At 71.1% G+C, this 46,263-nt stretch carries 45 protein-coding genes, 3 tRNA genes and 1 pseudogene (1 of these 49 cut by a window edge); 28 read left to right on the forward strand and 21 right to left on the reverse strand.

The genetic code is table 11. The features are described from left to right. From ACGFYN_RS05240 to ACGFYN_RS05250, 3 genes are all read left to right on the forward strand, one after another. A protein-coding gene (locus tag ACGFYN_RS05240) for a GntP family permease (protein ID WP_393864391.1) crosses the window boundary here: on the forward strand, positions 1-749 show its 3' portion. 727 nt of this gene lie to the left of the window's left edge; the window shows 749 of its 1,476 coding nt (coding positions 728-1,476); the start codon falls outside the window, past its left edge; the stop codon is at positions 747-749. A gap of 90 nt (positions 750-839) precedes the next feature. Next, positions 840-1,490 carry a hypothetical protein gene (locus tag ACGFYN_RS05245; RefSeq protein ID WP_393864392.1) on the forward strand — a complete coding sequence of 217 codons (651 nt, stop codon included), beginning with the start codon at positions 840-842 and terminating at the stop codon, positions 1,488-1,490. A gap of 526 nt (positions 1,491-2,016) precedes the next feature. Further along, the gene (locus ACGFYN_RS05250; RefSeq protein WP_393864393.1) at positions 2,017-2,916 is read left to right on the forward strand and encodes an anti-sigma factor RsbA family regulatory protein; all 900 of its coding nucleotides are present in this window, start codon (positions 2,017-2,019) and stop codon (positions 2,914-2,916) included. A 46-nt stretch (positions 2,917-2,962) separates the two neighbouring features. On the opposite strand, the gene ACGFYN_RS05255 is transcribed toward ACGFYN_RS05250, so the two are convergent. From ACGFYN_RS05255 to ACGFYN_RS05265, 3 genes are all read right to left on the reverse strand, one after another. Beyond that, entirely contained in the window at positions 2,963-4,228 is a 1,266-nt protein-coding gene (locus ACGFYN_RS05255) for a hypothetical protein (protein WP_393864394.1), read from the reverse strand. Between the two features lie 77 nt (positions 4,229-4,305). Beyond that, complete coding sequence (locus ACGFYN_RS05260) at positions 4,306-4,818, reverse strand: SigE family RNA polymerase sigma factor (RefSeq protein ID WP_393864395.1); 513 nt, start codon at positions 4,816-4,818, stop codon at positions 4,306-4,308. Positions 4,819-5,027: 209 nt separating this feature from the next. Further along, positions 5,028-6,443, reverse strand: a complete 1,416-nt coding sequence (locus ACGFYN_RS05265) for an MFS transporter (RefSeq protein WP_393864396.1) — start codon at positions 6,441-6,443, stop codon at positions 5,028-5,030. Between the two features lie 69 nt (positions 6,444-6,512). On the opposite strand from ACGFYN_RS05265, the gene ACGFYN_RS05270 reads away from it, so the two are divergent. The 4 genes from ACGFYN_RS05270 to ACGFYN_RS05285 all read left to right on the forward strand — a co-directional run bounded on the left by ACGFYN_RS05270 (position 6,513) and on the right by ACGFYN_RS05285 (position 9,216). Beyond that, the gene (locus tag ACGFYN_RS05270; RefSeq protein ID WP_393864397.1) at positions 6,513-7,052 is read left to right on the forward strand and encodes a winged helix-turn-helix transcriptional regulator; all 540 of its coding nucleotides are present in this window, start codon (positions 6,513-6,515) and stop codon (positions 7,050-7,052) included. Positions 7,053-7,108: 56 nt separating this feature from the next. Next, positions 7,109-7,426, forward strand: coding sequence for a DUF6412 domain-containing protein (locus ACGFYN_RS05275; protein WP_393864858.1), 318 nt, complete (start codon positions 7,109-7,111; stop codon positions 7,424-7,426). Positions 7,427-7,514: 88 nt separating this feature from the next. Continuing rightward, a complete protein-coding gene (locus ACGFYN_RS05280; protein ID WP_393864398.1) occupies positions 7,515-8,231 on the forward strand; it encodes a YidC/Oxa1 family membrane protein insertase in 717 nt (238 codons plus the stop codon). A 127-nt stretch (positions 8,232-8,358) separates the two neighbouring features. Continuing rightward, on the forward strand, positions 8,359-9,216 hold the full coding sequence (locus tag ACGFYN_RS05285) for a fumarylacetoacetate hydrolase family protein (protein WP_393864399.1): 858 nt from the start codon (positions 8,359-8,361) through the stop codon (positions 9,214-9,216). 78 nt (positions 9,217-9,294) lie between these two features. Here ACGFYN_RS05285 and ACGFYN_RS05290 read toward each other — a convergent pair whose 3' ends face one another. Together ACGFYN_RS05290 and ACGFYN_RS05295 are read right to left on the reverse strand one after the other, a co-directional pair. Next, positions 9,295-9,783 (reverse strand): heme-degrading domain-containing protein, encoded by a 489-nt coding sequence (locus ACGFYN_RS05290; protein ID WP_393864859.1) that lies wholly within the window; start codon positions 9,781-9,783, stop codon positions 9,295-9,297. A gap of 11 nt (positions 9,784-9,794) precedes the next feature. Beyond that, positions 9,795-10,868, reverse strand: coding sequence for a Gfo/Idh/MocA family oxidoreductase (locus tag ACGFYN_RS05295; RefSeq protein WP_393864400.1), 1,074 nt, complete (start codon positions 10,866-10,868; stop codon positions 9,795-9,797). A gap of 191 nt (positions 10,869-11,059) precedes the next feature. On the opposite strand from ACGFYN_RS05295, the gene ACGFYN_RS05300 reads away from it, so the two are divergent. The 11 genes and pseudogenes from ACGFYN_RS05300 to ACGFYN_RS05350 all read left to right on the forward strand — a co-directional run bounded on the left by ACGFYN_RS05300 (position 11,060) and on the right by ACGFYN_RS05350 (position 19,964). Further along, the gene (locus tag ACGFYN_RS05300) at positions 11,060-12,106 is read left to right on the forward strand and encodes an ROK family protein (protein ID WP_393864860.1); all 1,047 of its coding nucleotides are present in this window, start codon (positions 11,060-11,062) and stop codon (positions 12,104-12,106) included. Positions 12,107-12,246: 140 nt separating this feature from the next. Next, the gene (locus ACGFYN_RS05305; RefSeq protein ID WP_393864401.1) at positions 12,247-13,047 is read left to right on the forward strand and encodes a hypothetical protein; all 801 of its coding nucleotides are present in this window, start codon (positions 12,247-12,249) and stop codon (positions 13,045-13,047) included. A 47-nt stretch (positions 13,048-13,094) separates the two neighbouring features. Then, entirely contained in the window at positions 13,095-13,850 is a 756-nt protein-coding gene (locus tag ACGFYN_RS05310) for a GntR family transcriptional regulator (protein ID WP_393864402.1), read from the forward strand. 151 nt (positions 13,851-14,001) lie between these two features. Beyond that, entirely contained in the window at positions 14,002-15,126 is a 1,125-nt protein-coding gene (locus ACGFYN_RS05315; protein ID WP_393864403.1) for a TIGR03364 family FAD-dependent oxidoreductase, read from the forward strand. A 17-nt stretch (positions 15,127-15,143) separates the two neighbouring features. Continuing rightward, the gene (locus ACGFYN_RS05320; RefSeq protein WP_393864404.1) at positions 15,144-15,824 is read left to right on the forward strand and encodes a phosphonatase-like hydrolase; all 681 of its coding nucleotides are present in this window, start codon (positions 15,144-15,146) and stop codon (positions 15,822-15,824) included. 52 nt (positions 15,825-15,876) lie between these two features. Further along, positions 15,877-16,166 (forward strand): annotated as a pseudogene (locus ACGFYN_RS05325) (ATP-binding cassette domain-containing protein); the annotation flags it as partial. Positions 16,167-16,208: 42 nt separating this feature from the next. Further along, entirely contained in the window at positions 16,209-16,409 is a 201-nt protein-coding gene (locus ACGFYN_RS05330; protein ID WP_393864879.1) for a hypothetical protein, read from the forward strand. Positions 16,410-16,458: 49 nt separating this feature from the next. Then, a complete protein-coding gene (locus tag ACGFYN_RS05335; RefSeq protein ID WP_393864405.1) occupies positions 16,459-17,238 on the forward strand; it encodes an HAD-IIA family hydrolase in 780 nt (259 codons plus the stop codon). 94 nt (positions 17,239-17,332) lie between these two features. Next, positions 17,333-17,908, forward strand: a complete 576-nt coding sequence (locus ACGFYN_RS05340; RefSeq protein ID WP_393864406.1) for a hypothetical protein — start codon at positions 17,333-17,335, stop codon at positions 17,906-17,908. 4 nt (positions 17,909-17,912) lie between these two features. Next, positions 17,913-18,578 carry a class F sortase gene (locus ACGFYN_RS05345; protein ID WP_393864407.1) on the forward strand — a complete coding sequence of 222 codons (666 nt, stop codon included), beginning with the start codon at positions 17,913-17,915 and terminating at the stop codon, positions 18,576-18,578. A gap of 378 nt (positions 18,579-18,956) precedes the next feature. Continuing rightward, a complete protein-coding gene (locus tag ACGFYN_RS05350; RefSeq protein WP_393864408.1) occupies positions 18,957-19,964 on the forward strand; it encodes a glycoside hydrolase family 6 protein in 1,008 nt (335 codons plus the stop codon). Between the two features lie 7 nt (positions 19,965-19,971). Here ACGFYN_RS05350 and ACGFYN_RS05355 read toward each other — a convergent pair whose 3' ends face one another. The 4 genes from ACGFYN_RS05355 to ACGFYN_RS05370 form a co-directional block, all read right to left on the reverse strand. After that, positions 19,972-21,909 (reverse strand): galactose oxidase-like domain-containing protein, encoded by a 1,938-nt coding sequence (locus tag ACGFYN_RS05355; protein WP_393864409.1) that lies wholly within the window; start codon positions 21,907-21,909, stop codon positions 19,972-19,974. After that, the gene (locus ACGFYN_RS05360; RefSeq protein WP_393864410.1) at positions 21,906-23,930 is read right to left on the reverse strand and encodes a glycosyltransferase family 2 protein; all 2,025 of its coding nucleotides are present in this window, start codon (positions 23,928-23,930) and stop codon (positions 21,906-21,908) included. The genes ACGFYN_RS05355 and ACGFYN_RS05360 overlap by 4 nt, the downstream gene beginning before the upstream one ends. Positions 23,931-24,248: 318 nt before the next feature. Further along, complete coding sequence (locus ACGFYN_RS05365) at positions 24,249-24,965, reverse strand: FadR/GntR family transcriptional regulator (protein ID WP_393864411.1); 717 nt, start codon at positions 24,963-24,965, stop codon at positions 24,249-24,251. A 202-nt stretch (positions 24,966-25,167) separates the two neighbouring features. Further along, positions 25,168-25,241 (reverse strand) — tRNA-Lys (locus ACGFYN_RS05370). Between the two features lie 189 nt (positions 25,242-25,430). Here ACGFYN_RS05370 and ACGFYN_RS05375 point away from each other — a divergent pair. The 5 genes from ACGFYN_RS05375 (at position 25,431) to ACGFYN_RS05395 (ending at position 30,975) form a co-directional block, all read left to right on the forward strand. Further along, on the forward strand, positions 25,431-26,735 hold the full coding sequence (locus ACGFYN_RS05375) for a peptidoglycan-binding protein (RefSeq protein WP_393864412.1): 1,305 nt from the start codon (positions 25,431-25,433) through the stop codon (positions 26,733-26,735). 92 nt (positions 26,736-26,827) lie between these two features. After that, entirely contained in the window at positions 26,828-27,940 is a 1,113-nt protein-coding gene (locus tag ACGFYN_RS05380; RefSeq protein ID WP_393864413.1) for an SPFH domain-containing protein, read from the forward strand. A 96-nt stretch (positions 27,941-28,036) separates the two neighbouring features. Beyond that, positions 28,037-28,642, forward strand: coding sequence for a lytic polysaccharide monooxygenase (locus ACGFYN_RS05385; RefSeq protein ID WP_393864414.1), 606 nt, complete (start codon positions 28,037-28,039; stop codon positions 28,640-28,642). A 151-nt stretch (positions 28,643-28,793) separates the two neighbouring features. Next, the gene (locus ACGFYN_RS05390; protein WP_393864415.1) at positions 28,794-29,276 is read left to right on the forward strand and encodes a DUF3592 domain-containing protein; all 483 of its coding nucleotides are present in this window, start codon (positions 28,794-28,796) and stop codon (positions 29,274-29,276) included. A 34-nt stretch (positions 29,277-29,310) separates the two neighbouring features. Beyond that, positions 29,311-30,975: an AMP-binding protein gene (locus ACGFYN_RS05395; RefSeq protein ID WP_393864416.1), complete on the forward strand. Its 1,665-nt coding sequence runs from the start codon at positions 29,311-29,313 to the stop codon at positions 30,973-30,975. On the opposite strand, the gene ACGFYN_RS05400 is transcribed toward ACGFYN_RS05395, so the two are convergent. The 6 genes from ACGFYN_RS05400 to ehuB all read right to left on the reverse strand — a co-directional run bounded on the left by ACGFYN_RS05400 (position 30,941) and on the right by ehuB (position 35,150). Continuing rightward, a tRNA-Lys gene (locus tag ACGFYN_RS05400) sits at positions 30,941-31,014 on the reverse strand. The two genes, ACGFYN_RS05395 and ACGFYN_RS05400, sit on opposite strands and share 35 nt — an antisense overlap. A 96-nt stretch (positions 31,015-31,110) precedes the next feature. Next, positions 31,111-31,869, reverse strand: coding sequence for an IclR family transcriptional regulator (locus ACGFYN_RS05405; RefSeq protein ID WP_393864417.1), 759 nt, complete (start codon positions 31,867-31,869; stop codon positions 31,111-31,113). Between the two features lie 222 nt (positions 31,870-32,091). Beyond that, on the reverse strand, positions 32,092-32,868 hold the full coding sequence (ehuA, locus tag ACGFYN_RS05410) for an ectoine/hydroxyectoine ABC transporter ATP-binding protein EhuA (RefSeq protein ID WP_393864418.1): 777 nt from the start codon (positions 32,866-32,868) through the stop codon (positions 32,092-32,094). Between the two features lie 10 nt (positions 32,869-32,878). Beyond that, positions 32,879-33,529, reverse strand: a complete 651-nt coding sequence (ehuD, locus tag ACGFYN_RS05415) for an ectoine/hydroxyectoine ABC transporter permease subunit EhuD (RefSeq protein WP_393864419.1) — start codon at positions 33,527-33,529, stop codon at positions 32,879-32,881. Next, positions 33,526-34,248: an ectoine/hydroxyectoine ABC transporter permease subunit EhuC gene (ehuC, locus tag ACGFYN_RS05420; RefSeq protein WP_393864420.1), complete on the reverse strand. Its 723-nt coding sequence runs from the start codon at positions 34,246-34,248 to the stop codon at positions 33,526-33,528. The genes ehuD and ehuC overlap by 4 nt, the downstream gene beginning before the upstream one ends. Further along, entirely contained in the window at positions 34,245-35,150 is a 906-nt protein-coding gene (gene ehuB / locus ACGFYN_RS05425) for an ectoine/hydroxyectoine ABC transporter substrate-binding protein EhuB (RefSeq protein WP_393864421.1), read from the reverse strand. Before ehuB ends, ehuC begins: the two co-directional genes overlap by 4 nt. A 47-nt stretch (positions 35,151-35,197) precedes the next feature. Here ehuB and ACGFYN_RS05430 point away from each other — a divergent pair, with 47 nt between their 5' ends. Further along, a complete protein-coding gene (locus ACGFYN_RS05430; protein ID WP_393864422.1) occupies positions 35,198-35,692 on the forward strand; it encodes a DUF3830 family protein in 495 nt (164 codons plus the stop codon). On the opposite strand, the gene ACGFYN_RS05435 is transcribed toward ACGFYN_RS05430, so the two are convergent. Next, entirely contained in the window at positions 35,673-37,070 is a 1,398-nt protein-coding gene (locus ACGFYN_RS05435; protein ID WP_393864423.1) for an amidase, read from the reverse strand. The genes ACGFYN_RS05430 and ACGFYN_RS05435 overlap by 20 nt on opposite strands. Before the next feature lie 22 nt (positions 37,071-37,092). Continuing rightward, positions 37,093-38,040 (reverse strand): D-2-hydroxyacid dehydrogenase, encoded by a 948-nt coding sequence (locus ACGFYN_RS05440; protein WP_393864424.1) that lies wholly within the window; start codon positions 38,038-38,040, stop codon positions 37,093-37,095. A gap of 145 nt (positions 38,041-38,185) precedes the next feature. Between ACGFYN_RS05440 and ACGFYN_RS05445 the strand changes: the two genes are divergently transcribed. The 3 genes from ACGFYN_RS05445 to ACGFYN_RS05455 all read left to right on the forward strand — a co-directional run bounded on the left by ACGFYN_RS05445 (position 38,186) and on the right by ACGFYN_RS05455 (position 40,895). After that, positions 38,186-38,983, forward strand: a complete 798-nt coding sequence (locus ACGFYN_RS05445) for an aspartate/glutamate racemase family protein (protein WP_393864425.1) — start codon at positions 38,186-38,188, stop codon at positions 38,981-38,983. After that, positions 38,980-39,711: a decarboxylase gene (locus tag ACGFYN_RS05450; RefSeq protein WP_393864426.1), complete on the forward strand. Its 732-nt coding sequence runs from the start codon at positions 38,980-38,982 to the stop codon at positions 39,709-39,711. The genes ACGFYN_RS05445 and ACGFYN_RS05450 overlap by 4 nt, the downstream gene beginning before the upstream one ends. A gap of 92 nt (positions 39,712-39,803) precedes the next feature. Beyond that, positions 39,804-40,895, forward strand: a complete 1,092-nt coding sequence (locus tag ACGFYN_RS05455) for an LLM class flavin-dependent oxidoreductase (protein WP_393864427.1) — start codon at positions 39,804-39,806, stop codon at positions 40,893-40,895. Between the two features lie 198 nt (positions 40,896-41,093). Here ACGFYN_RS05455 and ACGFYN_RS05460 read toward each other — a convergent pair whose 3' ends face one another. Next, positions 41,094-42,959, reverse strand: a complete 1,866-nt coding sequence (locus ACGFYN_RS05460; protein ID WP_393864428.1) for a putative bifunctional diguanylate cyclase/phosphodiesterase — start codon at positions 42,957-42,959, stop codon at positions 41,094-41,096. A 313-nt stretch (positions 42,960-43,272) separates the two neighbouring features. Here ACGFYN_RS05460 and ACGFYN_RS05465 point away from each other — a divergent pair, with 313 nt between their 5' ends. Further along, entirely contained in the window at positions 43,273-44,559 is a 1,287-nt protein-coding gene (locus ACGFYN_RS05465; protein WP_393864429.1) for a M6 family metalloprotease domain-containing protein, read from the forward strand. A gap of 37 nt (positions 44,560-44,596) precedes the next feature. On the opposite strand, the gene ACGFYN_RS05470 is transcribed toward ACGFYN_RS05465, so the two are convergent. From ACGFYN_RS05470 to ACGFYN_RS05480, 3 genes are all read right to left on the reverse strand, one after another. Further along, positions 44,597-44,670 (reverse strand) — tRNA-Lys (locus ACGFYN_RS05470). Next, positions 44,661-45,254 (reverse strand): bifunctional DNA primase/polymerase, encoded by a 594-nt coding sequence (locus ACGFYN_RS05475; RefSeq protein ID WP_393864430.1) that lies wholly within the window; start codon positions 45,252-45,254, stop codon positions 44,661-44,663. Before ACGFYN_RS05475 ends, ACGFYN_RS05470 begins: the two co-directional genes overlap by 10 nt. 121 nt (positions 45,255-45,375) lie before the next feature. Next, positions 45,376-45,741, reverse strand: a complete 366-nt coding sequence (locus ACGFYN_RS05480) for a hypothetical protein (protein WP_393864431.1) — start codon at positions 45,739-45,741, stop codon at positions 45,376-45,378. Between the last annotated feature and the right edge of the window lie 522 nt (positions 45,742-46,263).

Here is a 46,263-nt window from a genome sequence, read left to right on the forward strand (position 1 = left end):
ACATGCTGGAGGCCGCCGAGGAGGCCAAGGCGGCCGTCGTCGCCGAGCAGCGGGAGCAGGGCGCGGAGCCGCGCGAGCAGCCCGTGTCGCTGGGCGTCGTCCTCGGCATCATCGGCACGCCGCTGATCCTGATCCTCGCGGCCACCTTCTCCTCCATCGCCCTCGATCCCTCCACGGGCCGCTCGGTGATCGAGTTCTTCGGCCACCCCTTCGTCGCCCTGACGATCGCGCTGCTGCTGGCGTACTACCTGCTGGGCATCCGCCGCGGCTGGTCCCGTAGGTCCCTGGAGACCGTCTCCACCGCCTCGCTCAAGCCGGTCGGCAACATCCTGCTGGTGGTCGGCGCGGGCGGTGTCTTCGGCGCGATCCTCAAGGCGAGCGGCGTCGCCCAGGCCCTCTCGGACACCTTCCACGACGTGGGCCTGCCGGTGCTCGTCCTCGCCTACCTGATCTCGCTCGTCCTGCGCGTCGCCCAGGGCTCGGCCACGGTCGCCATCGTCACCACGGCCGGCATCGTCGCCCCCCTGCTCGCCGAGGGCCACCACTCCCAGGCCTTCGTCGCCCTGGTCATCATGGCCATCTCCGCGGGTTCCATCTTCGCCTCGCACGTCAACGACGGCGGCTTCTGGATGGTGGCGAAGTACTTCGGCATCACCGAACGGGACACCCTGAAGACCTGGACGGTGCTGGAGTCGGTGCTGTCGGTGGCCGGGTTCGTGGTGGCCGCGGTGGTCAGCCTGTTCGTCTAGCCGGGTTCGTCCGGGCGCGCGTGTAGGCGTCTGATAACGAAGTTGGGGCCGACTGTGTCCGGCACAGGATCTTCGACCATACTGCCCGCTGTGGAGCAGCGCATAGGATCGAGCAGCCAGCCCCTGAAGGGGGAGCCCGTGACGGGTGCCGGGTTCGACCCGGCCTTCATTCCCGGGCTCACCCCACCCGTGTCCGCGGAGCCGGAGGAGGCCGAGGCGGAACACGCCGCGGCGGAGGCCGAGGACGCGGACGCCGGCGTCGCGTCCGGGGAGACCGAGACCGAGACCCAGGTCGGGGCCCAGGAGCCGGCCGCGGGTGACGACGAGGACGAGGAGACCCCCGAGGGCCCCGTCTTCGAGGCCTCCGACCGCCGCGCGAAGATCGTCGCCGACCGCAGCGGCGTACGACTCGCCCTGGACGACCAGGCGTGCGAGTTCCGCTGGGACGAGATCGGCGCCGTGGAGACCGAATCCCCGCGCTTCGGCAAGCGGTTCACGATCACGGTGCACACCCCCGACAGGCGCTGGTACCCGATCGAGATCGAGGCGACCGCCCGGGCCCGCTTCGAGGAGTGGGAGTCCCAGCTGGACGCGGTCCTCGACGCGTACTTCGAAGAGGGCGCCGAGGAGGGGGAGTCCGAGGACGAGGCCGCGCAGGAGGCGGACGCCACGGCCGGGGACCTCAAGGACGCGGACGACAAGGACGACACCGAGGCCGCGGACGCCAAGGACGCCGACTAGTCCTCCGCTCCCGGGACCGTCCCGATCCCGCTCAACGCCCCCTCCACCAGGGCGCGATCCCTTCACTCGACATTCGGCCGCGCAGTGTACGCGCGCCCGTAACCCCTGCACGGGCCTGACGCATATATGCACCCGCGGGTGTGACCGGCACGTGCATATATGCCGAAAACCCGGCAGAGTGAAGGTTCGCGCAGGAGGGCCCGGCCGTCCGGGTCCTCGCCCCACCCCAAGAGGCCTTCGTCGACCGGCGGGCCGAACAGACCGAAGGCCTCAACCGCCCGGCAGCGTACGGAAACGAAACGACCGGCGCGGCTCACGCGCGCCCCAGGCCATCCCGCTCACCCGCCGCGAGGCGGAGGTGGCCGGACTCCTCGCGCAGGGGCTCGCCGGCGCAGGCCATGTGGAACGCATTCCCAGCAAGCTCGGATCAGTAACCGCAGCCAGATCGCCGCCTGGGTCACCGCCCGGCGCTGAGCCGCGTCCAGGCTCCCCTCCCGGACATCACACACCCACTGAGAGGAGAACCATGACCACCACCCATCACAGTCCGTTCGACCATCGCATGACCGTGTACGGCGCGGACGACGAGTTCGTGGCCGCCGCCGTGCCGTTCCTCCACGAAGGACTCGGCGCGCCCGGGGAGGCGCCGCCCGTCGCCGTCGCCGCCCCCGAAAAGCTCGCGCTCCTGCGGGACGCAATGGACGGCGACGCCAAGGGCGTCGTCCTCGTCCCGGACACCGAGTGGTACTCGGGCTCGGCCGCCAACGCCGTGGCGCAGAGCGCGGGTTACCTCGCCTCGCATGCCGCCCCCGGCGGCCGGATCCACCTTCTGATGGAGCCCGTCTGGAACGGCCGCGCGGGACGCTCCGCCCGCGAGACCACCGAGTGGATCCGCTACGAGGCCCTGGCCAACCTGCTCTTCGCGCCGATGGCGACGACGGCCCTGTGCGCCTACGACACCCGTGTCGCCGGCGAGGTCATCGTCGCCGCGGCCCGCCGCGCCCATCCGGGCACCGGCTCCTACGAGGACCCGGCCCGGCTGACGGCCGAGCTGGACTCCTTGCCGCTGCCGCTGCCCCCGGTCGACGCGGAGACGCTCGCGCCGCCGACCGGTGAAGCCGTACGCAGCCGGGCGTCCGCCCGTGGACTGTCGCCCGCGGACGCGGAGTTGTTCACCGATGCCGTGCTCGCCGCGGCCGCCGCCCTCGGTCCCGTCACCCGCACCCTGATGTGGGGCGAGGCGCCCGCCTGCGTCTGCGAACTGCGCACGGCGCGCCGGGTCGACGACCCGCTGGCGGGCTTCGTCCCACCCGCCGGCGCCGAACTGGAACCCGACCAGGGGCTCTGGTTCACCCGCCAGGTGTGCGCCTACGTCGACGTACGCGACGACGTCGCGGGGGCGACCGTACGGCTGCAGTACGGATAACCGTGGTTCGAACCGGGCACGTGCGGATGTGTTCCGCCGGGCCAGGTCAGGCACTCCTGTGCGGGAGGAACCACTTGGGGCTGAGGGCGATCTGCCGCAGCTGCGCAAGGGTGAGGGCCGGGGTCTTGCGCGTCGCGGCGGTGTCCTGCGCACCCGAGTTGAAGGCGCTGACGACGACCCGCGTGCCGTCGGTCCGCAAGGTGTCGACGGTCCACATCACGACGCCCGCGCCGCCCTTCTCGCCGGGCCCCTGATGCACGGCGACCCGCGTCCCGTCGGGCAGCGTCTCGGCGCCCGACCCGAAGAGATCACCCGCGACGTCCGCCATGCCGGCCTGGACGTTGACCTGGACGAGGCTCTTGCCCTTGCCGTCGTCGGCGACGACGTATCCGAACCCGCTGTCCCCGCCGCTGCTCTCGGAGACGGTGAGGCCCTTCGGGAGCAGGGACTTGAGGGTGGGGGCCACGGGTGCGAACGCGGTGCTCCCGGTCGCGCTCGGCTCCGCCGTCGGCTTCTTCTCGTCCTCGGGCATCGCGTCGATGGCGTCGCGCCAGGCGGCGGCGGAGGCGACGTGCTTCAACTGGGCCGGAGCAAGGGGAGGTTGGCCGCGGGTGATGGGGGCGTCCTTCTCCGCCGCGGCGTTCCACTCGCTGACGCTCACGTGATGGCCCTGCGGTGAGACGAGCTCGGCGTTCCACCACTTGGTGTCCACGCGGCGGTCCGGATACTCGTAGCCCTGAAGCACCATGACGACGGAGCCGTCCGGGAGCCGGCTCGTGCCGCAGGAGTCGTAGTGCGCGTAGGCCTTGCCCGGGCACTCGGTGACCTGCCGGGCCTGGTCGCTGCCCGGCTGCACACGCCCGAGGGCGACTCCCACGGCCGCCGCGCCCTTGCCGTCGTCGAAGACGAGATGCACGTACGGCGCGCCCTCGTCCGTGCCCCTGGCCTCCGCGCCGCTGAACTTGCCGGAGGGGAGCAGCTTTTCGAGCGTACGGATCAGTGAGTCGCCGGAGACGGGGGAGGGGGCGGCCGACGTGGAGGCGGAGGGATGCCGGCTGTCGGCGGCAACCGATGTCCTGTCGGTCCGGGACCCGGCACCGGGCAGCAGCAGCGCCCCGCCCACACCGACGAGCGCGAGACCCGCGGCCCCGCCCGCGACGGCGGCCCGGCGCCGCAGCAGCAGTCGCCGCCGTCCGCGCGCCGCACCGGCGGTGACGAGCGCGGCCCGGTCGGTCTCGAACGCGCCGGCGGCTTGCCGCATTCCGGCGGAGAGCTGCTCCTCGAAGGGATCGCTGTGCTGTTCCAAGGGCATGACGGATCACCGTTTCACGAGGATTGGGGGTTGAGGGTAGGGGGTTGAACGGATGGACGGGACGGACGCTGAGCGTCCTACGGCCGGGCGTACTCGCTGAGATCCTCACCGAGCAGTTCCCGCAACCGCGCGAGAGCACGAACGCAGCGCGTACGCACGGCGGCTGAGCTGACGTTCATGACCTGCGCGGTCTCCTCGACGGAGCGGTCCTCCCAGTACCGCAGGACGACCACGGCCCGGTCCTTGGCGGGAAGCCGAGCGAGTGCCTCGAGCAAGGTCAGCCGCAACGGCATGTCGCGTCCGGCGCCGTCGTCGGGCCGATCGGGAAGCACTTCCATGGCCCGCTCGGTGCTGCTGCGCCGCCGCTGATGAGTGAGGAACGTACGCATGAGAACGGTCTGCGCGTACCCGGCCGGATTCTCCACCCGCGCCACCCGCCGCCAGCTGACGTACAGCCGCCCGAGCGTCTCCTGCACCAGATCCTCGGCCAGATGCGTGTCCCCGGCGGTCAGCAGACAGGCGGACCGATACAGATGCCCGGCCCGCACAGCGGCGAACTCCGCATACTCATCAGCCCGCACCTGCCACATCGCTCCCCCTGCCCGACCCCACCCACCAACCGCTCTCACTTCATTGACGCGGTGGGACCGGGGAAATGTTTCACTCGGCCGCACGCGCTCTCCGAGTGAAAGTGCTCGCATGTCTCTCGACTGGATCGAGCGTTACGGGCGTCGGGTGGAATTCATCGGCCCTCCGAACAATGGGGTCTTCGTCGCAGCTTCAGGGTGGGGGGTGGCCGTCACGCCCGCTCCCGCAACACCAGCACAGCCACCGCGGCCACAGCCGCCAGTCCCGCCGAGACGGCCATCGCGATGTCCGCGCCGTGCGCAAGGCCGCTGCCCGACGATGTCGCTATCGCGATCGTCAGGGCCACGCCCGCGCAGGAGCCGATGTAGCGGAAGGTCTGCTGGGCGCCTGAGCCCATGGCTGCGCGGGCGGCCGGTACCGACTCGACCGCGAGGAGGGGGAGCGCAGCGTTCAGGAGGCCGCTGCCGGTTCCGGCGATGAGGAGGCCGGGGAGGAGGCGGGGCCAGGAGTGGGCGTCCAGGGCGCCGAGCATGGTGAGGACGCCGGCCGCGTGGAGGGTGAAGCCGACGGCCAGTTGGTGGCGGGGCGGGACCCGGCCGGCCAGGCGCTTGGACTGCAGGGCGACCGTGAACGACAGGCCGGACCAGAGGAGGAACAGCCAGGCCGTGTCCATCGCGGACAGGCCGAGCGTCTGCTGGAGCAGGGCCGGCAGGAAGCTGAACATGCCGATCACCGCGAGGCCCGTGAACAGGCCGCCCGCGGACGAGGCCAGGAAGCGGGAGTGGCGGAGCAGGCCGAGGTCGATCATCGGCGTGGCCGAGCGGCGCTCCACGAGTGCGAAGACCGCCATGAGGATCACCGTCGCCAGGAGCAGCAGGCCCACCTGCGGGCGCAGCCAGCCGTCCCGGCCCAGGGTCAGGGCGGCGACCAGCGCGACCAGCGCCAGCCCGAAGGTGAGGGCGCCCGGTACGTCGGCACGGCCGCCCCGCGGTGAGCGGGACTCCGTCAGCCTGCGGGTGCCGAGGGCCGCCAGCAGCAGTGCCGCCGCGCCCAGGACGGCGTACGCCACCCGCCAGTCGGAGAACGCGCCCGCCACCAGCGGCCCCACCGCGATGCCGCCGCTGACGAACGCTCCCCACACCCCCGTCGCGTGCAGCCGGCCGCGCGGGGTCGGGAAGGCGTGGACGATCAGCCCGAGGCTGCTCGCGAGGATCGCCGCGCTCGCCGCGCCCTGAGCGATGCGCGCCAGGGTGAACAGCCAGGTGGAGGAGGCCAGCGCGCCGAGGGCCGTGGTGATACCGAGGGTCAGCGTGCCGGCCAGGAAGATGCGGCGGCGGCCGTAGTCGTCGGCGAGGCTGCCGGCGACCAGGAGGAGCGCGGCCAGGCCGAGCGGGGTGCCGTTGAGGAGCCAGGCCTGGGCGGAGACCGGGGTGTGCAGGGCCGCCGCGGTGTCGGGGAGCGTGACCATCGGTGCGGTGTACGTCATCAGCGTCACGGCGGTGGCCGCGCTGGTCAGGGCGAGGGTGGCCCGGGGGCGCGGGGGCGCCTGCGCGGTCTGTGCACGGAGCGCGTCGGATGTGGGCGACGCCTCGACCTCAGTGAGGGTTCGTTCATTGAACCTAACCATGAGTGGAACCGTAACACCCTAGGTTCGGCCATTGAACCAAGTCCGTGAAAAATGGTTACAGTGGACGTCATGGCATTGGGCAAGGACTACGCGACACAGCAGTGCTCCATCGCCCGCGCGCTGGAGGTCGTCGGCGAGCGCTGGACACTGCTCGTCATCCGCGACGCCCTCTACGGCGTGCGGCGCTACAACGACTTCCTCGTCCACCTCGGCATCCCGCGCGCGGTCCTCGCCGCCCGCCTCCAGACGCTGACGACGGAGGGGATCCTCGAGAAGCGGCGCTACCAGGAGTCGCCGCCCCGGGACGAGTACGTCATCACCGAGCGCGGCATCGCCCTGTGGCCCACGCTGCGCTCGCTCGGCCTGTGGGGCCGCGAGCACTTCGGCGAGACCCAACTGCGCACCTTCCGGCACGCGGTCTGCGGCACCGAACTCGGTCCGTACGGCGAATGCCCCGTCTGTGCAACCGTCGTACCCGTCGAGGACGTCCTCATGGAGCCGGGGCCCGGACTCGACACGGACCCGACGAATCCGGTCAGCCGGGCGCTGCTCAGGCCCAAGCGCCTGCTGGACCCCATCGAGCAGCCGGCCGAGAAGGATCCTGTATAACCGGGAGCAGGACCAGCGTGCGCGGGAAAGGGGGAGCAGTCGTGACCCGCAGCCGGATGGCACAGATGGCCCGGACCTTCCCGCGTCCCGCCGCCGTGCTGCTGCTCGTCGTCCTCCAGACCGTCCTGCTCGCCGACACCGGCAGCCTCGCCGCCACCGTCGCGCTCGCCGCGACCGCTGCGGCGGGCTCCGCCCTCGCCGTCTGTGCCCTGCTCGCCGCGCGCTGCGTGCCCGTGGTGCCGCCCACGCGCGTGCGTACGGCCATCCGCGACCGCGACCGCCGTACGGCCTTCCTGCCGCAACGCGACCCCGACGCGAGGGGCCGCACCCGCCCCCGAGCGCCTGGTTCCGCCCTTCCGGCGACCGTCGCGTAGGGCACACGGCTCACCTCTCAGCCGTGCCCCCGGGCGGTCGTCATGCCGTCGTCACCCCATTCCGGCATGACCCTCGGAGGGCTCATCCATGTCTGTCTTCCCTGCTTTCGCCCATCTCGTCGAGCAACTAGCCGATCTGATCCAGCCGTTGTTCGGCGCCACCGCGGCCGCCGCCGCGATCGTCCTGTTCACCGCTCTCGTACGACTCCTCGTCCATCCCCTGTCCCGGGCGGCCGCCCGCGGGCAGAAGGCCCGCACCGCGTTGCAGCCGAAGATCACCGAGCTGCGCACCCGGCACAAGGGCGACCCCCAGAAGTTCCAGCAGGCCCTTGTCGCGCTGCACGCCGAGGAGAAGGTGTCGCCGCTGTCCGGGTGCCTGCCCGGGCTGCTCCAGCTGCCGGCGTTCTTCCTGCTGTACCACCTGTTCTCGAACGCCACGGTCGGCGGTGAGCGCAACGGCCTCCTCGCCCACCAGTTGTTCACCGCGCCGCTCGGCGGACGGTGGGCGGACGCGCTGGCCGGCGGCGGGGTGTTCGGGGCGGCCGGGCTCGTGTACCTCGGTCTTTTCGCCGTGGTCGCCGTCGTCGCGAGCTTCAACTACCTGCGTGCCAGGCGCACCATGACCGGCACCGGTACCGACGTCGTCCCGGAGCAGATCGCCGGCGCCGCGGCCATCGGGAAGGTCGCGCCCTTCCTGTCCTTCTTCACGCTCGTCACGGTGGCCGTCGTACCGCTGGCGGCCGCACTGTATGTGGTGACGAGCACGACGTGGAGCGCGGTCGAACGTGCCGTGCTCCACCGCTAGGGCGTGAGGTTACGGTCCAGTCCGTGAACCGGGTATTGCGGACTGGACTCCGAGCTTGGAGGATCGACCAGTCCTCCGATGGCTGCACCCATCGGCCGGGCGCCCGCGATCGAGGGAGACTGTGATCATGAAGCTGCTGCGAGTCGGTACGGCGGGAGCGGAGAAGCCTGCGCTGCTCGACGCCGAGGGGGTCCTGCGGGATCTCTCCGGTGTCGTCCCGGACATCGACGGAGCGCTGCTCGCCGACGCCGCGGCGCTCCAGCGCGTCCGGGCGGCCGCCGAGACCGGTGAGCTGCCCGCGCTGGACGCGACCGGGCTGCGCGTCGGGCCGCCGCTCGGGCGGATCGGCAAGGTCGTGTGCATCGGGCTGAACTACCACGACCACGCGCGCGAGACCGGCGCCGAGCCGCCCGCCGAGCCGGTGATCTTCTTCAAGGCCGCCGACACGGTGATCGGCCCGAACGACACCGTGCTGGTGCCCCGGGGGTCGGAGAAGACCGACTGGGAGGTCGAGCTGGCGGTCGTCATCGGGCGTACGGCGCGGTACGTGGAGTCGGCCGAGGAGGCGCTCACGCATGTCGCCGGGTACGCGGTGGCGCACGACGTGTCCGAGCGGGAGTTCCAGATCGAGCGCGGCGGCACCTGGGACAAGGGCAAGAACTGCGAGACGTTCAACCCGCTCGGGCCGTGGCTGGTGACGGCGGACGAGGTCGCCGATCCGCAGGATCTGTCGCTGAAGCTGTGGGTCAACGGCGAGCTGAAGCAGAACGGCACGACCGCGGAGCAGATCTTCCCGGTGGCCGAAGTGGTGCGCTACGTCAGCCAGTTCATGACGCTCTACCCCGGGGACGTCATCAACACGGGGACGCCCGCGGGGGTGGCGATGGGGCAGCCCGAGCCCAAGCCGTATTTGCGGGCCGGGGATGTTGTAGAGCTGGAGATTTCGGGGCTCGGTCGGCAGCGGCAGGAGTTGAAGGACGCCTGAGGGGTGGGGGACTGCGCTTCGGTGGCGACCGCGGGATCGTCGTGGCTTGTCGCGCAGTTCCCCGCGCCCCTGCAGGGCTCACCCCTTGTTCAAAAACGTCTCCAGTGCTTCCACCACGAAGCGGTGGTCCGCCAGTTGGGGCAGGCCGCTCACCGTCACCGCGCCGACGACGCCCACGCCCTCGACGTTGATCGGGAACGAGCCGCCGTGGGCCGCGTAGGCGTCGGGGTCCAGGCGGGAGGAGTCCTCGAAGGTCGTGCCCTTGGCGCGGAAGCGGGTGCCGACCAGGTAGGAGGCCGAGCCGTAGCGCTCGACGACCCGGCGCTTGCGGGCGATCCAGGCGTCGTTGTCGGGCGTGGAGCCCGGCAGCGCGGCGTGGAAGAGCTGCTGTCCGGCGCGGTGGATGTCGATGGCGAGCGGGGCCTGGCGCTCCAGGGCCAGTTCCACCAGGAGCGAGCCGAGGGCCCACGCGTCCTCGAAGGTGAAGTGGCCGAAGACCAGACGGCGTTCCTGGGCCTCCAGTTCCTCCAGGGACGGAGTGATCTCCGGGTGGAACTTGGGCGTCATCTCGTTGTGCGTCACAGCGTCACCGCCACTCCGTCGCGGGCCGAACGGCGGGCCGCCTCGAGGACGTCGAGGGCGGCGGCCGCCTCGAGGGCGGTCACCGGGTTGGCACCGCCGTCGGTGAGAGCCCTGGTCACGGCCGCATAGTACGCGGGGTAGTCGCCCGGCAGCGTCGGTTCGGGACGGCCGCCGCCGGTCACCGGGGACTCGCCGGCACCGACCCGGCCCCACAACTCCTCGGCCTCCGTACCCCAGTCGGCCGCCGTGCCGGGCCGCCTGCCCTCGCGCAGGGCCGCCTCCTGCGGATCGAGGCCGTACTTGACGTAGCCCGCCCTTGAGCCCAGCACCCGGAAGCGCGGGCCGAGTTGGGCGGTCGTCGCGGAGACGTAGAGGTGGGAGCGGACGCCGCTGGTGTGCGTGACGGCGATGAACGTGTCGTCGTCCGCCCGCGCGCCCGGGCGGCGGATGTCCGACTCGGCGTAGACCTGGGCCGCCGGTCCGAAGAGGACCAGTGCCTGGTCCACGACGTGGCTGCCGAGGTCGTAGAGGAGACCTCCGATCTCTTCCGGGTCGCCCGACTCGCGCCAGCCGCCCTTGGGCTGTGGGCGCCACCGCTCGAAGCGGGACTCGAAGCGCCATACGTCGCCCAACTCGCCCTCGGCGAGCAGCCCCTGCAGGGTCAGGAAGTCGTTGTCCCAGCGGCGGTTCTGGAAGACGGACAGGAGCAGACCGCGGTCCTCGGCGAGGGCGGCGAGCTCGCGCGCCTCGGCCGCGGTGCCGGCGATCGGCTTGTCCACGACGACCGGGAGGCCGGCCTTCAGGGCGGTCGTCGCCAGCGGGACGTGCGTCTTGTTCGGGGACGCGACGACGACGAGGTCCAGCTCGTCGGCGCGGGCGAACAGCTCGTCGGGGGTCGCCGCGACGCGTACGTCCGGGAACTCGGCCAGGGCCTGCTTCTGCCGCTCCGGATTCGAGGTGACCACCGTGCCGAGGGCGAGGCCCTCGGTGGCGGCGATCAGCGGGGCGTGGAAGACGGAGCCCGCGAGGCCGTAGCCGACGAGGCCCACGCGCAGAGGAGTACGAGTCATGCCTCCCACTTTCGCAACGCTGTTGCCAAAGTGCAAGCGCGGGGGACAATGGCGGGGTGGACAGGACGAACGCAGCGGTGGGCACAGGGGCGGGCACGGCCGCCGGACGGGCGGGGCCGGCCAGCGCGCCGGTCACGGCGGGCACGTCGGGCGTCGTCGGCGCGAATCTGCCCGCGCTGCGCAGCCACAACATGGCGCTCGTCCTCGATCTGCTGCGCACGGCCGGCACGGAGGGGATCAGCCGGCTCGAGCTCGCCGAGCGGACCGGGCTGACCCCGCAGGCCGTCAGCAAGATCACCGCCCGGCTGCGGGCCGACGGGCTCGCGGCCGAGGCGGGCCGCCGCGCCTCCACCGGAGGCAAGCCCCGTACGGTGCTGCGCCTGGTGCCCGAGGCGGGCCACGCGGTCGGACTGCACCTGGACCGGGACGAACTGCGGGCGGTCCTGGTCGATCTCACGGGCGCCGTGGCGGCGGAGCGGGGCACCTCGCTGGACCTGGGGGCGGGGCCGCAGGCCGTGGTCGGCGCGGTGGCGGAGGAGGCGGGAGCGCTGGCCGGCCGAGTGCCGGGCGCCGGCTCCCTGCTCGGGATCGGGGTCGCGCTGCCCGGTCCGCTCGACCACACCCGCGGCGTCCTGCACCGGGTCACGGGGTTCCCCGAGTGGGACGGCTTCCCGCTGCGCGACGCGCTCGCGCGACGGCTCGGCCTGCCGGTCGTCGTCGACAAGGACACCAACGCGGCCGCGCTCGGGCTGGCCGTCGGGGACGCGGGCGGGGCCGGTGAGAGCGGCTCGTTCGCGTATCTGTATCTCGGTACGGGCCTCGGTGCCGGGCTCGTCATCGGCGGCACCGTGCACCGCGGCGCCCGTACCGGAGCCGGGGAGTTCGGGCACCAGGTCGTGCAGCTGGACGGGCCGCCGTGCGGCTGCGGCAACCGCGGCTGCGTCGAGGCGCTGTGCCTGGCGGCGGTGGCGCGCGGCGAGGCCGACGAGGCGGCGCGCGTCCTCGGCACCGCGGCCGGCAACCTCGTCGCGCTCCTCGACATCGACCGCGTCCTCCTCGGCGGCCGCACGATCACCGCCGCGCCCGAACCCTTCGTACGAGGGGTGGGCGCCGTCCTCGACGAGCGCGCCCGGCACGTCGGCGGGCAGGCGGTCCCGGTCCGGGTCGCCTCCGGCGGGGTCGCGGAAGGGGCGGCGCAGCTGGTGCTCGGGCCGCTGTTCGGGCGGGCGGACGGCTGAGGTTCGGGCGGGCCGGCGGGTGAGATCCCGGCGGACCGGGAGCTGAGGCGCGTGCCCGTCCGCGTGCGCTGATCGAGGGGACTTGCGGGGGGACCGCGGAGCGGCACCGCCCACCGTCCGGCCCCGTCCGGCACAGTCCCATGATTATGCGACTGTGCACGACCGTCTCCCTCAGCCTGGCAGCAGCCGCCCTCTCCCCCGTGGCGACCCCGGCCCACGCCGTCCCCGGCTGCGCCCCGGACGACCGCCACTTCCCGGTCACCACGCGCATCCACGGCGGTCCGGACGCCTACGACGCGGGGGGCGGATACGGCACCTGGTATCTCGACCTCACCAACACCACCTCCCGGACCTGCGGAAACATCCACCCGGTCGTCGTGCTCGTCGACGACAAGCGCGCGCTGAACCCCCAGCAGCCACGCCTGGACTTCTACGAGGGCGGCCGCCCGCACCCCGTGAGCTTCGTGAGGACCGACGAGGACGAACTCGTCGGCGCCTTCGACGACGGACTGCCCGGCTTCACCGTCGCGCCCGGCAGGACCGTCACCGTGAAGGTCCGCCTCGCGCTCACCTCGGACGCCGTACCCAACGAGGTCACCGCCAACGCCGCCGTCGTCCAGCGGCACAAGGACGACGGTGACTGGGTCGGACAGTCCGGCGACTATCGCTTCCACGTCCGGAGCGGCGAGGATCCGGCGCCGGACGGCACGGGTCCGGCGCCGCACGGCACGGGTCCGGCCCCGGTCGGTACGAGTCCGGCTCCGGACGGCACGAGCCCCAGCGGCACCGCCTCACCGGGCGTCGGACCGGGCCTCCCGTTCGCCGACGAGCTCGCCCGCACCGGCCTCGGCACCCCGGGCGGAGCCCTCGCCGCGACCGCGGTCCTGCTCGCCACCGCCGGAGCCGTACTGCTGGCCGTCAGGCCGCGTAAGCGCCGCTGAGAGGTCGGGTCGGGCCCGGCGCCCCGGCGTCTGCGACGATCCCTCCCGTGGACTACCCGAACGACCAGGCCCCCGGCGCCCCCGTCCGCGCCGGCATCCCGGAGCACGGCCGTGTGCCCAAGTACTACGCGGTGAAGGCGCGGATCGACCACCTCGTGGCCGAGCTGGGAGAGGGCGGCGCCCTCCCCACCGAGCGCGACCTGTCCGAGGAGTACGGCGTCGCGCGGGAGACCGTGCGCCAGGCGCTGCGCGAGCTGGTGCTGGAGGGCAAGCTGCGCCGGCAGGGGCGCGGCACCGTCGTCGCGGGACCCAAGCTGGCACAGCCGCTGTCCCTCGCGAGCTACACCGAGGGCGTACGGCGCCAGGGCCGCACCCCCGGCCGTAGCCTCGTCACCCTCGACCGGTTCCCCTGTCCGGACGCGCTGGCCGCCGAGACCGGTCTCGAACGCGGCGAACCCGTCTGGCACCTGGAGCGCGTGCTGCTCGCGGACGACGAGCGGGTGGGCCTGGAGAGCACCTACGTCGCCGTCGCCCGAGTCCCCCGCCTCGACACCGACTTCGAGCCCGGCTCCTCCTTCTACCGCTACCTGCACGACAGCGGCATCTTCTTCGGCGACGCCGACGAGCGGATCGAGACGGTGCTGGCCACTCCGCGCGAGGCCCTCCTCATCGGGACCCCGCCGGCCCTGCCGATGCTGCTCGTCCACCGGGTCTCACGGGACACGGAGGGCAGGCCGCTGGAGCGGGTGCGGACGCTGTACCGCGGGGACCGGTTCTCGTTCACGGCGCACCTTCAGGGCTGACGCCAAGCGGCACAAAGCCGGACCTCTCAGGCGTCATACCCGTTGTCATATAACGAAGAGATAACGGGCCTAGCCCAAACGGGAGGGCTGGTTCAGGCTCTCGTTGTCAGCCGGACATCTCCGGTCCCCCTTACCGAGGAGCGTGACCGACGTGAAAGTGACAGTCGTCGGAGCAGGCGTGGTGGGCACCATGCACGCCTGGCAAGCAGTGGAACGCGGCCATGAGGTCGTCCACATCGAGCGCGAGGCGGAGGCCCGCGGCGCTTCGTTGCGCAACTTCGGCCAGATCTGGGTGAGCGGACGGGCGGGCGGCGAGGAACTCGACACCGCCCTGCGCGCAAGGGAGTTGTGGGAGGAGATGGGCGGCCGGGTCCCCGGACTCGGCTTCCGGGCCAACGGCTCCCTCACTCCGGTCCGCGGCGACCTCGAACTCGCCGTCGCCGAGGCCGCCGTGGCCCGGGAGGACTCGGCCGCCCGCGGCTACAAGCTCCTCACGCCCGTCGAGGCCCGCGACCTGAACCCCGCTCTGCGCGGCGACTTCACCGCCGCCCTCCACTGCGAGCGGGACGCAGCCGTGGAACCCCGTACCGCTCAACTCGCCCTGCGCGAGGAGCTGTCGACGTCACCGAACTACACCTTCCTGCCGGGCCGGGAAGTGCGCGAGGTGACGGGCGCGGGCACGGTCAGGGACGACCACGGCGAGGTGCACCGCGCCGACGCCGTCGTCCTGTGCACCGGCGCCTGGCTCGGCGGGCTCGTCCGCGAACTCGCCGGGCCGGATCTCCCCGTCCGCCGCGTACGCCTCCAGATGATGCAGACCGACCCGCTCGGCGAGCCGCTCACCACGTCGGTCGCGGACGCGGACAGCTTCCGCTACTACCCGGCCTACGCGTCCCCGGCGCTCGACGCGCTCGCCGCCGGGCAGCCGCAGACCCCGACGGCACACGAGCACCGGATGCAGCTGCTCATGGTCCAGCGCGCCGACGGCGGCCTGACCATCGGCGACACCCACGAGTACGAGCACCCCTTCGCCTTCGACACCCTCGAGGACCCCTACGACCACCTCACCGAGGTCGTCGAAGCGCTCCTCGGCCGGCCGCTGCCGAAGATCCGGCGCCGCTGGGCGGGCGTGTACGCGCAGTGCACCGACACCACCCGGGTCGTGCACCGGCAGCCGGTCGCGGACGGCGTGTGGCTGGTCACGGGACCCGGCGGGCGCGGGATGACCTGCTCGCCCGCGATCGCCGAGACCACCGCGAACGAACTGGACTGGTGAGGAACTTGACCACAGACATGACCACGGCCCGCGACATCCGGCTCGTCGTCCTCGACATGGCCGGCACGACCGTCGCCGACGGTGGGCTGGTCGAGCAGGCCTTCGCGGCGGCGGCACAGCGCCTCGACGCGGATCCCGAGACGATGCTGGACCACGTCCGCGCCACCATGGGCGAGTCCAAGATCTCCGTCTTCCGGCATCTGTTCGGGGAGGAGACCAAGGCGCAGGACGCCAACAGGGCCTTCGAGGAGGCGTACGCAGAACTCGTCGACGGCGGCAGCGTCGAGGCCCTGCCCGGTGCCCGCGAGGCCATCGAGGAACTCACGGCGCAAGGCCGAACGGTCGTCCTCACCACCGGCTTCGCACGCACCACGCAGGACGCGATCCTGGCCGCGCTCGGCTGGCAGGACCTGGTGCCGCTGACGCTCTGCCCCGCCGACGCCGGGGGCCGGGGGCGCCCGTACCCCGACCTGGTGCTCACCGCGTTCCTGCGCACCGCGGCCGCGGACGACGTACGGCAGGTCGCCGTCGTCGGTGACACCTCCTACGACGTGCTCACCGGCGTCCGCGCCGGAGCGGGCCTGGTCGCCGGCGTCCGCACCGGCGCCCACGGCGACGAGGCGTTCCGCGCGGCCGGCGCCACCCATGTCCTCGACTCGGTGGCCGCCCTGCCCGCGCTGCTCATGGGAGCCCGGTGAGACGAGCATCCGCTTCGACTCCGTCACGGTCGCCTACGACGGCGACGTCGTACTCAACGACAACGTGGCCTTCGGCCTGAAGGCCCGCACGGTGCCCAAGGGCGAGATACGGGGGCGGGTCGCCGCGGCGCTGGAGATGACCGGCATGACCGCCTGCGCCCGCCGGCACCCGCGGGAGCTGTCCGGCGGGCAGCAGCACGGGTCGCCGTCGCGCGTGCGTCGGCCGGCCGCCCGGACGTGCTGCTGGACGAACCGCTGTCCGCGCGGGGCGCCCGGCTGCGGTCCGGGATGCTGGGTGAACTCGCCCGGCTGCACCGGGAGTTGGGCTCGGCTGCGGTCCTGCGGGACGCCGAGGGAGCTGTAGGACCATGCCGAATCGACTTCATGCTCGCGCAGAAGCAGCAGGAGGTCAGCGAGATCGGCGGCGGCTTCGGTGCCCGCACGGAGGTCAAGGCCGTCGACGCCAACGCCATCGCGCCGGCCAAGTCGATGGACGGCGTGGAGGTGTTCACGCCGGACTGGAACGACATCGCCGAGAACCTCACGTCGTACGTCGAGGACTGGAAGTCGGCCACCGGCAGCTGATCGATAGGCTGAGGGGCACGCACCATCGCGTACGGCAGGAGACGGCACCATGGCAGACCGCAAGCCCATCGAATCATGGCTCACCGACATGGACGGCGTGCTGATCCACGAGGGCGTACCGATCCCCGGCGCCGACGCGTTCATCAAGAAGCTGCGCGAGTCCGGCAGGCCCTTCCTGGTGCTCACCAACAACTCGATCTACACCCCGCGCGACCTGCACGCCCGGCTGCGGCGCATGGGCCTGGAGGTGCCGGTCGAGTCCATCTGGACCTCGGCCCTGGCCACGGCCCAGTTTTTGGACGACCAGCGGCCGGGCGGCAGCGCCTACGTCATCGGCGAGGCGGGCCTGACGACCGCGCTGCACGACATCGGGTACATCCTCACCGACCACGAGCCCGACTACGTCGTCCTCGGCGAGACCCGTACGTACTCCTTCGAGGCCATGACCAAGGCCGTACGGCTGATCGAGGCCGGTGCCCGCTTCATCGGCACCAACCCCGACGAGACCGGCCCCTCCGCCGAGGGCCCGCTGCCGGCGACCGGTGCCGTCGCCGCGCTGATCACCAAGGCGACCGGCAAGAATCCGTACTTCGCCGGCAAGCCCAACCCGCTCATGATGCGGACGGGCCTCAACGCCATCGGCGCGCACTCCGAGACCAGCGCGATGATCGGCGACCGCATGGACACCGACGTACTGGCCGGCATGGAGGCCGGCATGCAGACGTTCCTGGTGCTCACGGGGCTGACCCGGCCCGAACAGGTCGAGGACTTCCCGTACCGCCCGTCCAAGATCGTCGACTCCATCGCGGACCTCGTCGACCTCATCTGAAACCCGCCGGCACCCGAACGGAGCAATACGGGCCCCGCTGAGGATGCGGTGCCCCCGCTCGCGGGGGAGCCTCCTTCTGTCTGGAGGTTTCACGATGGGTTCACTGGGTCTCACTCTCTGTACCGGATTTCTGGCCGCCTGCGCCCTCGCACCAGGGGTGGCGTTCGCGGCGGACGGAGGCGGGGCGGGCCTCTCGGTGACCCCGTCGTCCCCCGCCGCCGGCAGCGAGGTGGCGCTCCGGGCGACCGGGTGCACGCTGCGGACGGCCACCGCCGTGTCCACCGCGTTCGTCGCGGACGCGCGGCTCTCGGGCGCCGACGGCACCCTCACCGGGGACACCCTGGTGCGCGGCGCCGCCGGCCCGGGCTCCTACGACGTGCGGATCGCCTGCGGCGAGACCATGATCAAGGGCCGCATCACCGTCGTCGCGCAGTCCCGGCAGCGGGTCCTGGCCCAGCAGCAGCAGCCGTCCACCGCCGTTGCCGCCGCTCCGGCCTCACCCGCCGCCCCCGTCGACGCCGGCGGCGGGGGCGCCACGCACTTCGCCTCCGTGGACGTCCGCGGGGCCGGGCCCGGGGCGGGGCAGACGATCACCGGGCTGGTGCTCGCGGGCGTCGCCGCCGGCGCCGTAGGGATGCGGGGCGCGCGCCGGAGGCGCGGGACGGACTGACCCGATGGCAGACCACGAGCGCTCCTCGGGCTCCGCACGCCTTGTGACGGTCGTGACCTGGGCGGTGCTGCTGTGCGGGCTGTGGCTGTGGGGCCGGCAGGTGACCGGTGTGGCGGGGGACGTGCCGCAGACCGCCGCAGGCGACCTGGCCGCGATCGGACGGCCGCCGGAAGCGGAACTCCCCTCCGCGGTCCGCCCGTTGAAGGACGCGCTGCCGCAGCGCGTCGACATCCCCGGGCTGGGCGTGCAGGCGCCCGTGATCGCCCGCGGCCTGGACGCGCGCGGCGCGGTCGAGCCGCCGTCCTTCGCACAGGCGGGAGCCGTCGGCTGGTACGCGGCCGGGACCACGCCGGGCGCCGACGGGGCCGCGCTGATGGTCGGGCACGTGGACACCAGGACCCGGCCCGCCGTCTTCTACCGGCTGAGCACCATGCGGCCCGGCCAGACCGTCCGCGTCCTGCGCGACGACGGCGGGGTCGCCGAGTTCACCGTCGACGACGTCCAGGTCCAGAGCCGCGACCGCTTCGACGCCGCGCGGGCCTACGGGCAGCATCGGGCGGGACGCGCCGAGCTGCGGCTGATCACCTGTGGCGGCACCTTCGACCGGGCCGGGGGCACCTACACGGCGAACGTGATCGTCTCGGCGTACCTCACGGGAACCGGCCTGTGAACCACTCCCAGAGCTCCTTGTACCTGGCCCGGTCGGCGGCCTGCTCCCCCCGAGACCGCCGACCGGGCTGGTCCTCGACCGCGCGCACGGGCTGCGGGAGTAACCCGGCGTCCGGCGCGGGAGGTTCAAAGGGGCACGGCAATGCGAACGGGCCGGGGGCTGGGGCCGTATGGGAAGACTCTAGAACGGATGAGCGCCCGAGCCTAGAGTCTGAATGACCCCAGGTTCCACTACGGTGGCTCTCCGTCATATGTGCTGGTGATCCAGGGTCCTACGGCGGGTGTAACAGCTGACCGACAAGGTTCGGGCGACCTCGTGGGCGCGGCGTGCCGTATGTCAGGATTGAGGCTACGACCGGTGCACCCAAGGGGGAGTTGGATGTACGGCATGAGGGGGGCCGGAGCGCGGACCTCCGCGGCGGTGCTGGGGGCGGCACTGCTCGTCGCGGGATGTTCCTCCGGAGGCGGCGGCGACGACGCCGGCGCGAAGATCACCCAGCAGCCCAAGGAGAGCGACCCGTTCTGGGTCAACCCGGACGGGAGCGCGGCCCGTCAGGTGGCCGCCTACGAGAAGTCCGGCAAGGACGGGCCCGCCGGGCAGATCCGCAAGATCGCCGAGCAGCCGACCGGCGAGTGGATCGGCCCGGAGAACCCCGAGCAGGAGGCCAAGGGCTTCACGGAGGCCGCCGACAAGGCCGGCCGCACCGCGCTCCTCGTCCTCTACAACATCCCGCACCGCGACTGCGGCCAGTACTCGCAGGGCGGCGCGGCCGACGGCGACGCCTACCGCAGCTGGATCGACGGCGTGGCGGCGGGCATCGGGGACCGCGCGGCCACGGTGATCCTCGAGCCGGACGCCGTACTGCACCTGGTGGACGGCTGCACCCAGGGCGAGTTCCAGGAGGAGCGCTACGACCTCCTCAAGGGCGCGATCGCCAAGCTCAAGTCCCTGAGGAACACAGCGGTCTACCTGGACGCGGGCAACGCCGGCTGGGGCCACCCCGACCAGATCTTCCAGTCCCTGAAGCTGGCGGGCGTCGACCGGGCCGACGGCTTCGCGGTCAACGTCTCCAACTTCTACTCGACCAAGGACTCCATCGCGTACGGCAAGGAGCTGTCCGCGAAGGTGGGGGGCAAGCACTTCGTCATCGACACCAGCCGCAACGGCAACGGCCCGTACACGGGCGGCAATCCGGACGAGCGCTGGTGCAACCCGCCCGGCCGGTCCCTGGGCGACACCCCGACGAAGCGGACCGCCGACCCCCTGGTGGACGCCTACCTGTGGGTCAAGCGGCCGGGGGAGTCGGACGGCACCTGCAAGGGCGGCCCCAAGGCGGGCCAGTGGTGGGCGAGTTACGCACTCGCCCTTGCCAAGGCCAGCAAGTAGCCGGTGGCTACGGGACCTTGACCCACTGCGCCTTGCTCGGCGTCCCCTCGTCGTCGTCCACGAACAGCATGTACCAGCCCGACTGGACGAGGTTCTTGCCCTTCGGCACGGTCACCGTGACCTTGTCGCCGGAGGTCTTGAAGTCCAGTGCGATCGACCGCTGATCGACGTCCGTGACGTGCGTCGACGCACTGGGCCTGATCAGCCGCGCCTTCTTGATGACGGAGGCCTGCGGTGAGCTGAACGTCCCCGTCCCGCCCCGCGCGATCGTCTGCGGTCCGCCCGAGAGCGACGGCCGCGAGTCCCGGTACAGATACGGCGGCGTGTAGATCTCGATCCGCTGCTCGAACTTGCCCGGCTTGGTGTTGGCCTTGTCCGCGTACAGGGAGTCCGACCCGAAGAACATCACCCGCCCGTCGGGCAGCAGGATCGAACCCGAGTGGTAGTTCCGGCCCACCAGCGGATCGGCGACCCGCTCGAACTTGTCCGTGTCCGCGTGGTACAGCCGCGCCTGCAGGATGTTGGAGTCGCCGCGCCCGCGGTAGTCCTCGGAACCGCCGGAGACCAGCACCGAGTCGTCGGGCAGCACCGAGGACTGCGGATAGCGCGTGCCCTTCTCCAGCGTCGGCCCGTCCGTGAACTTCGGGTTCTTGTCCTTCAGATCGATCAGCCGCGTCCTGTTGCTGGACGCCTTGGACTCGCCGACCCCGCCACCGCCGATCACCATGTACTTCTCGTTCTGCGCGGGCGGCAGCAGCACCGTGCCGGACGTCTCCATCTCGCTTGCGTCGCTCAGCCCGGGCAGCTTGGAGAACTTGTTGGTGTCGACGTCCCAGATGCCCGGGATGCGGCCCACGTTGTCCGGCCCGTACCCCGCGTTCGACCCCGAGTAGAAGATCTTGCCGTTCTGCATCAGGAACAGCGCCGGGTAGGTCGGGAACTGGCGGATCGTCGAGGTGTACGTCCACTTCTTGGTCTTCGGGTCGAAGACCTCGTTCTTGCCCGGCACCAGCTGCCCGATGTCGTCGAGGCCGGAGACGCTGAGGATCTTGCCGTCGCCCAGGGTGGTGAGCGTCGGGTACCAGCGGGCCTCGTTCATCGGGTCGACCTTGATGTACTTCTCGGCGACCGGGTCGAACTCGTAGGCGTTCCTGATCCCCTGGAAGTCCTTCTTGTCAAGCGCGAGCTTCTGCGCGATGCCGTAGGTGTTGCGGGCCTCTGCGCCGGTCAGGCCCTGGATCCGGTAGTTGTCCTGGGTGCCGGTCTCGTACTTGGTGCCGCTCTTCTTCGCCTCGACGTAGATACGGCCGAGCCCCGGGTCGTTGCGCAGGAACTTGCCGGTCGCCTTGTCGAAGACCTTCTTCGCGCGCGGCACCAGCACCGGGTCCTTCGAGACGAAGGTCTTGCCGTTCTCCTTGCCCGTGAACTTGGTGCCCGCGGGCAGCGTGATCGGCTTGTCCGGGTTCTCGTTGTGGACGACCATCAGGCCGCCGGCCTTGGTGACGTCGCCCTTCAGCTTCTCGTACCGCTTGGTGCCGCCCGCGATCAGCAGATTGCCGTTCGACAGCTGGGTGTGACCCGTGCAGAACAGGTCCGCAGGTGTCGGCACCTTCTTGATCGTGCCCTTGACCGGGTCCCAGATCCGGGAGTCGAACTTCTTCTTGTCGAAGTTGTCCTGGTTGTTGCCCGAACCGGCGATGAGCAGCACCTTGCCGGTGCGCAGCAGCGCCGCGTGGATGGTGTCCTGGCGGTACTCGGGCGGGAACTGGATGATGTCCCAGTGCCCGTTGTCCGCTTTGTACTCGGGCTTGTTGATCTGGTACTCGTGGTATTTCTCGGTGCCGAAGCGGTAGAGCCACGGACCGTTCATCCCGGCCAGCGCGAGTACCACCGCCGTACCGATCGCGAGTCGACGGGCGCGGCGGCGGCCTGCACGGTCGTTCATTCCTTACGTCCCCCAAATCCACCCAGAGCGATCTGCATCGTCTGGTCATTTCCTGCGCCCGGGTCGGTGCCTGTGCCCGAACCCGGGGCCGCCCAGCTGGGCTTGTGCGCCGAGCCGTGCGGCGCGTGTGCCGCGTGCTGAGCGGGCAGCGGCTGCGGCTGGTAGGCGGGCGCGTGCCCCGCCGGGACCTGCTGCGGCGCCGGTGGCTGGACCGGCGCGGGCGGCTGCTTCTTCGCCTGCCGCAGCGAGTACCGCCAGGCGGCGATCGGCGAGGCGGTGATCAGCAGGGCGAACGTGGCCCAGATGATCATCGCCGGGTGCGAGTGCCCGAACATGAGACCGGCGGCGATCGAGCCGCCGAAGACCAGGATGAAGAACAGGTGGATCCGGAAGGTCCCGAACAGCGTGTCCGGGCTGGCGGAGTCGCCCTTGGGGGTCACCACGAACTTGCTCTTGCGGCGCAGCACCGTGTCCATCAGCGAGCGGGCGTAGATCGGCGCCGACAGGGCCGACATCATCATGCCCGCCACACCGCCGGAGCCCTCCGGCTCGTGCGGGGAGACGTTGTGTCGGCGGTTCCAGATGTAGAGGCCGATCTGCAGCGCGGACGCGTTGCCGTACAGCATCAGCCAGACCGTCGGGTCGATGTTCACACCCGAGGCGCCCAGGCCCAGGAACAGCGCGCAACTCAGCGCCGCCAGGATCCAGTTGAGGGCCGACATCGGGTAGAAGATGATCATCATCGTGTAGTTGAAGAGCTTGCCCGGGGGCAGTGAGAACCAGCCCTTCCAGTACTGCTTGAGAATCGTCTCGTACGTCCCCCGCGACCAGCGCAGCTGCTGGGTGAAGAAGTCCGTCCAGGCGCCCGGGCCCTCACCGACGGCGAGCACGTCCGGCGTGTAGACCGACCGCCACTTCCGGCCCGTGACCGGGTTCTTGTGGCGGTGGATCTCGAAGCCGGTGGCCATGTCCTCGGTGATCGAGTCGTACAGACCGCCGATCTGCTTGAGCGCCCTGATCCGGACGGCGTTGGAGGTGCCCACGAACATCGGGCCGCCGTACCGGTTGCCCGCCCGCTGGATCAGCGCGTGGAAGAGGAACTGCTGGGACTCGGCGGCCTTGGTGATGGGGTTGTCGTAATTGCCGTACACCTGCGGGCCGATGACGAAGCCGACGTCCGGGTCGCGGAAGAAGCCGAGCATCCGCTCCAGGTAGTTGGGCAGCGGCACGTGGTCGGTGTCGACCGAGGCGAAGAAGTCGTAGGCGTCGCCGTGCGCCTCCAGCCAGGCGTTGTAGTTGCCGTGCTTGGTCTTGGCGCGGTGCGGCCCCTTCTTCTGGTTCCACCGCGCAACTCCCTTGCGGGAGAAGTGATGTACGCCGAGCCGCGCGCAGACCGCCTTCACCTCGGGGTCGTCGCCCTCGTCCAGGAGCCAGATGTGTAGAAGGCCCCGGTGCCGCAGCCGTACGGCCGCCTCCAGGGTCTTCGTGACCATCTCCAGTGGTTCCTTGCCGGGCACGTACGTCGTGATGAACGCCACTCTCGTGCCGGTCTCCGGGACCACCGGGATCGGGTCGCGGGCGACCAGGGTGGCGTGCGCGTTGGACAGCACGTTCATGCAGCGGAAGAACTCGATCAGGCCGATCGAGACGAGCATCACCACGTCGAGCGCGGGCAGGAAGTCGTAGGCGGGGTAGTCGCGTTCGGTCCAGTGCTCCGGCTGCAGCAGCCAGGCGAGCAGGACCAGCGACAGCAGCGGCGCCGCGCCCAGCATCAGGGCGGCACGCAGGCGGTGCGGTTCCTGTGAGAGCAGCGAGCGGTACTGCACTCTGTACGGCTTGCTCGGATCGGGTTCGGTGAGGGGGCCGGCGAGCCGGCTGTAGTGCTCGTAGTCGTATCTCGGCAGGTTCTTCCTGATCCTGCGGAACTGGCCCGTCGTGCTGTTCCGGTGCGAAGGCACCCTGAGCTGGGTGGTTTCTGACGGGTCGAAGTTCGGCCGGGCGCCCTTCGGCGTCGACGTCATGAGTCATCCCCCCACACGCAGGTCACCGCGTGTCGTGTCGGTTCCTTCCGTCCGTGGCCGAGTCCCCGCACGACTCGTCACAGACGTATCAGTGGCGGGCCGCAGTCACCACAATTTCCACACCTGTAGACATGGAACCGCGACCTTCCGGTTGCATGATGCCCCCCTCGGCATCGGCTCGTGAACGGGAGCCCCTACCCCCACAGAACCGGCAACCGCTTACCAGCCCCCCAACTGCCGCGTATCCGCAGCATCTTGAAAAACAGGGTTCTACAGCGTTCAGCATGATCGCAAGATGCGAAACACGGTGTTTACCGGTCATACGCGTTCATTGTGGCGCGTGTGGGGGTCTTGTGGATGCGTTGTGGACAAGCGGTTGCGGATGTTGCCGAAGTGGTCCCTTATCGCCTCCTCCGCCCGCACCGAGTCGCCCGACCGCACCGCGTCGAGGATGTCCCGGTGCTGCCGGCAGGTGACCTTCGGGTCCTGCGGCACGCCCCCGAGATCCGTCTGCACGCGGTGGAAGGCGTCCCAGAACGCCTCCAGGACCTCGCCCAGCAACACGTTGTCCAGACCCCGGTACAGGGTGGCGTGAAAGGCGCGGTCGGTGTCCGCGAGTCCGGCGCCGCCTTGTGCCGCCTGGTGTTCCATACGGATCAAGAGTGCGTCGAGTTCAACGAGGTCCACGTCCGGGATCCGGCCCGCGAGCCGGGAGACCAGGCCCGTCTCCACCGCCTCGCGCAGTTCGAGCAGCTGGAGCAGGGAGTCCTCTCCTCTGTAGTGCCCGGCGACGGTGCGGAAGGCGAGGCCCTCGATCATCGGGGCCAGCGACATCGGGCCGACGTAGGTGCCGAAGCCGTGCCGGATCTCCACGATGCCCATCGCCTGGAGCGCCTTCAGCGCCTCGCGCACCGAGTTCCGGCTCGCGCCCAGGTACTGCATCAGCTCGGGCTCGGTCGGCAGCGGCGCCCCGGAGGGGAGCCGACGGTCGACGATGAGCTTCTTGATCCGCTCCTGAAGGTCACGCGCTGCCATGGCCAGAGAGTATCCGGCCAAACAGGAAGAAGACCCCTCGCGTGTACGAGGGGCCTTCCTGTCCGTGCGGTCGCACTGCGCTCGCTTCTGCGGAGGCGGCGTGGGTGGCGGGGCCCCCACAGCGCGCGGCGAAGCCGCGCAGAAAACGAAGATGGCGAGACCGGTTCGCGCATTGAGCGAACATGCCTCGCCATCGTCATCGTGCGCCGCCAGGGACTCGAACCCCGGACCCGCTGATTAAGAGTCAGCTGCTCTAACCAACTGAGCTAGCGGCGCCTGCCGACGCCGTAACTCTACCGGACCGCCGGCGGTGGTTCCGACCACTCGGAGGGGGCGGGCCGTGCCAGGTCCGGGAGGGTTCTGTACATCATTCGGACCGTCAACATGCGAGTCGGGAAGACCGTTGGCAAAGTGATCAGCGTGGACACGCGCGGTCTTTTCCATCGGGAGTGTGAGGGGAATCGCATGGCGGCTCCGGTATTCGAGGAATTCGATCCGGCCGGCGACTGCGACTGCCCCGGATGTGCGCACCGGCGCCGCGTCCTGCCGTATGCACGGACGGTCCGGCACCCGGCCGCCCGGCGGGCCGTGATCGTCGCCGCGGCCGCGTCCGCCGCGCTCGGCGCGGGACAGGTGGCCCCGGCGCTCGCGGCCCCGCAGGCACCGCCCGGTCCCGGCGTCCCAGCAGGCGACGGGCACCGGTCCCCGCAGGGCCACAAGGCCCCGCTGTACGGCCGCGGCGCCAAGACCGCCAGGCCCGCGGACGCGCGGAAGACGCCCACGACCACCCGCGCGGAGATCATCAACCGGGCCAAGAAATGGGTCGACGCGCAGGTGCCGTACAGCATGACCGACTACTGGTCCGACGGTTACCGGCAGGACTGCTCCGGCTTCGTCTCGATGGCCTGGGGACTGCCCCAGAACGAATGGACGGGCAGCCTCGGGCAGTACGGGAAGCAGATTTCCAAGGAGGAACTCCAGCCCGGCGACATCCTGCTCTTCCACAATCCGCAGAACCCGGAGAAAGGCTCGCACGTCGTCATCTTCGGCGGCTGGACCGACTACACGCACAGCAACTACCTCGCCTACGAGCAGACGCCCCCGCACGCCCGCAAGCAGGCCACCCCGTACGCCTACTGGACCAACGCCGACCGGTACGTCCCTTACCGGTACACCGGGCTCGCGCCGGACCCGACGGATGCCCAGCCGGGTGCGCCGGCCACCCCGAGCACCCGGACGCCCTATCCGGGAGCGGCTTATTTCGGCCCCGGTGCGAACAACACGTACGTCACCCGGCTCGGCGAGATGCTCGTCGCGCGCGGTGCGGGGCGCTTCTACACCTCCGGTCCCGGCCCACGCTGGTCGGACGCGGACCGGCGGGCCACCGAGGCGTTCCAGTTGGCCCAGGGCTGGCAGGGCGCGGCCGCAGACGGGCTGCCGGGGCCGCGGACCTGGGAGCTGCTGATGTCCGGGACGGGCAGGCCGATCCCGGCGACGGGGAAGGCGGGCCATTCGGCGCCGTCCTCCGGGGTGCCCGCCTATCCGGGGCGGGCGACGTTCCGGCCGGGGGTGGTCGACGACCAGGTGACCCGGCTCGGACAGCAGCTCGTGAAGAAGGGGTTCGGCAGGTACTACGCGACCGGACCGGGGCCGCGCTGGGGCGAGGCGGACCGGCGCAACGTCGAGGCCTTCCAGCGCTCCCAGGGGTGGCGCGGCGGCGCGGCGGACGGCTTTCCGGGTCCCGAGACGTGGAGACGGCTGTTCTCCTGAGCGGTTCCGATCTCCCAAGGGGTCGTCGCTGGTGAACGGCTCTGTTCCATCCATCTGTTGTGACGCATCTGGCGCGGAGGCTGGAGGCAAGCATGAGTACGACGACCACGTCACAGACGCCCGAGTCCGAGGGGCCGGGCAGGTCCGGGCGCCTCATTCAGAACGAGGCGACCACCGAGATCCCCGTCCATCTGCTGTTCCGTGACGACCCGGACCCGGTGTCCGTGCCGCTCAGACCGACGGTCGTCGGCCGCCGTCAGGGCACGGGGGAGCAGCCCCGGTTCCGCCGGCCGGCGCCGGCGAAGCCGCGGTCCGTGCCGCAGGTCGACCCCGAGCTGGGGGAGCGGCCGGCGCGCGTGCTGCCCGGAGCGGCGGGCGTGCTCGCCGGTGCCTGCGGGACGGCCGGGTGCGTGGCCACCTCGTGGTGGGCGGGCGTCCTGCCGCCGCTCGCGGTGGCGGCGCTGCGGCTGCCCGCGTACGCGGGGGCCGGGCTCGGTCCCGCGCAGTGGGCGGCCTACGCGGGCGCGGGCGCGCTCGGTGTCTTCGGGTTCGGCGGGCTGGCCCGGGGCCGGACCGGACGGGCCTGGGTGCTCGGTCTGTTCGGCCGCTACCGGGGGACCGTCCGGCGCACCGGCCTGATGTGGGTCAACCCGCTGGCGCTGCGCCGCCGGGTCGACGTACGGCTGCGGCACTGGCGCAGCGAGCCGATGCCCGCGGCCGACGGCAACGGCGTCGCGCTGCGCGCGGTGGTGCTCGTGGTGTGGCGGGTGCGGGACACCGCGCGGGCATTGCTGGGCATCGAGGACCACGAGACGTATCTGCGCGAGTGCGTGGAGGCGGCTCTCGCCCGGGTGCCCGTGGAGACACCCGGCGGGACGCGCGGTCCGGTGGAGGCGGCCGGGGATGCGCTGACCCGGCTGACCGCGGCGGACGCGGCGCCGGTCGGGCTCGAGGTGTTCTCGGTGCAGCCGGTCCTCATCGAGTACGCCCCCGAGGTCGCCGCCGCGATGAACCGCCGCCGTATCGCCGCGCTGGACGCGCAGCACCGGGCGAGTGTGCTCACCTCGGTGGTCGACTCCGTGGAGGACACGGTGACGCGGCTGACCGTGCGCGGGCTGGTCGACCTCGACGACTACGAACGCAAGGCGCTGGTCAAGGACTTGACGGTGGCGTTCTGCGCGGGGCGCGGGGAACAGGTGCCGTGATTGGTATGGACACGTTCAACTAACGGCAATATTCTGCACTTGGTCTAGACCTGCACGCCTCATGGAACTTCCCCCACGTTCTTCAGGAGCGGCAGCATGCGCAGAAAGATCAAGTGGTACGCCGCCGCGCTCGGGCTCACCACGGCAGGGGCCTTCGTGCTCTCGGCCGGAAGCGCGAGCAGCCACGGCTACACCGACCTCCCCATCAGCAGGCAGAAGCTGTGCGCCAACGGCACGGTGACGAACTGCGGCGACATCCAGTACGAGCCGCAGAGCGTCGAGGGCCCCAAGGGCTTCCCGGCCTCCGGACCGGCCGACGGGTCCATCTGCTCCGGCGGCAACTCGCGCTTCTCCCAACTCGACGGCTCCAGGACGCCGTCCGGCGGCGCCTGGCCCACCACCAAGGTGACGGGCGGTCAGAGCTACACGTTCCGCTGGCAGTTCACCGCCATGCACGCCACGACCGACTTCAAGTACTACGCCACCAAGCAGGGCTGGAACCAGAACCACAACCTGGCCCGCTCGGACCTCAACACCACACCGTTCCTGACGGTGCCCTACAACGGGCAGCGTCGCCCGTCCACCCTCTCCCACAGCGGCACCCTGCCGTCCGGCCTGAGCGGCCACCACATGATCGTCGCGGTATGGACGATCGCGGACACGGGCAACGCGTTCTACGCCTGCTCCGACGTCACCTTCTGATCCCGCCGGACGGGGTGCGTGCGCCGGGAGGCTCGGTCCCGGCGCACGCGCCCGATCCCTGAGCCTTTCTTGAGCCACCGCGGCACTACCCGTGGGTACGTTCCTGGCATGCCGACCGCACGGGTGCGGCGGACCGAGACCGGGGGACCCCATGGACGTCACCTTCTACCTCGTGCCCTGCCTGATCATGACGGTGGCCCTGGCCATGGCGTACCGCGTGGTGCGTCGCTGGCTGCAGATGCGCCGCGCCTGGAACAGCGGGCTCACCGCCCAGGGGCGCTGCCTGCGGATGTTCACGACGACCCGTGGCGGCGCCAACGACACCTCCGTGAGCACCACCCTCCACCACGTCTACGAGTTCCAGGCCCAGGACGGCCGTCCGGTCCGCTTCGAGGAGGAGGACGGCCCGGCGACCCGCCTGGAGGGCGACCCCGTCACCGTCTACTACTACGCGGACGGGCCGGACGTGGTGGCCACCGCCCAGGAGCCGGGCCGCGTCAAGCATGCGGCGACGACGGTCGCGACGCTGGTGTTCCTCGGGGTGATGGTGGCGTTCTGCATCGGTTTCATGGCCACGTTCCACTCGATGTCCTCCTGGTCGGCCGACACCGGGTCCTCGACCACCATGCCGTAGCAATCTGACGGTACGTCAATTACCGTGCGCCCCCATGGAGTCCAGTAACGGCGCGCGGGGCACGGTCGCGGAGCTCGTGACGGAGCGGTTCGGTGACCACCGGCCAGGGCTGTGGTGCGAGGACCTGGTGCTCACGCACCACGAGGTGGCGGCCGGCGCCGCGGCGCGGGCCGCGCTGCTGACCGATCTGCTGCCGCCCGGCGCCGCGCCGCATGTGGGGGTACTGCTCGACAACACCCCTGAATATCCGATGTGGTTGAGCGCGGCGGCGCTCGCGGGTGCCGCGGTCGCCGGGATCAACCCCACCCGCCGCGGCCCGGAGCTGGCCCGCGACATCCTGCACACCGAGTGCCGGACGGTCGTCACCGAGCGCGCCCGTCTGCCGCTGCTCGCCGGGCTCGAACTCCCCGGCGTACGGCTCCTGGTGACCGGCACCGAGGAGTACGACGAGCTGCTGGCGCCGTACGCGGGCGCCGAACCGGACACCTCCCGGGCGGCCCCTGACGACCGCTTGCTGCTGTACTTCACCTCCGGTTCTACGGGCGCGCCCAAGGCCGCGATCTGCTCGCAGCGGCGGCTGGCCGCCGCCGGGCGTTCGCTGGTCGGCCAGTTCGGGGTGCGCCGCGACGACGTGCACTACATCTGCATGCCGATGTTCCACGGCAACGCGGTCATCGCCGACTGGGCGCCCGCGCTCGCGGCCGGTGCGGGCGTGGCGCTGCGGCGGCGCTTCTCGGCCTCCCGGTTCCTGGCCGACGTCCGCTCGTACGGGGCGACGTACTTCACCTATGTGGGCCGTGCCGTGCAGTACATCCTGGCCACCGAGGAGCGCGCCGACGACCGGGACAACCCGCTGCGGCTCGGCTTCGGCACGGAGGCGGGGGCGGTGGACGCGGCGGCCTTCGAGCGGCGGTTCGGGGTGCGGCTTGTTGAGGGGTACGGCTCGTCGGAGGGCGGCGCGGCCGTGCAGTGGTCGCCGGGGACACCGGCGGGGGCGGTCGGGCGGGCGGCGCCCGGTCTCGTCGTACTCGATGCGGGCACGCGCGAGGAGTGCCCGCCCGCCGCCTTCGACGCGGCGGGGCGGCTGCTGAACGGGGACGAGGCGATAGGGGAGCTGGTGAACCGGGCGCCCAACCCCTTCGAGGGGTACTGGCGCAACCCGGCGGCGGAGGCCGAGCGGCGGCACGACGGCGGGTACTGGACCGGCGACCTCTTCTACCGGGACACCGCCGGCTACCTCTACTTCGCGGGCCGCACCGACGACCGCCTCCGCGTCGACAGCGAGAACCTGGCCGCCGCGACGATCGAGAACATCCTCGCCCGCTACGACGGGGCCGACGCCGTCGCCGTCTACGCGGTGCCGGACCCGGTCACCGGGGACCAGGTGATGGCGACCCTCGCCGGGACCTTCGACCCCGACGGCTTCGCCGGCTTCCTCGAGGCCCAGCCCGACCTCGGAACGAAGATGGCGCCGCGGTTCGTCCGGATCGTGGAGCGAATGCCGGTCACGGCCACCAACAAGATCCACCGGGCGAAGCTCCGGAAGGAAGGCATCCGGTGCGCGGACCCCGTCTGGTGGCGGCCACCCGGACAGCGGACATACCGCCCGCTCACCCCGCAGGACGCCGAAGGACCCCTCGTCTCCACGAGAGGCCCTTCATCGGTGCGCCGCCAGGGACTCGAACCCCGGACCCGCTGATTAAGAGTCAGCTGCTCTAACCAACTGAGCTAGCGGCGCATGACTCACGCCGCCCGCCGGAACCGTGTCCCGCGGGTGGCGACGAAGAAAATACTACCTGGTCCGCGGGGGTGCTTCGAACCACTTCCGGGTCGCCTAGATCGCCAGCGAGAGCAGCACCGGCGTCGCGTTCCGGTTCAGGGCGTCCGCTGCCTGGCGCAGGCGGTGGGCGTCCTCCACGGGCAGCGACAGGGCCAGGCAGCCGACCGACGTGCCGGCGCTGACCGGCACGGCCGCGCACACCGTGCCGACCGCGTACTCCTGGAGATCGAGGTGGGGCACGGTGGGCGGCTGGGCCTCGAGGTGCGAGAGCAGCAGCTTGTCGTTGGTGATGGTGCGCGAGGTCAGCCGGGCCGGCCTGTGCCGGGAGAGGTGGTCGCGCCGGCCGTTGTGGTCGAGCTGGCCGAGCAGGCTCTTGCCGATCGCGGTGGCGTGCGCCGAGGAGCGGAAGTCGACCCACTCGTGGACCACCGGGGTGGTGGGCCCGTCGGCGTACTGGGCGATCCTGACCTCGCCGTCGACGTACCTGCTGAGATACACGGCGGCGCCCACCGAGTCGCGCAGCCGGTCCAGGGTGCGCTGGAGCTTCTCGTGCAGGGCCCGGTCCCGGCCCTCGGCCGAGCCGAGCCGGGTGAGGGCGTCGCCGGTGACGTACGCACCCTCGGTGATCTGCTCGACGTACCCCTCACGGCGCAGCATCCGCAGGAGGGTGGTCAGCCGCTCCGGGGCGAGGTCGGTGAGACGGACGAGCTCGTTGTCGGTGACTCCGGTCGAGTGCCGCGCCACGGCCTCCAGGACGCGCAGCGCGTCCTGGGCCGAGTGGTACGGCGCGGTCGGCTCGTGCTTCAGCGCCACGGTGCATCCCCCTGCGCTTGCTCGGTCGCTCTACAACTTGGCCGTAATCCGGACAGCGGAACAGTTCCACGATAACGGTCAAGAGGCTTGTTGTGAGCGGCTGTTGACGAGATCTGAACCCCGCCGCACCGCTCCCAACAGCAGCGCAGGCACGCCGGCACATGCCAATGACATGCCCCGGCGCCCGGACCTCGGAGGTTGAATCGCGTTCAACCTCCGACGTCAGAGGACCGCGCTGAGAAATTCCCGCGTGCGGTCGTTCTCGGGCTCGCTGAAGATCTTCTCCGGCGGGCCCGACTCGATGACCCGGCCGGAGTCGAACATCAGCACCTGGTCCGAGATGTCCCTTGCGAAGTTCATCTCGTGGGTCACGCAGAGCATCGTGATGTCCGTGGTGCGGGCGATGTCGCGCAGCACGTCGAGGACACCGGCGACCAGCTCCGGGTCGAGCGCGGAGGTCACCTCGTCCAGCAGCAGCACCTGCGGCCGCATCGCCAGCGCCCGGGCTATCGCGACCCGCTGCTGCTGGCCGCCGGAGAGCTGGGTCGGGCGTGCGTCGCACTTGTCGGCGAGGCCCACCATCTCCAGCAGGTCGCGGGCGCGCTCGGTCGCCTCGTCCTTGGACATGCCGAGGACGGTGACCGGGGCCTCGGTGATGTTCCGCAGCACCGACATGTTCGGGAACAGGTTGAACTGCTGGAAGACCATCCCGATCTTCTTGCGGACCTCGCGGATCTGCTTCTCCGGGGCCGGGAAGAGCTGGTCGCCCGCGACCGTGATGGTGCCCTCCTCCGGCTTGGTGAGGGTCATCAGCAGCCGCAGGATCGTCGTCTTGCCGGAGCCGGACGGGCCGATCAGGGTGACGTGCTTGCCGGAGCTGACGGAGAAGTCGAGCCGGTCGAGCACGGTGTTCGAGCCGAAGCGCTTGGTGACGTTGTCGAACCGGATCAGTTCGCCGCCGTCCACCGGCGGGTTGGCGCCGGCGTCGGGTTCTTTCATCAAAGGCGTGTCAGCGGACAAGACGTCGCTCCAGGGCTCGTACGAGAAGGGAGGCCGGGTAGGCGATAAAGATGAAGGCCACACCGATCACTGTCAGGGGCTCGGTGAACTGGAAGTTCGTCTGCGCGAACAGCCGCGCCTGGCCGAGCATTTCCATGACTGTGATCGTCATCAGGATCGGGGTGTCCTTGAGCATCGAGATGACGTAGTTGCCGAGCGCCGGGACCACCCGGCGGATCGCCTGCGGCAGGATCACCGCGGTCCAGGTGTGCCGCACCGGGAGGTTCAGCGCGGTGGCCGCCTCCCACTGACCGGCGGGGACCGCCTCGATACCGGCCCGGTAGACCTGCATCGTGTACGTCGAGTAGTGCAGGCCGATCGCGACGACACCGGTGGTCAGCGCCGACCAGGTCAGGCCCCACTCGGGCAGCACGTAGAAGAAGAAGAACAGCTGCACCAGCAGCGGGGTGTTGCGGATGAACTCCGTGACGACACCGATCGGCCAGCGCACGAAGCGCGTGGGCGTGCGCATCAGCAGCGCCCACACCAGGCCCAGCGCGAAGGAGATCAGCGAGCCGAGGACGAGGATCTGCAGGGTGACCAGCAGTCCCTCCCAGAACTTCGGCATGAAGTCGGCGACAGCGCTCCAGTCCCATTTCATCCGAGCGAACCTCCCGCGCCCACGCCGGTCGTCTCAGGACGGTGCAGCTCCTGGTCGGCCGAGCGGCCGACCGGCCTGCCCAGGCCCGACTTGAGCTTGCGTTCCAGTCCGCGCATCCCCCGCGTGAGCACGAAGGCGATGACGAAGTAGATCAGCAGGACGTACGTGTAGATCTCCGCGCTCTGCTGCAGCGCGAGGCGCACCAGGTTGGCGCTGAAGGCCAGGTCGCCCATGCCCATGATCGACACCAGCGCGGTGCCCTTGAGCAGCTCCACCAGGAGGTTGGAGAAGGACGGAATCATCTCCGGCACGGCCTGCGGCAGCAGGACCAGCCGCATCCGCTGCCACGGCGTGAAGCTGAGGGCGATGCCGCCCTCGCGCTGCGCCGGGTCGACGGAGTTCAGGGCGCCGCGCACGATCTCGGCGCCGTAGGCCCCGTAGGTCAGTCCGAGCGCGAGGGTGCCCGCCCACAGCGGGACCAGCTGCCAGCCGAAGGCGATCGGCAGCACGAAGAACACCCAGAAGATCATGATCAGCGCCGAGGTCCCGCGGAAGATCTCGGTGTAGGCGCCCGCGAGGAAGCGGACGATCCACAGCCGGTGGGTGCGGGCGATGCCCACGCCGAAGGCGACCGCGGTCGCCAGCAGCCCGGCGAGGACGAGCAGCTGGACCGTGACCCAGATGCCGTGAAGTACGAGTTCCCAGAGTCCCGAGGTCATCCGCCGCACAGCTCCTTCGCAGTGAGGTCGGTCATCTCGGCCTTGGTGAAGCCGAAGGGCTTGAGGATGCGGAACAGCTCACCGCTCTTCTTCATCTTCTGCAGCTCCACGTTGAAGGCGTCCCGCAGACCGGTCTCGGTCGGGCGGAACGCGAAGGCGCCGCCGTCGACATGCGGCTTGCCCTTGACGAGGGGCGCGAAGGCGTCGGTGGACTCCGCCTTGCTGGACTTCTTGACCACCTCACGGACGGTCAGCGCCGTACCGGAGAAGACGTCGACGCGGCCGGCCTCGACGGCGTTCAGCCCCGCGACCTGGTCCGGCACGATCAGGATGTCGCTCTGCTTGTACCCCGCCTCGACGGCGTACTGGATCTCGGCGTACCCGGTGCCGGTCGCGAACTTCGCCTTCTTCGCGACGATGTCCTTGTAGTTGTGCAGCCCCTTCGGATTGCCCTTGCGGACGATGAAGGCGTCGAGCATCTGGTAGTCGGGGTCGGCGAAGATGACCTGCTGACAGCGCTCGGGATTGACGTACATCCCCGCGGCCACGACATCGAACTGCTGCGAGTTCAGGCCCGGGATGAGCGAGCCGAACTCCGTCGGGACCGGCTGCACCTTGTCCACGCCGAGCCGCTTGAAGATGACCTTGGCCAGTTCCGGCGCCTCGCCGGTCAGGTCGCCGTTCTTGTCGATGTACCCGAAGGGGATCTCACCGGCGATACCCAGCCGTACGACGCCTGCCGCCTTGAGCCGGTCGAGCAGGTCACCGCCTTCCTTGCTCGAAGCGGCGGCCACGCGACTGCATCCGGCGGCGCCCAACGCACCGAGCGCCGCCACCCCCGCGAGCAGCGATCGACGAGTGGGCCCGGGTGTGTGTCTGTCGTTCCCAAAAGGTGGAGCCATGGCGGCGCGGCTACCCGAGTCCATGCGATGTATGCACCATAGGTTTTATGGCTGATCGCTACATCGAAGTCTCGCTGGTCAAACGTGGAATCACCTGCACGGCGAAACTGCTGGACGAGCGCGCGCCTCTCACCTGCGCGGCCGTGTGGGACGCACTTCCACTGGGCAGCGATGTCTATCACGCAAAATATGCCCGAAATGAGATCTATGCTCTTTTCCCCCCATTCGCAGTGAAAGAGCCGCCTCTGGAAAATCCGACCGTCACCCCGATTCCCGGAGATCTTTGCTATTTCTCCTTCGCGGGGACGGAGCTCGGCACCAAGGCGTACGGATACGACCGGGACGTCCGCGCGGGCACGACGGTCGTCGACCTCGCCCTCTTCTACGAGCGCAACAACCTGCTGCTGAACGCCGACGTCGGCTGGGTCCCGGGCATCGTCTGGGGTCAGGTCGTCGAAGGGCTGGAGGCGATGGCCGAGGGCTGCAACGACCTGTGGCGCTCGGGTGCGGCGGGGGAGACGCTCAGCTTCCGCCGCGCGTGATCCCGGCCTCGTAGAGCGTGTGGGCCGCCCGCAGCACCAGTTCGTCCCGGTGCCGGGCGGCCACCAGCTGCAGGCCGATCGGCAGACCGTCCCCGTCGGTCCCGACGGGGACGGTCGCCGCCGGCTGCTGGGTCATGTTGAACGGGTACGTGAACGGGGACCACCCCGTCCAGCGCCGGTGACCGGAGTCCTTCGGCACCTCCTCGCCCGCCTCGAACGCGGTGATCGGCAGGGTCGGCGTGACGAGCAGGTCGTAGCTGTCGTGGAAGCGGCCCATCCGGCGGCCCATCTCCATGCGGACGTCCACCGCGGCGAGGTAGTCCAGCGCCGAACGGCGGGCGCCGGCCGCGCAGATCTCCCGCAGCCCCGGATCGAGCAACCCACGCTGATGCGGGCCGAGTTGCTGGGTCACCCGGGCCGCCCCGGAGAACCACAGGGTGTGAAAGGCCTCCACCGGGTCGGTGAAGTCGGGGTCGGTCTCCTCGACGTACGCGCCGAGCCCGGCCAGCCGCTCCACAGCCCGCCGCACCGCCGCGGCGACCGCGGGGCGCACCGCCACCTGGCCGCCGAGGGACGGCGAGTACGCCACCCGCAGACCCTTCACCCCGCCCGCCAGTCGGGCCGAGAAGGGGCCGGAGGCGGCGGGCAGCCCGGACCAGTCGCGGCTGTCGGGTACGCCGATCACATCGAGCAGCAGCGCCGCGTCCGCCGCGTCACGGGCCATCGGGCCCACGTGCGCCAGCGTGCCGAACGCGCTCGCCGGATACAGCGGCACCCGCCCGTACGTCGGCTTCAGCCCGAAGATCCCGCAGAAGGAGGCCGGGATACGGACGCTGCCGCCGCCGTCCGTGCCCAGCGCGAGCGGGCCCGCGCCGAGCGCCACGGCCGCGGCGGCGCCGCCGCTGGAGCCGCCCGAGGTGCGCGAGAAGTCGTGCGGATTGCGGGTCACGCCGGACTGCGGCGAGTCCGTGACGCCCTTCCAGCCGAACTCGGGTGTCGTGGTCTTGCCGATGAGGACGGCGCCGTGCTCGCGCAGCCGGGCGACCGAGGGGGCGTCCTCGTCCCAGCGGCCGTTCCCGGAGATCGTCCTCGAGCCCTTGAGGGTGGGCGCGCCGCGCAGCAGCAGGATGTCCTTCACGGTCGTCGGGACACCGTCGACCAGCCCCCGCGGCTCACCGCGCCGCCAGCGCTCGGTGGACTCGCGGGCCTGGACGAGGGCCTCGTCGGACAGCAGGCGCACGAACGCGTTCACATCTGGCTGGATCTGATCGGCCCGTTCCAGCGCGGCCCGCGTGGCCTCCTCCGGACTGAACTCGCCCGTGCGGTACCCCTCGACTAGTCGTACGGCGGTCAGTTCGGTGAGGTCGAGGTCCGTCATCTGCCCTCCAGGCCTAGGCGGTTCAGCGTCCCGGTACGTACCCGCGTTTCTTGTCGACCACGTTCAGCAGTGGTCTGCCCGCCGCCCAGCGCTCGTACAACTCCACGAACTGGGTGCCGAGCTGATCACGCCAGCCGATCGTGTCGCCGCTCATGTGCGGGGACACGATGAGGCCCGGCACCTCCCACAACGGGCTGTCCGGGGTGAGGGGTTCGTGCTCGAAGACGTCCAGGGCGGCGCCCGCGATCCACCGCTTGACCAGTGCCTCCGCGAGCGCGTCCTCGACGACCAGCGGACCGCGCCCGATGTTGATGAACCGCGCGGAGGGCTGCATCACGCCGAAGCGCCGGGCGTCGAACATGCCGTACGTCTGCTCGGTGAGCGGAGCGGCCGCGATCACCCAGTCGGCGCGCGCGATCAGCCGGTCCAGGTCCTCGGGGCCGTGGAGGCCGGTGCGCGGCTCCCGGCCGACGAGCGCCGTCTCGACGTCGAGTGCCTTGAGCGTGCGGGCGATCGCCCGGCCGATGGGGCCCGATCCGACCACGCACGCGCGGGTGCCCGCGACCCGCCGTGTCTCGCGGTGCCGCCAGGTCCGCTCCCGCTGGAGCTCCAGCGTCCTCGGCAGATCCTTGGCCATGGTCAGCACGAGGGCGGCGACGTACTCGGCGATGGGCTGGTCGAAGATCCCCCGCGCGTTGGTCACCACGGTGTCGGAGGAGGCGAGTTCCGGACACATCAGGTGGTCCACGCCGGCGCTCGCCGTGTGCACCCAGGCCGGCCGCGGACCCTCGCCCGGCCAGGCGGAGCGTACGGCCCGGGACGCGAAGTCCCAGACGAGGAGCACGTCCGCGTGCGGCAGCCGCTGGGCGAGCGCCGACTCGTCGGTGTGCTCGATACGGGCGCGTCCGGTGAGACTCCCGAGGCGGGGGAGCGGTTCGGCGTCCAGGACGAGAACAGTCGGGGTGGTCATGCGGAAGAGCCGTTTCTGGGGAGGGGTTGCGGCCGTCTGACATGCGAGGTTTGACCACGCTCGCACCCCAACCTACCTTCGTCAACACGGGCGTTGCGTACAGTCCGTTGCTCACCCCTTTCGTACTGTGAGGGCGGTGCCCGCCATGGACGTTTCCTTCCTCGGTGGACCTCAGCGGCAACGCGGGGTCGGAGTGGTCGCTCCGTTCGACTTCGCGCTCGATCGCGAGCTGTGGCGATGGGTGCCGGACGATGTCTCGCTGCATCTGACGCGGACCCCGTACGTGCCGGTCGAGGTCAGTCTCGACCTGGCCCGCCTGGTCAGCGAGCACCAGACGCTGGACGACGCGGTGCTCACGCTGAACGCGATCGCGCCGGAGGTCGTCGCGTACGCCTGCACGTCCGGCAGCTTCGTCGACGGGATCGCCGGGGAGCGGGCGATGTGCGCGGCGATGACGCGCGCGGGCGCGGTCCCCTCGGTCACCACCTCCGGCGCGCTCCTGGAGGCGCTGGTGGCGCTCGATGCGCGGCGGGTGGCGCTGGTGACGCCGTACACCGTGTCGGTGACGCGCGCGCTGGAGGAGTACGTCGCCGAAGCGGGCGTGAAGGTCACCGGGCGCGCGTACATGGGGCTGACCCGGCACATCTGGCAGGTGCCGTACCGCGAGGTCGTCGCCATGGCGCACAAGGCCGCGCGGCGCCGCGCCGACGTGCTCTTCATCAGCTGCACCAACCTTCCGACCTACGACGTCATCCCCCAGCTGGAGGCGGAGCTGCGCATGCCGGTGATCTCGGCCAACCAGGTGACGATGTGGGCGGCGCTCGCCCGACTGGGTACCCGAGCGGTGGGGCCGTATCAGGCGCTGATCGATCCGGCGGCGCGCTCCGGCCCTGTGCTGCCGGAACTCCCGGACGGTGAACAGCAGCAGGAAGGCAGGTCATGACCGCACTCGGAATCCTCTACCCGGGGCACTCCGCCGAGGACGACTACCCACGTATCGAGCAGCTGCTCGGCAGCGACATCCGGCTCGACGTCGTCCACACCGACATCGGTACGGACGCGCACCGGGTGGACGCCCTGCTGGAGATGGGCTCGGCCGACCGCCTCGCGGCCGGCGTCGGGGAACTGCGCATGGCGGGTGCGGAGTCGGTGGTGTGGGCGTGCACCAGCGGGAGCTTCGTCTACGGCTGGGAGGGCGCCCACGAGCAGGTGCGCTCCCTGGCCCGTACGGCCGGGATGCCGGCGTCCTCGACCTCCTTCGCCTTCGTGCACGCGGTGCAGGAGCTGGGGGCGCGGCGGGTGGCGGTCGGCGCGACCTATCCCGAGGACGTGGCCCGGCTCTTCGCGGACTTCCTGCGGGCGGGCGGCGCGGAGGTGACCTCGGTGCGCGACGCCGGGATCATCACGGCGGCGGAGGTCGGCACGTGGGGCGAGGCGGAGGTGTTCGCACTGGCGCGGGAGGCCGACCGGCCCGACGCCCAGGCGCTGCTGCTGCCGGACACCGCCCTGCACACGGCGGCCCACATCCCGGCCCTGGAGAAGGAGCTGGGCAAGCCGGTCCTCACGGCCAACCAGGTCACGGTGTGGGAGGCGCTGCGCCTCGCGGGCCGGCGGGTGAACGCGCCGACCATGGGGGCGCTGTTCACGCGCGAGCCGGTGGTGCAGGTCTGACCCGCCCGTCACGGTGGTCGGGGAATAAAACGGAGAGTGCCTCCTGTTAGCCGCGCAGGACAGCGCACGGCCGAAAACAGGAGGCACCCACCGTGACGGCAGACGACGAGATCCGGGGCGGCGCACAGGGCACCGCGCCCGTACCCCTCTCCGTACTGGACCTGGTGACGGTCGGAGCGGGCCACACCGCCACGGACGCGCTGCGCACCAGCGTCGCGCTGTCCCGTCTCGCCGAGTCCCGCGGCTTCCACCGGTACTGGGTCGCCGAGCACCACTCGATGCCGGGTGTGGCCTCGTCCTCGCCCGCCGTGATCCTGGCCCACCTCGCGGCCCACACCCACCGCATCCGCCTCGGCTCGGGCGGCGTGATGCTCCCCAACCACGCGCCGCTCGTCATAGCCGAGCAGTTCGGCACCCTGGAGGCGATGGCCCCCGGGCGCGTCGACCTCGGACTCGGCCGGGCTCCCGGCACCGACGGCGCCACGGCGGCCGCACTGCGCCGCACGGACCACCTCAACGAGGGCGCCGACGACTTCCCCCAGCAGCTCGCGGAACTCACCCGCTTCCTGGACGACGACTTCCCGGACGGCCACCCGTACCGCCGTATCCACGCCGTGCCCGGCCCGGTGCAGGCGACGTCCCCAGGCGGCGTCCAGTCCCCGCACCGCCCGCCGATCTGGCTGCTCGGCTCCTCGGGCTTCAGCGCGCGCCTGGCGGGCGTCCTGGGCCTGCCCTTCGCCTTCGCGCACCACTTCTCCGCGCAGAACACCGTCCCGGCGCTGGACCTGTACCGCGAGTCCTTCCGCCCGAGCGAGGTGCTCGACGCCCCCTACGCCCTCATCGGCGTATCGGCCCTGGCCACGGACGAGGAGCCGGAGGCCCGCCGCCAGGTCCTCGCCGCCGCCCTGAACATGGTCCGCCTCCGCACCGGCCGCCCCGGCCTCGTCCCCACCCCCGAGGAGGCCGAGTCCTACGAATTCAGCCCCATGGAGCGGGACTTCATCACCTCCTGGAACGCCAACGTCGTCCACGGCACCCCCGACGAGGTCCGTGCCGGCCTCGACGACCTCCAGAAGCGCACCGGCGCCGACGAGTTGATGATCACGTCGAACGCCCACAGCGGAGATGTACGCCTGCGCTCGTACGAACTCATCGCGGACGCCTACGGGTTGCCCACGGCGTGACGGCGGACGCGGCTGCCCACCGAACGCGGGCCCCCCGGCGGCTCGCGCGGGGACCGGGCCGGTGTGTGCTCAGCGCGTACAACTCCGAATGATCCAGCGCCGGTTGTGGGACGCCCGCGCCGGACGCGCCGAGCGGCCGTGGCGGTGACGGCCCGCGGCGTGACACGCAGTCGCCTCGTACCAAGTCCGCGAGCCCGTCTAGGAGTTGCCCGCCACCCTCTCGCCCGGCTCGCGGAGCGGATCGCGGAGGGCGGAGATACGATCCGGCGAGACCGGGCGGGAGTAGAGCCAGCCCTGCCCGGTGTCGCAGCCGATGCGCCGCAGGCGGGTGGCCTGGGCCGAGGTCTCGACGCACTCGGCGGTGACCGTGAGGCCGAGGCGGTGGGCGAGCTGGATCATCGCCTCGACCACGACCTCGTCGGCCGGGTTCGGCGGGACGGTCCCCTCCTGGTCGCTCTCGTACTGGAAGCCGCGGACGAAGGAGCCGTCCAGCTTCAGGACCGAGACCGGCAGCCGGCTGAGGTACGCCAGGTTCGAGTAGCCCGTGCCGAAGTCGTCGATCGCGATGCCGACACCCATGTCACTGAGGGCTTGCAGGACCTGCAGCGGGCGGCCCGCCGAGCCCATGACGGCCGACTCCGTGAGCTCCAGCTGGAGCAGGTGCGGCGCGAGCCCCGTCTCGGCGAGGATCTTTGCCACGTCCGCCACCAGGTCCGAGTCCCAGACCTGACGTACCGCCACATTGACGCTCACGAACAGCGGTTGCTCGTCCGGGTGGTCCAACTGCCAGCGTCGCGCCTGCCGGCAGGCCGTGGCCAGCACCCAGCGGCCCAGCGGCACGATCGAGCCGTCCTCCTCCGCCAGTGCGATGAACCGATTCGGCGTCAGCAGGCCGAACTGCGGATGGTTCCAGCGGACCAGTGCCTCGACACCGTGCAGCCTGCCGTCCTCCATCCCCACCAACGGCTGGTACTCCAGCATGAATTCACCGCGCTCGATGGCGGGCCGGAGCGTGGAGGCGAGCGCCTGCCGGGTCATGCGATGGGCGTTGCGCTCCGGGTCGAAGAGGGTCCAGCGCGACTTCCCGTCCGCCTTCGCCCAGTACAGCGTGGTGTCGGCCGCCTGCATCAGGGCGGTCGGCGTGGTACCCGCAGCACGGCGCTCCACGACCCCGATCGACGCCGACACCGACAGCCGCCGGCCCGAGAGGTCGAAGGGGGACTGGATCGCCTCCAGCACCGACTCGGCCAGCTCGGCGAGTTGGTCCGTGCCGGTCGAGTCCTCCACCAGCAGCGCGAACTCGTCGCCCCCCAGCCTCGCGACCAGCGGGGCGCTCGCTCTGGCGTACCCCGCCTCGTCGGCGCACCGCGTCAGGCGCTCCGCGACGGCGGCCAGCAGCCGGTCCCCGACGCGGTGGCCGAGCGTGTCGTTGATGGCCTTGAAGCCGTCCAGGTCGAGGTAGCACAGACCGATCCGCCCGGTCCCGCTCTCCTCGTAGGACTCCGCCTCCAGCGCCGCCGTCAGCCGCTCGAAGAAGAGCGTGCGGTTGGGCAGCCGCGTCACCGGGTCGTGCATCTGCAAGTGCCGCAATCTGCCCTGGAGTTCACGGTGGGCGCTGATGTCGGTGACGGACATCAGCACGCCCTCGTCCGGGGCGGCCAGCGGTGAGACGGTGACCTCGACCCAGACCGACTGACCGTCGGCGTGCTTGAGCCGGCGTGTGCAGCGCAGCCGCGCCTCACGCCCGCGCAGCACCTCGCGGTACGAGTGCCAAGTACGCGCGTCCGACGCCAGATCCACCAGGTCGGCGGCGAACCGGCCGACCAGTGCATCCGGGGGACTGTCGATCAGCCGGCCGAAGCCGCTGTTCGCGCTGACCACCATGCCCTCACGGTCGACCACCGCCATGGCGAGCGGCGCAGCCGTGAAGACCGAGTGGTACGCCGACGGCTCCGTACGAGTCGTCAGCTGCTCGGTACGAGGAGACGCATAGGCGTCACTCTCTGTGACGGCGACCCGGTCGAGGTCAGCCGCGGGCGCCGGCCCTTCGGACGTTCCGCTCACCGCTCGCTCCCGCAGTGCACTCGATCTCTGTCCGTGCAGGAAAGTGTGCCGATCATAGAGGCAGACCCGGAGGCCTTGCAGCTACTGTCCAGTGTCCCGGATGGACCGGCACTTCCGGCAGATCGTTTCTGCCCGCAGGTGGACGGCTTCTTGGGACCCTCGATCGCTTGTGACGTTCCGTGAGCGTTTCGGGGGTGTCGGTCCTGACGGTTCTCCGGGCGCCTCACTCGTCTGGGGCAGACAAACAGGGCGTAGTACTACAAATCAACACAGGCTGGGTGCGAAGTCCCGCGAACCGCACCCGGAGGTACCTGTGCCGCGTCAGTTTCCCCTCACGACATACAGGGGTCCCCGACTGCGCAGCACCGCCGCCGTGTTCAGCACGCTGTCCGCCATCGCCGCGACCTCGCTGGTGACCGGACCCTCGGTCGCCGAACCGTTCTCGGCGGTGCCGTGCGCGCTCCAGCGCACCTCGGTCCATCACTCGGAAGGCCTCGACACCTGGAACGCCGCCTACCCGCGGCCCAGCCGGGCGCTCGACGCCGTGATGGTCTTCCTGTCGTTCCCGGACGAGGCCCCACGGACCACGCCCGCCCAGCTGGCCGCCGACCACTTCCCGGCCACCAGCCGCTTCTTCCAGCAGGCCTCCTACGGCAGGTTCACCCTGCGCCCGCATCCGATGAAGCACTGGATCCGGATGCCGCGGCCGTCGACGGCGTACGCGATAAAGCGTGACTGGAGTCCCGAGAACCGTGCCGCGTATCTGCGTGACGCGCTCGCGGTCGCCGACCCGCAGGTCGACTTCTCGCGCTACGACGTCGTCTACTTCGTCGCCGACCCGGACGCGCCCGGCGTGGACTCGGACGCGACGAAGGTCGTCAACCTGGACACCCCGCTGCGGGCCGACGGCACCGACCTGCGCCGTATCGTCACGGTCTTCGAGAAGCACCCGCCGGACCGGCTGGTGCTGGCCCACGAGACCGGGCACGTCTTCGACCTGCCGGATCTCTACCACCGGCCCGACGACGGCAAGGGCGACTGGGACACCTACGTCGGCGACTGGGATCTGATGGGCAGTCAGTTCGGGCTGGCACCCGATCTGTTCGGCTGGCACAAGTGGAAGCTGGGGTGGCTCGATCCGCGCCAGGTGGTGTGCGTACGGGAGTCGGGCGTCACGCGCGTGACGCTGGAGCCGCTGGGTTCGGGGCCGGGAGTCCCGGTGACGGGCGCGGCGGGGCCACCGGCCCTCGGGATCGGCGAGGGCGTGAAGCTCGCGGTGGTGCGGACCGGTCCCGACAGCGTGCTCGCCTTCGAGGCGCGCGACCCGGTCGGCAACGACACGACGGCCTGCAAGTCGGGCATCCTCGTCTACCGCGTGCAGGGCACCGCACAGTCCGGCGGCGGTCCCATCCAGGTCATCGACGCCCACCCGCACACCGAGGCCTGCTGGGAGAACTCCGTCTACCCGCCGCTGGCGGACGCCCCGGTCGGACTCGGCGAGACCTTCAAGGTGCCGCACGAGAACATCCGGGTGGGGGTGGAGGGCCGCACGCCGTCGGGCGCCTGGAACGTGAAGATCACGGCGGGCCCGCAGGAATGAAAAAACCCTCCACGGCTGTGGAGGGTTTTTCTGTCGGTGCGCCGCCAGGGACTCGAACCCCGGACCCGCTGATTAAGAGTCAGCTGCTCTAACCAACTGAGCTAGCGGCGCCTGCTGACGTCGTAGACCTTAGCATCCTGATCGGCTGGGGGAAAAATCGATATGCGCACGGTGGCGCGGGCCGCCCGCACGGCCGCCCAGAGCAGGATCTCCGGGCCCGGCAGCCAGGGGTGACGGGTGTCCGGGGCGACGAGCCAGCGGGAGTCGCCGGAGGCCGGCGGGGCGGGCGAGAGCAGGGCCGGGACGGTCACCGCGTCGCCGTTGCCGTGGCACAGCAGCGGCGGGATCGCGGCCGTGCGGCCGAACTCCTCCCAGCGCAGCAGCGAGGGCAGCCGCTGGGCGGTGCCGGGCGCGGTGAACAGGAGCATCCGGCCCCGGAAGGCCGCCACCGGGCCCGAGCCGGGGCCCTCGTCCCACAGTCGGTCGACCATGCGGCGCCCGAACACCGCGGGGACGCTGACGACGTCGAAGGCGGAACCGCAGGGGAGGACGACCGGAGCCTCGGGGCGCTCCTTCCACAGGGCGAGCGTGGAGCGCGGATACGTTCCTGCCGAGGCCAGCCAGGCGGCGCCGTCCGCAGTGACCCCGCAGACGTCGAAGCGGTCGGCGAACGGTTCGTTCCGTGTGCTGCTCATGGCAACTACATCTACCGGGTGTGAACGTACCGCTCCGGGGAGTTGCCGGAATTCGGGACAGGTGGGAGCAGGGAGGAGTATCTTGCCCGCCTGGCATATGCCACAGCGAAACGGCCCGTGTTCACACCGGGTCGGCGGACCCGGTCCCCTCGGCGCCGCTCATCAGGCCGCGGCCGTACTCCACCATCTTCTTCGCGTAGTCCTCGGTCCACTCGGCGCGTTCCGCGATGTCCGCCGCGGTCAGCCGGTCGAACCGCCGGGGATCGGCCAGCTGGGCGGCCGCGATCGCCTGGAACTCCACCGCGCGGTCCGCGGCCGCGCGGAACGCCTGCGTCAGCTCCGTCGCCCGGGTCAGCAGCGCCCGTGGATCGTCGATCGACTCCAGGTCGAAGAAGTGCTCCGGGTCGGAGGCCGCCTCCGCGGGCTCGAAGAGCAGGGGCGCGGGGCGTAGCCGCGGTTCGTTCCGACGCGGCGTGGGCTCCGCCATGTCTTGTCCTCCTCATACGTCGCGCACGGCCCGTCCGGTAAGAGGGCCACCGTCCATTGTCCCGCGATCGCGCAAGTGGGCCTGGGCCGCGGGGGGCGCCCCCTCGGCGCGCCCCCCTGTCAAGGCCGCCGGCCGACGCGATGTTCCCGCAGCCGCGCGGGCATGGCGTGGTTCGCCTCCGCGCCCGGTGCTCGCCACCGGATGTCCGGCGTGTCCGTCATGGCTGCCAGGTCACCCGGTGTCTCGACCAGTGGTCCATGTCGACATCACGGCCTCCCAGCCGTCCGGGGCTGTAACCATTGGCCGCCTCCGGCGGCGTGGCGGACTCTGTCCGGCCGGGGTCGGCTCTGCGTCCGGTGTGCGCCGGTCGGATGTCCGGCGTGTCCGTCATGGCTGCCAGGTCACCCGGTGTCTCGACCAGTGGTCCCATGTCGACATCACGGCCTCCCAGCCGTCCGGGGCTGTAACCATTGGCCGCCTCCGGCGGCGTGGCGGACTCTGTCCGGCCGGGGTCGGCTCTGC

The sequence above is a fragment of the Streptomyces sp. NPDC048419 genome, assembly GCF_043200415.1.
In the GTDB taxonomy this organism is placed as follows: Bacteria; Actinomycetota; Actinomycetes; order Streptomycetales; family Streptomycetaceae; genus Streptomyces.

Bases quoted from the DNA above. Each gene is read 5' to 3' on its own strand.
- ACGFYN_RS05335 (WP_393864405.1), top strand. From the start codon at position 16,459: ATGGCAGACCGCAAGCCCATCGAATCATGGCTCACCGACATGGACGGC.
- ACGFYN_RS05375 (WP_393864412.1), top strand. From the start codon at position 25,431: ATGGCGGCTCCGGTATTCGAGGAATTCGATCCGGCCGGCGACTGCGAC.
- ehuA (WP_393864418.1), bottom strand. From the start codon at position 32,868: ATGAAAGAACCCGACGCCGGCGCCAACCCGCCGGTGGACGGCGGCGAA.
- ACGFYN_RS05275 (WP_393864858.1), top strand. From the start codon at position 7,109: ATGGCACAGATGGCCCGGACCTTCCCGCGTCCCGCCGCCGTGCTGCTG.
- ACGFYN_RS05280 (WP_393864398.1), top strand. From the start codon at position 7,515: ATGTCTGTCTTCCCTGCTTTCGCCCATCTCGTCGAGCAACTAGCCGAT.
- ACGFYN_RS05480 (WP_393864431.1), bottom strand. From the start codon at position 45,741: ATGGCGGAGCCCACGCCGCGTCGGAACGAACCGCGGCTACGCCCCGCG.
- ehuB (WP_393864421.1), bottom strand. From the start codon at position 35,150: ATGGCTCCACCTTTTGGGAACGACAGACACACACCCGGGCCCACTCGT.
- ACGFYN_RS05360 (WP_393864410.1), bottom strand. From the start codon at position 23,930: ATGACGTCGACGCCGAAGGGCGCCCGGCCGAACTTCGACCCGTCAGAA.
- ACGFYN_RS05255 (WP_393864394.1), bottom strand. From the start codon at position 4,228: ATGCCCTTGGAACAGCACAGCGATCCCTTCGAGGAGCAGCTCTCCGCC.
- ACGFYN_RS05445 (WP_393864425.1), top strand. From the start codon at position 38,186: ATGGACGTTTCCTTCCTCGGTGGACCTCAGCGGCAACGCGGGGTCGGA.
- ACGFYN_RS05265 (WP_393864396.1), bottom strand. From the start codon at position 6,443: ATGGTTAGGTTCAATGAACGAACCCTCACTGAGGTCGAGGCGTCGCCC.
- ACGFYN_RS05395 (WP_393864416.1), top strand. From the start codon at position 29,311: ATGGAGTCCAGTAACGGCGCGCGGGGCACGGTCGCGGAGCTCGTGACG.
- ehuD (WP_393864419.1), bottom strand. From the start codon at position 33,529: ATGAAATGGGACTGGAGCGCTGTCGCCGACTTCATGCCGAAGTTCTGG.
- ACGFYN_RS05320 (WP_393864404.1), top strand. From the start codon at position 15,144: ATGACCACGGCCCGCGACATCCGGCTCGTCGTCCTCGACATGGCCGGC.
- ACGFYN_RS05290 (WP_393864859.1), bottom strand. From the start codon at position 9,783: ATGACGCCCAAGTTCCACCCGGAGATCACTCCGTCCCTGGAGGAACTG.
- ACGFYN_RS05295 (WP_393864400.1), bottom strand. From the start codon at position 10,868: ATGACTCGTACTCCTCTGCGCGTGGGCCTCGTCGGCTACGGCCTCGCG.
- ACGFYN_RS05340 (WP_393864406.1), top strand. From the start codon at position 17,333: ATGGGTTCACTGGGTCTCACTCTCTGTACCGGATTTCTGGCCGCCTGC.
- ACGFYN_RS05385 (WP_393864414.1), top strand. From the start codon at position 28,037: ATGCGCAGAAAGATCAAGTGGTACGCCGCCGCGCTCGGGCTCACCACG.
- ACGFYN_RS05435 (WP_393864423.1), bottom strand. From the start codon at position 37,070: ATGACGGACCTCGACCTCACCGAACTGACCGCCGTACGACTAGTCGAG.
- ACGFYN_RS05390 (WP_393864415.1), top strand. From the start codon at position 28,794: ATGGACGTCACCTTCTACCTCGTGCCCTGCCTGATCATGACGGTGGCC.
- ACGFYN_RS05250 (WP_393864393.1), top strand. From the start codon at position 2,017: ATGACCACCACCCATCACAGTCCGTTCGACCATCGCATGACCGTGTAC.
- ACGFYN_RS05430 (WP_393864422.1), top strand. From the start codon at position 35,198: ATGGCTGATCGCTACATCGAAGTCTCGCTGGTCAAACGTGGAATCACC.
- ACGFYN_RS05330 (WP_393864879.1), top strand. From the start codon at position 16,209: ATGCTCGCGCAGAAGCAGCAGGAGGTCAGCGAGATCGGCGGCGGCTTC.
- ACGFYN_RS05300 (WP_393864860.1), top strand. From the start codon at position 11,060: ATGGCGCTCGTCCTCGATCTGCTGCGCACGGCCGGCACGGAGGGGATC.
- ACGFYN_RS05345 (WP_393864407.1), top strand. From the start codon at position 17,913: ATGGCAGACCACGAGCGCTCCTCGGGCTCCGCACGCCTTGTGACGGTC.
- ACGFYN_RS05260 (WP_393864395.1), bottom strand. From the start codon at position 4,818: ATGTGGCAGGTGCGGGCTGATGAGTATGCGGAGTTCGCCGCTGTGCGG.
- ehuC (WP_393864420.1), bottom strand. From the start codon at position 34,248: ATGACCTCGGGACTCTGGGAACTCGTACTTCACGGCATCTGGGTCACG.
- ACGFYN_RS05270 (WP_393864397.1), top strand. From the start codon at position 6,513: ATGGCATTGGGCAAGGACTACGCGACACAGCAGTGCTCCATCGCCCGC.
- ACGFYN_RS05440 (WP_393864424.1), bottom strand. From the start codon at position 38,040: ATGACCACCCCGACTGTTCTCGTCCTGGACGCCGAACCGCTCCCCCGC.
- ACGFYN_RS05350 (WP_393864408.1), top strand. From the start codon at position 18,957: ATGTACGGCATGAGGGGGGCCGGAGCGCGGACCTCCGCGGCGGTGCTG.
- ACGFYN_RS05380 (WP_393864413.1), top strand. From the start codon at position 26,828: ATGAGTACGACGACCACGTCACAGACGCCCGAGTCCGAGGGGCCGGGC.
- ACGFYN_RS05450 (WP_393864426.1), top strand. From the start codon at position 38,980: ATGACCGCACTCGGAATCCTCTACCCGGGGCACTCCGCCGAGGACGAC.
- ACGFYN_RS05305 (WP_393864401.1), top strand. From the start codon at position 12,247: ATGATTATGCGACTGTGCACGACCGTCTCCCTCAGCCTGGCAGCAGCC.
- ACGFYN_RS05285 (WP_393864399.1), top strand. From the start codon at position 8,359: ATGAAGCTGCTGCGAGTCGGTACGGCGGGAGCGGAGAAGCCTGCGCTG.
- ACGFYN_RS05355 (WP_393864409.1), bottom strand. From the start codon at position 21,909: ATGAACGACCGTGCAGGCCGCCGCCGCGCCCGTCGACTCGCGATCGGT.
- ACGFYN_RS05475 (WP_393864430.1), bottom strand. From the start codon at position 45,254: ATGAGCAGCACACGGAACGAACCGTTCGCCGACCGCTTCGACGTCTGC.
- ACGFYN_RS05365 (WP_393864411.1), bottom strand. From the start codon at position 24,965: ATGGCAGCGCGTGACCTTCAGGAGCGGATCAAGAAGCTCATCGTCGAC.